Source organism: Brevundimonas sp. TWP2-3-4b1 (genome assembly GCF_049897665.1).
Lineage (GTDB): Bacteria > Pseudomonadota > Alphaproteobacteria > Caulobacterales > Caulobacteraceae > Brevundimonas > Brevundimonas subvibrioides_B.
Genome location: NZ_JAFCWQ010000002.1, coordinates 56693 through 112951, shown reverse-complemented (window position 1 = coordinate 112951; position 56259 = coordinate 56693). Strand labels below are relative to the sequence as shown.

51 protein-coding genes (2 of these 51 only partly in view) are annotated in these 56259 nt (G+C 68.2%); 28 read left to right on the top strand and 23 right to left on the bottom strand.

Features of this window, described 5'->3' with window-relative positions:
- A protein-coding gene (locus ACP7A5_RS02885) for an ATP-binding protein (RefSeq protein WP_426040501.1) crosses the window boundary here: on the top strand, positions 1 to 1017 show its 3' portion. Its footprint begins 687 nt before the window's first position; 1017 of the gene's 1704 nt are visible here — the last part of the coding sequence; its start codon lies beyond the left edge, outside the window; its stop codon occupies positions 1015 to 1017.
- Here ACP7A5_RS02885 and ACP7A5_RS02880 read toward each other — a convergent pair.
- Positions 1014 to 1886 (bottom strand): hypothetical protein, encoded by an 873-nt coding sequence (locus ACP7A5_RS02880; protein ID WP_426040500.1) that lies wholly within the window; start codon positions 1884 to 1886, stop codon positions 1014 to 1016. The two genes, ACP7A5_RS02885 and ACP7A5_RS02880, sit on opposite strands and share 4 nt — an antisense overlap.
- A gap of 55 nt (positions 1887 to 1941) precedes the next feature.
- On the opposite strand from ACP7A5_RS02880, the gene ACP7A5_RS02875 reads away from it, so the two are divergent.
- The 3 genes from ACP7A5_RS02875 (at position 1942) to ACP7A5_RS02865 (ending at position 4369) form a co-directional block, all read left to right on the top strand.
- Positions 1942 to 2268, top strand: coding sequence for a DUF1491 family protein (locus ACP7A5_RS02875; protein WP_426040499.1), 327 nt, complete (start codon positions 1942 to 1944; stop codon positions 2266 to 2268).
- 114 nt (positions 2269 to 2382) lie between these two features.
- Entirely contained in the window at positions 2383 to 2763 is a 381-nt protein-coding gene (locus tag ACP7A5_RS02870) for a hypothetical protein (protein WP_426040498.1), read from the top strand.
- A gap of 76 nt (positions 2764 to 2839) precedes the next feature.
- A complete protein-coding gene (locus ACP7A5_RS02865; RefSeq protein WP_426040497.1) occupies positions 2840 to 4369 on the top strand; it encodes a hypothetical protein in 1530 nt (509 codons plus the stop codon).
- Between the two features lie 5 nt (positions 4370 to 4374).
- On the opposite strand, the gene ACP7A5_RS02860 is transcribed toward ACP7A5_RS02865, so the two are convergent.
- On the bottom strand, positions 4375 to 4536 hold the full coding sequence (locus tag ACP7A5_RS02860; protein WP_426040496.1) for a hypothetical protein: 162 nt from the start codon (positions 4534 to 4536) through the stop codon (positions 4375 to 4377).
- 181 nt (positions 4537 to 4717) lie between these two features.
- Here ACP7A5_RS02860 and ACP7A5_RS02855 point away from each other — a divergent pair, with 181 nt between their 5' ends.
- Both ACP7A5_RS02855 and ACP7A5_RS02850 read left to right on the top strand, forming a co-directional pair.
- On the top strand, positions 4718 to 6349 hold the full coding sequence (locus ACP7A5_RS02855) for a peptide chain release factor 3 (RefSeq protein ID WP_426040495.1): 1632 nt from the start codon (positions 4718 to 4720) through the stop codon (positions 6347 to 6349).
- 52 nt (positions 6350 to 6401) lie between these two features.
- Positions 6402 to 7100, top strand: a complete 699-nt coding sequence (locus ACP7A5_RS02850) for a hypothetical protein (protein ID WP_426040494.1) — start codon at positions 6402 to 6404, stop codon at positions 7098 to 7100.
- Here ACP7A5_RS02850 and ACP7A5_RS02845 read toward each other — a convergent pair whose 3' ends face one another.
- Positions 7101 to 7712 (bottom strand): YczE/YyaS/YitT family protein, encoded by a 612-nt coding sequence (locus ACP7A5_RS02845; RefSeq protein WP_426040493.1) that lies wholly within the window; start codon positions 7710 to 7712, stop codon positions 7101 to 7103.
- Positions 7713 to 7771: 59 nt separating this feature from the next.
- On the opposite strand from ACP7A5_RS02845, the gene ACP7A5_RS02840 reads away from it, so the two are divergent.
- Positions 7772 to 9205, top strand: a complete 1434-nt coding sequence (locus ACP7A5_RS02840) for a PLP-dependent aminotransferase family protein (protein WP_426040492.1) — start codon at positions 7772 to 7774, stop codon at positions 9203 to 9205.
- A gap of 4 nt (positions 9206 to 9209) precedes the next feature.
- On the opposite strand, the gene ACP7A5_RS02835 is transcribed toward ACP7A5_RS02840, so the two are convergent.
- On the bottom strand, positions 9210 to 10307 hold the full coding sequence (locus ACP7A5_RS02835; protein ID WP_426040491.1) for an alkene reductase: 1098 nt from the start codon (positions 10305 to 10307) through the stop codon (positions 9210 to 9212).
- Between the two features lie 161 nt (positions 10308 to 10468).
- Between ACP7A5_RS02835 and ACP7A5_RS02830 the strand changes: the two genes are divergently transcribed.
- A complete protein-coding gene (locus tag ACP7A5_RS02830) occupies positions 10469 to 11719 on the top strand; it encodes a hypothetical protein (protein ID WP_426040599.1) in 1251 nt (416 codons plus the stop codon).
- Here ACP7A5_RS02830 and ACP7A5_RS02825 read toward each other — a convergent pair.
- The 4 genes from ACP7A5_RS02825 to cysQ form a co-directional block, all read right to left on the bottom strand.
- On the bottom strand, positions 11716 to 11901 hold the full coding sequence (locus ACP7A5_RS02825; protein WP_426040490.1) for a hypothetical protein: 186 nt from the start codon (positions 11899 to 11901) through the stop codon (positions 11716 to 11718). The two genes, ACP7A5_RS02830 and ACP7A5_RS02825, sit on opposite strands and share 4 nt — an antisense overlap.
- A 297-nt stretch (positions 11902 to 12198) precedes the next feature.
- Positions 12199 to 13344 carry a hypothetical protein gene (locus tag ACP7A5_RS02820; RefSeq protein ID WP_426040489.1) on the bottom strand — a complete coding sequence of 382 codons (1146 nt, stop codon included), beginning with the start codon at positions 13342 to 13344 and terminating at the stop codon, positions 12199 to 12201.
- Positions 13341 to 14480, bottom strand: a complete 1140-nt coding sequence (locus ACP7A5_RS02815; protein ID WP_426040488.1) for a cache domain-containing protein — start codon at positions 14478 to 14480, stop codon at positions 13341 to 13343. The genes ACP7A5_RS02820 and ACP7A5_RS02815 overlap by 4 nt, the downstream gene beginning before the upstream one ends.
- Positions 14481 to 14571: 91 nt before the next feature.
- Positions 14572 to 15354 carry a 3'(2'),5'-bisphosphate nucleotidase CysQ gene (gene cysQ, locus ACP7A5_RS02810; protein ID WP_426040487.1) on the bottom strand — a complete coding sequence of 261 codons (783 nt, stop codon included), beginning with the start codon at positions 15352 to 15354 and terminating at the stop codon, positions 14572 to 14574.
- 98 nt (positions 15355 to 15452) lie between these two features.
- On the opposite strand from cysQ, the gene chpT reads away from it, so the two are divergent.
- The 7 genes from chpT (at position 15453) to recA (ending at position 22297) form a co-directional block, all read left to right on the top strand.
- Positions 15453 to 16133 (top strand): histidine phosphotransferase ChpT, encoded by a 681-nt coding sequence (chpT, locus tag ACP7A5_RS02805; protein ID WP_426040486.1) that lies wholly within the window; start codon positions 15453 to 15455, stop codon positions 16131 to 16133.
- An 88-nt stretch (positions 16134 to 16221) separates the two neighbouring features.
- A complete protein-coding gene (locus ACP7A5_RS02800; RefSeq protein WP_425987934.1) occupies positions 16222 to 16593 on the top strand; it encodes a response regulator in 372 nt (123 codons plus the stop codon).
- Positions 16594 to 16625: 32 nt separating this feature from the next.
- On the top strand, positions 16626 to 17441 hold the full coding sequence (locus ACP7A5_RS02795) for a CheR family methyltransferase (protein WP_426040485.1): 816 nt from the start codon (positions 16626 to 16628) through the stop codon (positions 17439 to 17441).
- Positions 17442 to 17502: 61 nt separating this feature from the next.
- Entirely contained in the window at positions 17503 to 19386 is a 1884-nt protein-coding gene (locus ACP7A5_RS02790; RefSeq protein ID WP_426040484.1) for a M20/M25/M40 family metallo-hydrolase, read from the top strand.
- Positions 19387 to 19444: 58 nt separating this feature from the next.
- On the top strand, positions 19445 to 20137 hold the full coding sequence (locus tag ACP7A5_RS02785; RefSeq protein WP_426040483.1) for a methyltransferase domain-containing protein: 693 nt from the start codon (positions 19445 to 19447) through the stop codon (positions 20135 to 20137).
- A gap of 78 nt (positions 20138 to 20215) precedes the next feature.
- Positions 20216 to 21037: a DUF4344 domain-containing metallopeptidase gene (locus ACP7A5_RS02780; RefSeq protein WP_426040482.1), complete on the top strand. Its 822-nt coding sequence runs from the start codon at positions 20216 to 20218 to the stop codon at positions 21035 to 21037.
- A 177-nt stretch (positions 21038 to 21214) separates the two neighbouring features.
- The gene (gene recA / locus ACP7A5_RS02775; RefSeq protein WP_426040481.1) at positions 21215 to 22297 is read left to right on the top strand and encodes a recombinase RecA; all 1083 of its coding nucleotides are present in this window, start codon (positions 21215 to 21217) and stop codon (positions 22295 to 22297) included.
- Positions 22298 to 22570: 273 nt separating this feature from the next.
- Here recA and ACP7A5_RS02770 read toward each other — a convergent pair whose 3' ends face one another.
- Positions 22571 to 22924, bottom strand: a complete 354-nt coding sequence (locus tag ACP7A5_RS02770; RefSeq protein WP_426040480.1) for a thiol-disulfide oxidoreductase DCC family protein — start codon at positions 22922 to 22924, stop codon at positions 22571 to 22573.
- A 103-nt stretch (positions 22925 to 23027) separates the two neighbouring features.
- Between ACP7A5_RS02770 and ACP7A5_RS02765 the strand changes: the two genes are divergently transcribed.
- The 3 genes from ACP7A5_RS02765 to ACP7A5_RS02755 all read left to right on the top strand — a co-directional run bounded on the left by ACP7A5_RS02765 (position 23028) and on the right by ACP7A5_RS02755 (position 28021).
- The gene (locus tag ACP7A5_RS02765) at positions 23028 to 23240 is read left to right on the top strand and encodes a hypothetical protein (protein WP_426040479.1); all 213 of its coding nucleotides are present in this window, start codon (positions 23028 to 23030) and stop codon (positions 23238 to 23240) included.
- A gap of 81 nt (positions 23241 to 23321) precedes the next feature.
- On the top strand, positions 23322 to 25991 hold the full coding sequence (gene alaS / locus ACP7A5_RS02760) for an alanine--tRNA ligase (protein ID WP_426040478.1): 2670 nt from the start codon (positions 23322 to 23324) through the stop codon (positions 25989 to 25991).
- Positions 25992 to 26239: 248 nt separating this feature from the next.
- Positions 26240 to 28021, top strand: a complete 1782-nt coding sequence (locus ACP7A5_RS02755; RefSeq protein ID WP_426040477.1) for a DUF885 domain-containing protein — start codon at positions 26240 to 26242, stop codon at positions 28019 to 28021.
- Between the two features lie 82 nt (positions 28022 to 28103).
- Here the strand turns inward: ACP7A5_RS02755 and ACP7A5_RS02750 are convergent, their stop codons facing one another.
- The 3 genes from ACP7A5_RS02750 to ACP7A5_RS02740 all read right to left on the bottom strand — a co-directional run bounded on the left by ACP7A5_RS02750 (position 28104) and on the right by ACP7A5_RS02740 (position 30618).
- Entirely contained in the window at positions 28104 to 28688 is a 585-nt protein-coding gene (locus ACP7A5_RS02750; RefSeq protein WP_426040476.1) for a DUF2939 domain-containing protein, read from the bottom strand.
- The gene (locus ACP7A5_RS02745) at positions 28685 to 29281 is read right to left on the bottom strand and encodes a DUF2939 domain-containing protein (RefSeq protein ID WP_426040475.1); all 597 of its coding nucleotides are present in this window, start codon (positions 29279 to 29281) and stop codon (positions 28685 to 28687) included. Before ACP7A5_RS02745 ends, ACP7A5_RS02750 begins: the two co-directional genes overlap by 4 nt.
- Positions 29282 to 29397: 116 nt before the next feature.
- A complete protein-coding gene (locus ACP7A5_RS02740) occupies positions 29398 to 30618 on the bottom strand; it encodes an NADP-dependent isocitrate dehydrogenase (protein WP_426040474.1) in 1221 nt (406 codons plus the stop codon).
- 192 nt (positions 30619 to 30810) lie between these two features.
- On the opposite strand from ACP7A5_RS02740, the gene ACP7A5_RS02735 reads away from it, so the two are divergent.
- The 4 genes from ACP7A5_RS02735 to ACP7A5_RS02720 all read left to right on the top strand — a co-directional run bounded on the left by ACP7A5_RS02735 (position 30811) and on the right by ACP7A5_RS02720 (position 33192).
- Positions 30811 to 30945 (top strand): hypothetical protein, encoded by a 135-nt coding sequence (locus ACP7A5_RS02735; RefSeq protein ID WP_426040473.1) that lies wholly within the window; start codon positions 30811 to 30813, stop codon positions 30943 to 30945.
- Between the two features lie 67 nt (positions 30946 to 31012).
- Positions 31013 to 31153 carry a hypothetical protein gene (locus ACP7A5_RS02730; protein ID WP_426040598.1) on the top strand — a complete coding sequence of 47 codons (141 nt, stop codon included), beginning with the start codon at positions 31013 to 31015 and terminating at the stop codon, positions 31151 to 31153.
- Between the two features lie 30 nt (positions 31154 to 31183).
- Entirely contained in the window at positions 31184 to 32284 is a 1101-nt protein-coding gene (locus tag ACP7A5_RS02725) for a DUF1176 domain-containing protein (RefSeq protein ID WP_426040472.1), read from the top strand.
- Positions 32281 to 33192, top strand: coding sequence for an NAD(P)/FAD-dependent oxidoreductase (locus ACP7A5_RS02720; RefSeq protein WP_426040471.1), 912 nt, complete (start codon positions 32281 to 32283; stop codon positions 33190 to 33192). The genes ACP7A5_RS02725 and ACP7A5_RS02720 overlap by 4 nt, the downstream gene beginning before the upstream one ends.
- A 285-nt stretch (positions 33193 to 33477) precedes the next feature.
- On the opposite strand, the gene ACP7A5_RS02715 is transcribed toward ACP7A5_RS02720, so the two are convergent.
- On the bottom strand, positions 33478 to 35277 hold the full coding sequence (locus ACP7A5_RS02715; RefSeq protein ID WP_426040470.1) for a DUF885 domain-containing protein: 1800 nt from the start codon (positions 35275 to 35277) through the stop codon (positions 33478 to 33480).
- 24 nt (positions 35278 to 35301) lie between these two features.
- A complete protein-coding gene (locus ACP7A5_RS02710; protein WP_426040469.1) occupies positions 35302 to 37131 on the bottom strand; it encodes a DUF885 domain-containing protein in 1830 nt (609 codons plus the stop codon).
- Between the two features lie 350 nt (positions 37132 to 37481).
- On the opposite strand from ACP7A5_RS02710, the gene ACP7A5_RS02705 reads away from it, so the two are divergent.
- Positions 37482 to 38432 (top strand): LysR substrate-binding domain-containing protein, encoded by a 951-nt coding sequence (locus ACP7A5_RS02705; RefSeq protein ID WP_426040468.1) that lies wholly within the window; start codon positions 37482 to 37484, stop codon positions 38430 to 38432.
- 86 nt (positions 38433 to 38518) lie between these two features.
- Here ACP7A5_RS02705 and ACP7A5_RS02700 read toward each other — a convergent pair whose 3' ends face one another.
- From ACP7A5_RS02700 to ACP7A5_RS02670, 7 genes are all read right to left on the bottom strand, one after another.
- Positions 38519 to 40300 carry a DUF885 domain-containing protein gene (locus ACP7A5_RS02700; protein ID WP_426040467.1) on the bottom strand — a complete coding sequence of 594 codons (1782 nt, stop codon included), beginning with the start codon at positions 40298 to 40300 and terminating at the stop codon, positions 38519 to 38521.
- A gap of 257 nt (positions 40301 to 40557) precedes the next feature.
- The gene (locus tag ACP7A5_RS02695; protein WP_426040466.1) at positions 40558 to 42387 is read right to left on the bottom strand and encodes a M61 family metallopeptidase; all 1830 of its coding nucleotides are present in this window, start codon (positions 42385 to 42387) and stop codon (positions 40558 to 40560) included.
- Between the two features lie 257 nt (positions 42388 to 42644).
- On the bottom strand, positions 42645 to 44708 hold the full coding sequence (gene cckA / locus ACP7A5_RS02690) for a cell cycle histidine kinase CckA (protein WP_426040465.1): 2064 nt from the start codon (positions 44706 to 44708) through the stop codon (positions 42645 to 42647).
- A 42-nt stretch (positions 44709 to 44750) separates the two neighbouring features.
- Positions 44751 to 45821, bottom strand: coding sequence for a flagellar biosynthesis protein FlhB (flhB, locus tag ACP7A5_RS02685; protein WP_426040464.1), 1071 nt, complete (start codon positions 45819 to 45821; stop codon positions 44751 to 44753).
- Positions 45814 to 46587, bottom strand: coding sequence for a flagellar biosynthetic protein FliR (gene fliR / locus ACP7A5_RS02680; RefSeq protein ID WP_426040463.1), 774 nt, complete (start codon positions 46585 to 46587; stop codon positions 45814 to 45816). The genes flhB and fliR overlap by 8 nt, the downstream gene beginning before the upstream one ends.
- 9 nt (positions 46588 to 46596) lie before the next feature.
- Positions 46597 to 46860, bottom strand: a complete 264-nt coding sequence (gene fliQ / locus ACP7A5_RS02675; protein WP_425987983.1) for a flagellar biosynthesis protein FliQ — start codon at positions 46858 to 46860, stop codon at positions 46597 to 46599.
- A gap of 253 nt (positions 46861 to 47113) precedes the next feature.
- Positions 47114 to 48922, bottom strand: coding sequence for a hypothetical protein (locus ACP7A5_RS02670; RefSeq protein WP_426040462.1), 1809 nt, complete (start codon positions 48920 to 48922; stop codon positions 47114 to 47116).
- Positions 48923 to 49014: 92 nt separating this feature from the next.
- Between ACP7A5_RS02670 and ACP7A5_RS02665 the strand changes: the two genes are divergently transcribed.
- A complete protein-coding gene (locus ACP7A5_RS02665) occupies positions 49015 to 50166 on the top strand; it encodes an acyltransferase family protein (protein WP_426040461.1) in 1152 nt (383 codons plus the stop codon).
- Positions 50167 to 50299: 133 nt separating this feature from the next.
- Here the strand turns inward: ACP7A5_RS02665 and ACP7A5_RS02660 are convergent, their stop codons facing one another.
- The gene (locus tag ACP7A5_RS02660) at positions 50300 to 50680 is read right to left on the bottom strand and encodes a VOC family protein (protein ID WP_426040460.1); all 381 of its coding nucleotides are present in this window, start codon (positions 50678 to 50680) and stop codon (positions 50300 to 50302) included.
- Between the two features lie 105 nt (positions 50681 to 50785).
- On the opposite strand from ACP7A5_RS02660, the gene ACP7A5_RS02655 reads away from it, so the two are divergent.
- From ACP7A5_RS02655 to ACP7A5_RS02645, 3 genes are read left to right on the top strand one after another with little or no spacing between them, the layout of a single operon-like run.
- Positions 50786 to 51928: a beta-ketoacyl-ACP synthase III gene (locus ACP7A5_RS02655; RefSeq protein WP_426040459.1), complete on the top strand. Its 1143-nt coding sequence runs from the start codon at positions 50786 to 50788 to the stop codon at positions 51926 to 51928.
- Positions 51928 to 52611: an iron-containing redox enzyme family protein gene (locus tag ACP7A5_RS02650; RefSeq protein WP_426040458.1), complete on the top strand. Its 684-nt coding sequence runs from the start codon at positions 51928 to 51930 to the stop codon at positions 52609 to 52611. The genes ACP7A5_RS02655 and ACP7A5_RS02650 overlap by 1 nt, the downstream gene beginning before the upstream one ends.
- A complete protein-coding gene (locus tag ACP7A5_RS02645) occupies positions 52608 to 53567 on the top strand; it encodes a DUF6999 family protein (RefSeq protein ID WP_426040457.1) in 960 nt (319 codons plus the stop codon). The genes ACP7A5_RS02650 and ACP7A5_RS02645 overlap by 4 nt, the downstream gene beginning before the upstream one ends.
- Before the next feature lie 33 nt (positions 53568 to 53600).
- On the opposite strand, the gene ACP7A5_RS02640 is transcribed toward ACP7A5_RS02645, so the two are convergent.
- The gene (locus tag ACP7A5_RS02640; protein WP_426040456.1) at positions 53601 to 55427 is read right to left on the bottom strand and encodes an AMP-binding protein; all 1827 of its coding nucleotides are present in this window, start codon (positions 55425 to 55427) and stop codon (positions 53601 to 53603) included.
- Positions 55428 to 55555: 128 nt separating this feature from the next.
- Here ACP7A5_RS02640 and ACP7A5_RS02635 point away from each other — a divergent pair, with 128 nt between their 5' ends.
- A protein-coding gene (locus ACP7A5_RS02635) for a winged helix-turn-helix transcriptional regulator (protein ID WP_426040455.1) crosses the window boundary here: on the top strand, positions 55556 to 56259 show its 5' portion. The gene runs 253 nt beyond the window's last position; the window shows 704 of its 957 coding nt (coding positions 1-704); the start codon lies at positions 55556 to 55558; its stop codon lies off the right edge, out of view.

Sequence of the window (56259 nt, the reverse complement as noted above, 5' to 3'; positions counted from 1 at the left end):
CAGACCCTGTTCCAGTCCGGTCTGTTCGCGGCGGTCCACGCCCCCGACCGCCCCGCGATCCTCGCCGCCATCGACCGCGCCCTGGCAGGACAGGAGGGTCAGGCCCAGTTCGCCCCTCGCATCGCACTGGACCGCCGCGTCAATCTGATCATCCGCCGCATGGACGACGGCGACGGCTGCGCGCGCGTGATCGCCCAGGCCTTCGACGCCACCCGCCAGTTCGCCACCGAAATCGGTCTGGAAGCCGCCCGCGCGGAGGCCGAGGCGCGCGACACCGGCAAGACCCGCTTCCTCGCCAATATGTCCCATGAGCTGAGGACGCCGCTGAACGCCGTGCTTGGCTTCTCCGACATCATGCGCCAGCGCCTCTTCGGTCCCCTGCCCCAGAAATACGCCGACTACGCCGACAGCATCCACGAGGCGGGCGGTCACCTGCTGGACCTGATCAACGACGTGCTGGACGTGTCCAAGATCGAGGCCGAGCGCTACGAGCTGTCGCGCGAGTCCTTCGATGCGCGCGAAGTGGTCTCGGCGGCCGTCGCCCTGGTGCGGGTCACCGCGACGGATAAGGGTGTGGGTCTGTCCAGTCTGGTCCCGGACGAACCCCTGGTCGTCGAAGCCGACCGCCGCGCGCTGAAGCAGATCACGCTGAACCTGTTGTCCAATGCCATCAAATTCACCCCGGGGGGCGGATCAGTGACCCTGACGCTCGAGGTCATCGGGCCGTATCTGGAGCTGGTCGTCTCCGACACCGGCGTCGGCATCGCCGCCCGCGATCTCAAACGCCTCGGCCGCCCGTTCGAACAGGCGGGCGCTGTCGAACAGAAGGTGCAGGGGACGGGCCTCGGCCTGTCGCTGGTCCGCGCCCTCGCCGAACTGCACGGCGGCCGGATGAGCCTGGACTCGACCCTGGGCGAAGGCACGGCGGTCACGGTGCGCATGCCGGTGGCCGTCGCCGCCCGGCCGGTCGCACCGGAAGGCGGGGCGGAGGTCATCCCGTTCAATGCAGGGGGCTAGACCGTCCCCAGCGCTACGAACGCCCGCGCGGCAGCGAAATCCCCGGCCTCGAAGGTCGCCGTCGCCACGCTGCCGTCGCGGAACAGGAACTCGATCAGGAAGGGCTCGCGCGGATCGAGGCGAGCCAGACGGTCGCCGCCAGCGGCCGGGAAGGTCCAGGTCTCCCCCTGGGTCTTGCCCATGGCCAGCAGGGTCGCCGCGGCCGGGGCGGTTCCGGCCGACCAGACCTCCTGGCGCGCGCTCTCGGGCGGCAGGACGGCGCGGCCGGCGGCGGTCAGCCACGGACGCGCGGCCAGGGCCGGGTCGCGCATCACCATCCGCGCCGCATAGGGACGGGGGCGTCCGACGAAGGAGACGACGGCGGACAGGGTCTCTTGGCCCTCGGCCGAGGCGCCAAGGCCGAACCGCACGGGCGAGGCGCCGGTGACCGAGGTCTGCACCAGCCGCCAGGTCGCGGCCTCGCGGCGGACGCGGTCGGCGGTCCAGGTGGCATGGTCGCTGTTGAAATCCATGCGCGGGATACGCTGCCAGCCGGCGAAGGCGTCGGCGACCCTATCACGCACCATGGCCAGTTCGGGATTGGCGCAGGACACCTGGCGCGCCCGCGACCGGGCCCGACTGGCGGTGGTCTGCAGCGTCGTCTCGGCGGTTCCGGCACGCAGGGCCGCGCCCCGCGACTGCAGGGTCGCCGCCGACAGGGCGCCGGCGACCGGCGCGCGGAACAGCTGGCATTTCTCGTGCGCGGCAAGGACGAAGGTCCGGTCGTAGAACGTCCCCGTGCCGTCGGCGAAGGCGGCCACGGGTATCCCCGCCATCATCACGGCGGCGGTGATGGCTCTGGCGATGCGGGTTGAAAGGCCTATCCTCATGAGCCCACCGTAGCGCCACGTCGTTCCGGTCCCGTTGCCGAGCAGGGTTACCGATTTGCTTCTGAACTCAGACCTGTGGGTCGGCGCCCTGATCCGCCGCGCCCAGATCGAGGGGGCCAACGCCACCGTCGTGCGCAAGGGCGACATGCGCGCCGGCACTGTGATCGTGAAGGCCTACAATACGTCGGAGCGGACGGCGCATCTCTATAGCGAGGCGTTCGGCCAGGACGGCGACCGGTTGTGGATCCAGCCGTTGACCGGGACCGAAAGCGAGCTGGACGCCTATATCGAGCGCCAGCGCGGTTACGATCCCGACCTCTGGGTGGTCGAGATCGAGGACAGACAAGGCCGGCACTTCATCGTCGAGAAGGTCCAGGACTGAGCCGCCCGCCGCTGGTCGCAAATCCTTAACGACGTTCGGGAACGGAACCGAAAACCACCCGGGTCTAGGGTCAGGGTGTCGGCGAGAAACGTCGGCGTCAGGCGAGTGCCCAATATGCTGTTTCTCATGAACGACGTGGTGTTCGACCTGAACGAGGCCTCCCCGGTCACGTCGGCCGACGCGCGCCGGTTCGAGAAACTGGGCTTCGACTATCTGATGGAACTCGGCTGCGAGTTGTTCGCCGAGGACCCGCTGCTGCACCGCAACGACCCGGAACGGGCGCGGCGTCTGGCCTGGCTGATCCACGACCGCTCGCCGGACGTGAACGCCGCCCTGTTCGCGGCGCCGGAGACCGACTGCGACCCCGCCCTTGTCGAACCCCTGTTCTGCGCCCTGCCGGACAACGTGATGCGCCAGCTTTACGTTCGCGGCGGCAAGGGAAAGCTGGACGCGGTCGCCGCCGACCGCGCCGTCTGGGGTCGCATGGCCGCCTGAGGCCAGACCGGCAACGCCTGCACTTGTCTATCGGACACACGCCCCGCTAGGTTGAACCCTCTCAGGGAGTTCAGCCATGCGTATCTCGGTCGCCTTGCGAGGTCTTTCGCTCGCCCTGGGCCTCATCCTTTGCGCTGCCGCGCCGGCCCGCGCCGACTTCCTGCGCGCCGAGACCGAGCATTTCGTCATCCAGGGCGAGGTCAGCCGGGGCGACATCACCGAATACGCCCGCAAGGTCGAACGCTTCCACGAGATGCTGGAAATGTTCCGGCCGCCCGAGACCGACGAGCTCGAGGCGCCGAAGCTGTGGATCTATCTGGCGGCCAACAACGCGACCATGCGGCAGGTCTGGCCCGGCGTGCCGACGACCGTCGGCGGCTTCTACAGCCGCAACGATGGCCGGATCTATGCGGTCGTCGATCTGAGCAATGAGAACAGCGACACGATCCTGTTCCACGAATACGCGCACCACTACATGTTCCAGTACCACAACGAGGCCTACCCGGCCTGGTTCGTGGAAGGCTTCGCCGAATACCTGGCGCCCTCGGACCTGCGGATGGGGCGCATGCGGTACGGTCTGTGGAGCGAGGGGCGACTGAATTCCCTGGCCCAGACGAACGGCTGGATCCCGATGCGCACCGTCCTGAGCGCGCGCCCCAATCTGTGCTCCCGGCAAGGTTCCGCCTATTACGCCCAGGCCTGGCTGCTGACCCACTACATGCTCGGCACGCCGGAGCGGAAACGCCAGTTCAGCGCCTATCTGGCCGCCGTCGGACGAGGCGAGGAGTCCGTCGCCGCCTTCGAGGAACAGACGGGTCAGACCCCCGAGCAACTGACGACCAGCTTGCGTTCCTATCTGGGGCGCGGCGTGACGGTCTACACCCTGACCCAGGCCTTCCCGGTGGCGGAGGTGACCGTGACCGCCCTGCCGGCGAGCACGGAGGACGCGATCTGGCTCGACCTGCGATCAATGCGACCGCTCGGCGATGACAAGGACGCCCTGCTCCAGCGAGTTCATGCGATGGCCGCGCGGCATCCGGGCGAGCGGCTGCCGACGGTGACCCTGGCCAAATATCTCATCAAGGCCGAACTGCCGGCCGAGGCGATCACGACGCTGGAACCGGTCGTGGCCGCCGACCCTGCTGATGCGGAGGCGCTGTGGCTGATGGCCAGCGCAGAGATGGACGTCGCCGACGAGACCGAGGACGCCGCCGCGCGCACGGCCCTGATGCGTCAGGCCCTCCGTCGTCTGGGCGCCGCCTATGAGGCCGATCCGTTCGACTTCAGGATCTACATGGCGATGTCGCGGAATCGCCAGGGCGCGCCCGGCTACCCGAGCGATAACGACCTCACGATCGCGGAGTCCGCCTATCGCCTGGCGCCCCAACTGGGTTCAACGGCGATGTGGGCCGCGCAGGTTTTGATGGCCAAGGAAAAATATCTTGAGGCGGTTCAGGTCCTGTCGCCGCTGGCGAACAACCCGCACGACGGCGGCGACCTGACCTCGGTGCGCGATCTTCTGGCGCAGGCACGGGAGCGCGCCGGTCTGGAGCCGCTATCGACGGAGGCGCCGCCTGCGGTCGAGGAGACCGAACCGGCCGACTGACGTCCCTACATCAGGACGTTGAACACCACATGCACCAAGCCCGCCGCCCCGATGATCACGCCGAAGCCTGCGAGCAGGCAGATTGCGGGGTGAATCTCGCGCTCCGTGAACCGCCTGGACGGCGCCCGGACGGTCGAAACGCGGTGTGCTGAATCCAGCAGAGCCATAGCCGTTTCCTTCTTCCCTGCTGCGTCCGGCTCATGTCCGGAACGTCTCGCATTCGAAGGATGACCCCAAAGACCCTGATTGGCGAGGGGATTTAGCCTGCACTATCGACACATCTTCGAGAGCCGGCGAAGGCGCCCGCCCGCGTGACTTTGGCGCCGTCGCGCGCTACCTCCCGCCCCCATGTCGAAACTGACCCTCGATCAGGAGGCCGCCCGCAGGCGGACCTTCGCCATCATCGCGCACCCCGACGCCGGCAAGACGACGCTGACGGAACATATCCTGCTGTCCGGCGGGGCCATCCGGGCGGCCGGCGCGGTGCGGGCACGCGGCGAGAACCGTCGGACCCAGTCCGACTGGATGAAGATCGAGAAGGAGCGCGGAATCTCCGTCTCCGCCTCGGTCATGACGTTCGAGCACGACGGCAAGATGTTCAACCTGCTCGACACGCCCGGGCACGAGGACTTCTCGGAAGACACCTACCGCACCCTGACCGCCGCCGACTGCGCCATCATGGTGCTGGACGCCGCCAAGGGTATCGAACCGCAGACGCTGAAGCTGTTCGAGGTCTGCCGCCTGCGCGACATCCCGATCATCACCTTCATCAACAAGCTGGACCGCGAGGCCCAGGACCCGATGGCCCTGCTCGACGAGATCGCCTCACGCCTGCAGCTCGACCCCTCCCCGATCTGGTGGCCGGCCGAGAGCGGCAACCGCCTGCGCGGCATGGTCGAGATGGGCACCGGCCGGTTCCAGCCCTACGCCAAGAAGCCGGCCGGCTCGAAGGATGAGGTGCCGCATCCGGACGCCCTGCCGCTGGCCGACGCCGGCGAGTATTTCGAGGCGGGCGAGCATCAGGCCCTGATGGACGCCAGAGAACTGGTCGAGGGCGGCTACCCGGCGTTCGACCGCCAGGCCTTCCTCGAAGGCCATATGACCCCGGTGCTGTGGGGTTCGGCGCTGCGCCACTTCGGCATCGACGAGCTTCTGGCCGCCATCGGCGACTGGGCGCCGCCGCCCAAGACCATGCCGGCCCGCAAGGAAGCCCCGCCAGAGACCCGCAACGCCCCCGCCCCCGTGGAACTGACGGTCGAGCCGGGCAATGCCGAGGTCACCGGCTTCGTCTTCAAGGTCCAGGCCAACATGGACCCCAACCACCGGGACCGCATCGCCATGTTCCGCATGGCCTCGGGCAGCTTCAAGCGTGGCATGAAGCTGAAGGTCCAGAACACCGGCAAACAGCTGTCGGTCAACGCCCCCATCATGTTCTTCGCCTCCGACCGCGAACTGGCCGACGACGCCTTCGCCGGCGACGTGATCGGCATCCCCAACCACGGGGTCCTGCGGGTCGGCGACAGCCTGTCGGAGAGTGGCCTGATCCGCTTCGCCGGCCTGCCCAACTTCGCCCCGGAAATCCTCCAGCGCGTCCGGGTCAAGGATCCGCTCAAGGCCAAACACCTGAAGAAGGCGCTCGACGGCCTGGCCGAGGAAGGCGTCACCCAGCTGTTCCGCCCCGAGATCGGCGCGGACTTCATCGTCGGCGCCGTGGGCCAACTGCAGTTCGAGGTCATGGCCGATCGTCTGGGCGAGGAATACGGCCTCGAAGTCATCTTCGAGCACAGCCCCTATGCCGAGGCCCGCTGGATCGACGGGGAAAAGGCCGACATCGAGGACTTCATGTCCAAATACCGCGGCCAGATGGCCCGCGATATCGACCAGGCCCCGGTCTTCCTGGCCAAGTCGAGCTGGGAGACCGGCTATGTCATGGAGCGCTTCCCGAAGGTGGCGTTCACCAAGACGAAGGAACGCGGCTGAACCTCTGTCGCCCGCCATCGTTTTGTCGTTCAGGCATGATCGACAGGACGGCATGATCGAACGAGCGAAGACCTGCGGAACAACCCTGGCTCTGGCGACCGGAGCCCTGCTGCTTGCGAACGCCGCCTCGGCACAGCAAAACCAGGGCTCGGCGACGACCCGATCCCTGAACACCGCCCCGGCGCAATCGACCCTGTCACCCCGCCCCAACGCCCAGCCGCCGCTGACGGTCGCCGAACGCCCGCAACCCGCACCTCCCCGACCCACGCTGCCGGCGACGACGCCATCCAGCGACCGCACGCTGGAAGACCTGCTGGGTTCCACACGGGACCAGACCCCTCAAGTCGCCGAAGGCCCCGCCGGCGTCACCCTCGCGCCCGGCGAGACCGAGCCGGAGCCCATCCCCATGACGCTCGGCTACTACGTCCGGGGCGACAAGGAGTGCGACCAGGTCTGGCCCGGCGAGGGCGACCTGGCCTTCGTGACCCCGACCGCCTTCACCATCGACTTCGGCGGCTGCGAGCCGGGCCAGTTCCTCCAGACCGGGCCGAACAGCTGGGGCGAGGCCCAGCGTTGCAGGACCGAACGCGGCGGCGACGCGGGCGCCTACAACGTCACCTATGAGGTCATCGGCACGGACGTCATCAAGCGCACAGCCCGGCTGGGCGACGATGTCGACAGCGCCGAGGACGACCTGTGGAACGTCTGCCGTCTGGAAGACGTGCCGGAGAATGCCCGGTTCGGTTCCTGATCAGGGCCCAGCAGGGGCGGAAACGGGCGCTCTATCAAGTCGGATCTCGAACACCGGCAGGAAGATCTGCAGCAGCGGCCCGTTCGACAGGGCGTAGGCCACCGTGCCGACCCCGATCGTGCCGCCCAGCATCCAGCCCATGCTGAGCACCAGCCCCTCGATCGCCATCCGCACCCAGCGGACTTCCCAGCCCGTCAGTCGCACGCCGCCGGTGGTCAGGCCGTCGCGCGGCCCCGGTCCCAGTCCCGCGCCGATATAGGCCCCCGTCGCCACGCCATTCAGCAGGATGGCCCCGATCAGGAATCCGATCTGCAGCCCCAGCCCGTGGATCTCCGGCAGGAAATGCAGGCTCACATCCGCCGCCGTGCCGATGACCAGCACATTGCAGATCGTCCCTACGCCCGGCTTCTGCCTCAGCGGGATCCAGATCAGCAGCACCAGAGCCCCGACGATGTTGACGATCAGCCCGAGGCTGAGCCCTGTCATCTCCGACAGGCCCTGATGGAAGACGCTCCACGGATTCAGCCCGAGGTCGGCGCGGACCATGAGGGCCAGCGACATCCCGTACAGAAGCAGGCCGATCTGGAGCTGGATGAAGCGACGGATGAACATGCGGCTACGCTAGAACAACCGGCCTTGTAATCCATAGCCACTTTGGCGACGGTGGCCTCATGTCCGTCGTTAATCTCAACAGCCTGTCCCGCCACCTCGGCGACTGGCGCGCGTCCGGCGCGGAGGACGTCGCCTATCGCAGCCTTGCCGATGCGCTGAAGGGTCTGGTGCTGGACGGTCGCCTGCCGCTCGACGCCCGCCTGCCCGGAGAGCGCCGCCTGGCCGAAGCCCTGGGCGTCAGCCGCATCACCGTCAGCGCGGCCATGGACCGGCTGCGCGCCGACGGCTTCCTGACCAGTCGCGTCGGCGCCGGGACCTACACCGCCCTGCCCTTCCGTCGCGCCGAACGATTGGAGGGCCTGTTCCACGTCGCCCCGGGACCCGAAGTAGTGAACATGGCGACGGCGGTCCTTCCCGCCGGGGCGCATGTCCATGTCGCCTATGCCCGGGCTCTGGACTCGTTGCCTGCCCACCTGCCGGGACACGGCTACGACCCCATCGGCCTGCTGCCGCTCAGGCGCGCGGCGGCCGAGACCTATGACCGCGCGGGCCTGCCGACGACGCCCGATCAGATCGTTGTCACAGCGGGCGCCCAGAACGGTCTCGCCATCCTGCTGCGCGCCTTCGGGCGACCGGGCGACGCGGTGTTGATCGACCACCCGACCTACCCCCACGCCATCGAGGCCATCGTGCGCGCCGGCATGCGGCCCGTGCCCGTGGCCCTGACCCCCGCCGGCTGGGACATCGACGGACTGGTCGCCACCATCGAGCGGGTCCGGCCCCGACTCGTTTACCTTTTGGGCGCGCACCAGAACCCGACCGGCCACGTCATGGCCGCCGAGGACGAGGCCGTGGTGGCCCGCGCGGTCGCCCGCGTTGGCGCCCTCATGGTCATGGACGACACCCAGCGCGAGCTCTGGTTTGACCAGCCGCCCCCGGCCCCTGCCGCGCCCGGCCCGCACGTCGTTCGCGTCGGGTCGATGAGCAAGACCTGGTGGGGAGGCCTTCGCATCGGATGGATGCGGGCGGAAACCGAGGTCGCCGACGCCGCCGTCCGGGCGCGGGCTTCGCTCGATCTGGGCGCAGCGGTGATCGAGCAACTCGCCGCCGCCCACCTGCTGGCCGGGGATCAGACGCCCGTCGTGGAACGTCGCGCCGCCCTGGCCGCGCGAGAAGCGGCGCTGCATGCCCGCCTTCAGCATGTTCTACCGGACTGGGAGACGACCCGGCCTACAGGCGGCCTCTCTCTGTGGGTCGCCCTGCCCCGCCCCGTCGTCGGGGCGCTCGTTGTCGAGGCTCAAAAGTCCGGGGTCATTATCGCGTCCGGCGCCCGCTTCGGCGTCGACGGCGCTTTCCAGCGCTTCCTCCGCCTGCCCTACTGCCTGCCGGTGCCGGAGCTAGAAGCAGCGATCGATACCTTGGCGGACGCCTGGAGCCGCATCGGCGACCGCCCGGCCAGGCGCGCGAAGACGCCGGAGCCGGACGTGTTCTGAAGGCCTACGCCTCCGCCGTCTCCAGGAACGGATAGTCGGTGTAGCCCTTGGCCCCGCCGCCGTAGAAGGTGGCCTTGTCCGGAGCGTTGAGAGGCGCGTTCCGCTTCCAGCGTTCGACTAGGTCGGGATTGGACAGGACCGGCACGCCCGAGCTGATCAGGTCGGCGCGACCCTCAGCGATGGCCTTCTCGGCCAGTTCGCGGGTCAGGCCGCCGTTCAGCATCAACGGTCCGCCGAAGGCTTCGCGGATCTGCGCGGCCAGCTGCGGAGCGCCGCCCTTGATCGACATCGGGGTGTCGGGTTCGCCTTCGATCAGATGCAGATAGGCCAGGCCGAACGGCTTCAGGGCCGCAGCGGCGTAGAGGAAGATCGAGGCCGGATCGCTGTCGATCGTTCCGTTGGCGCCGTTCGACGGCGACAGACGGATGCCGACCCGGTCCGCGCCGATGGCGGCGACCACGGCGGCCGTGATCTCCAGCATGAAGCGGGCGCGGTTCTCGACCGAACCGCCATAACGGTCGTCGCGCTGGTTGGAACCATCCTTGAGGAATTGGTCGATCAGATAGCCGTTGGCGGCATGGATCTCGACACCGTCGAAGCCGGCCTTCCTCGCCTGTTCGGCGGCGTGGACATAGTCTCCGACGATGCCCTGGATTTCGTCGACTGTCAGCGCACGAGGCGTCTCAAATGGCGTCATCGAGAAGTCGCGCTTCATCGCATTGCCGACTGCGGCGATGGCTGACGGCGCGACGGCCTGGCCGCCGTCGGGCTGATAGTCGGGGATCGACACCCGACCCACGTGCCACAGCTGGGCGACGATCTTGCCGCCCTTGGCATGCACCGCATCGGTGATCGACTTCCAGCCGGCGACCTGCGCCTCGGTGAAGATGCCGGGGGTGTTGGGATAACCCTGACCCGACTGGCTGATCTGGGTGGCTTCGGAGATAATCAGGCCGACCGAGGCGCGCTGGGCGTAGTATTCGACCGCCAGCGGGTTCGGAACCTCGCCCTCGATCGCCCGGCTGCGAGTCAGGGGGGCCATGGCGATCCGGTTCTTGAGATGGATCGCGCCGAGGTCGATAGGGTCGAAAAGGGTCGTCATGTGAAACACCTGGTGTTGCGGTCGCGAAGAGGTAGGCGCCCCAACTGTGCGGCGCAACAGGGCGTGCATGGAACCCGGTCGCGGCGTCGGGTTTGCTAGACAAGGGAGTGAACGCCTGAGACGGTCCCGATGCGGGACGACCGGAGAGTAGTGACGTGGCCATGTTCGAGTTCGGCAAGGATCTGAGACGGCTCTTCGTGCAGGCGCGCGAAAGCGACGACCTGGGCTGGCTGGAGCTTATCGGCGTCGAACTGTTGGCGCGCGAGGCGAAGGCGTTGACCACCGACGGCGGCCGGGTGTCCTGTTCGCGGCCGTCGCAGACCTGGCATCGCGCCTCGATCCTGTGGCGAGAGCATGCCCGTCGCAGCGGCGCCCTCGACAGCATCGCCCGAGCCCTATCGACCGCCGAGGACGCGCTGAAGGCCGCCCGCACCGAGGACGAACGCGCCCGCGCCCTGCTGTCCGGCGCCCAGGCCCTGATCACGAAATTCGACCTGTTCGGAGACCGCAACGCCATCGTCCAGGCGGCGGAGTGGGCCCGCGAAGCGACCTCGAAACGCCTGCCGACCCTCGCCTCTTGCGCCGGGGTCCATGCCCGGATCCACGCACGTCAGGCCCGTTTGAGCGAAAAGGCGGCCGACCGTCAGGACGCCGCGGCCCTGATGGACGCGGCCCTGCACGCCCTCACCAAGCACAATCCGCTCGAGGCCGACGACCTGCGCCTCGACAGCGCGGCGCTGGCGCTGGAAGGCGGCATCATCCAGCGCGACGCCCGCCTGCTGGACCAGGCGGGACGCGACCTGACCGCTCTGGTGGAAGCCTGCTCGCCGGACACCCGCCCACTGACCCGCGCCCGGGCGCTCGCCCTCTGCGCCGCCGGCCTGTCCGCGCTCGCCGCCATGGCTGACGACGAAGCCGCGATGCAGACCGGGCACGAGATGTTCGACGCCGCCGCCGACCAGTTCTTTGTCGACCACAGCCCGCTCGACTGGGTCGCCATCCAGATCGCGCGTTCCATCGACCCGACCGCCCCCATCGAGCCGATCCGCCAGTCCGTTGCGCTGACGACCGGCTACGGCACGATCCTGGGGGCGCTCGCCCTCGACCTGCTGGTCGCGCGCGAGATCGAGACGGCCGCGACCGCCGGCGACCTGACCGAACTCTCGAAGATCGAGACACGCGTCCGTCGCCGCCTCGCCGACCGCACCGGCGTTCCCTCGGTCATCGACTGGGCCGTCGACCAGATCGCCATGGCCCGGCTGATGATCGCCCGCAGCGAGCTGATGGGTTCCGACCCCGATCAGGCCGCCTTCGTCCTCGCCGAGGCCGCCGAGGCCGCCCGCGAAAACGGGGTTCCGGTCATCGCCGACCGCGCCAGGGGACTGATGATGGGGTTGCCCGTCCGGGCCTAGTTCTGGTGGGACCAAAGTCCCGAGACGCGGCTGTCCCGGATCGGACCCGAGACCCGGGCCACGCACTGCTGGCCGATCCCGCCGCGCCACTGCGCGATGTAGACGGCCGTCTCCTCTCCCACGCAGATCCCCTGGTTGCTCAGCCGGTGGTGAGGGACCGACAGGCTGATGACGCCCCTCACTGAAACAGTCCCCGGCGCTCTCGAGCCGATAGACATAGCCGCGACGGGTGGCGACATAGGCGTTGCGGGCGTCCTTGACGTTGAAGTTGTTCACCTCTTCGCCCCGGAAGCACTGGCCGGTCTGAACCAGCAGCTGCCGCGCCTCAAGGCTCCCCGGCGGGCCGGAGACCGCGCAACTGCCCAGCAGCACGGTCGCGCCGAGAAACAGCGTCACACCCTTGATCATGCCCGCACCCTTCCACTCTCACGAGCGGACACAATCATGGGCCGTCGCCAACGGCTATCGGCATTCAACCCCTATGACACCGCCGCGATCAGCACGATGGCCGCGGCTGTCGCCGCCACGGTCAGCGGCAGGGCCCAGGTGATGTACAGAAACACTTCGTGCTGGACATGGCGTCCGGCCAGGCTGCGCGCGACATTGAAGCGGAACAGGGCGATGTTGATCGCCAGAGCCAGCGCCAGGGTGATGTAGTTCAGCCCGAACAGCAGGGCGACCGTGTTCTGCCCGTTGGCCAGGCTGGCCCGGTCGGTGTTCACCGTGAAGTTCAGGGCGATGACCGCGAACAGGCCGCCGATGACGATATTGGTCAGCTCGAACGCCTCGGTCTGGAATTCGCCGTCCTTGACCGAGTTCAGCCAGGTCGCCAGCAGCGGGATCAGCAGCGAAGCCAGCAGCGGGATGAACAGCCCCGCCACCGTCGATCCGGCAACCCGCCCGACATCCAGCGAGGCGCGCAGCCGGGCATAGGTTTCGCCATACCAGCCGGCGATCGGATCCCGCGTCAGGCTGACCCGTCCGATATCCCAACCGTCCAGCGCCAGACCCGCGCTTGCGCGGCTGAACTCCAGATCTTCCTGGCGATAATCCAGGGCGACGCGGTCCACCGGCTCGCCGCGCGACACCAGTTCGATGCTCAACGCCTGATGGTCGAAGGGGAAACGCGTTACGTCCAGCGGTGCCTTGAAGGTCGCGGTCACCCGGCGCAGCAGCTCGATCCGGCCGTCGGGAAAGATGCGCAGCGACCGGCTGTCGGCGTCCGGATCGCCCACCAGGTTGGCGAGGTCCACATCCGGGGTCCAGATCGCCGCCAGTTGCTCGACGGCGAGCTCGCCGCGCCATTCGCGATAGCCGACCGAGGCCTCGGACGCCGGATACCGCAGCCGCAGATCGGTCCAACGCAGGCGCAGATCGACCGTGGCGACGAAGGTCTGTTCGTTCTCATCGACCGATTCCACAGCGACGAACGACAGGCCGCTGCGCACCACCACCGGCAGGCCCGTGCCAAGCGGCAGGGTCGCGCCCTGGGCAGCCGGAGCGGACAACGGCGGCTCGGGCAGCTGGGTCGCGTTCTGGGTCTGACCCAAACCCGGCAGCAGCAGGCCGACGACCATTAGCCCGCCGAGAACCAGCAGAATGGCGATCAGACGCCGGACGCTCACGACCCCCGGCCTCGCTTGGCTGCGACCAGCGCCGCGATCCGCTTCTGCTCGGCCGCGAGTTCGGCCATCTCTATGGACAGACGATCGTCGTCCTCGTCGTCCTCGACCGTCTCGCCCGTGCCGATGGCGGCGAACCGCGCCGAGATGGCCCGCAGCGGACGCAGCAGGAAGCCGCTCACTACGACCAGAACCACGCCGGCCAGCACGATCATGGCGAACAGGGCGAACAGCATCTGCAGCACCAGCGACCGCCCCGCCGCCCCGCGCGTCGGAGCGAACGACTGGGTCACCGCCACGGCGCCGAGCAGTTCGCCCGACGCGCCGCGCAGCGGCACGATGATGACGCCGTAAGGCTTGCCGGCGGCCTTCCGAACATAGTCCGACGGCTCGTCGTGGACGCGCAGGTCGTCCGACGTGACAAGGGTCCGCATCAGGTCCCAGTCGGTCGAATAATATTTGATCGTCGAGCCGACACGGTTCTGTTCCGCCAGCACGGTCGGATCCATCGCCGTCGCCGTCTGGCGCAGCGGCGCCTCGTCGAGGAACAGAGTCAGGTCCAGGCCATAGGCCGCCTTCAGCCGGTCCAGCACCGGACCGAAATCCATGCCGACCTCGACCGAGCCCACATGGGTCCCGCCAGGCGCCGCGATCGGGGCGACGCCGAAGATGGCGGGACCGGAACGTGCGGTCTCCATGCCCTTCTTGGCCGTCTGCTCGCGGTTCACCGCCACCACGATCGGCCGGAAGCTGGACAGGTCGTCGCCGAACCGCTCGGGCGCCTGAAGGCGAAGGAAGGAGGTCGCGGGCGCCGAGTGGAACTGCACCTGGGTAACGCCGTAATTGTCTTTCTGGGTGGCGAACATGCCCGATGTCGCGGCCAGCAGGGCCGGCCGGTCCTGACGCGCCAGCGCCGCACGCACCTCGGGCTCTGCGGCGATGATCTCGGCACGGGCCAGGGCGTTGCCGGCCGCGCCGTCCAGGTTGAAGTTGATGATGGCGCTCATCAGCTGGACATGGCTGCGCTCGACCGCCGTGGTCATGCCCCCGAACAGCAGGTTGGAGGCCACGGTCAGGATCCCGACCACCAGCACAACAGCAGTGATCAGGGCGACGGGCGCGTCACGGCGAAATTTCATGATCCCCCCGGATCGGCAACTTGAGCGAACTGTCTAGCTTTGCCGTGGCGGCTCTACAAGGAAGGCGCGGCTGTCGATCCCTGACGAAAACCTACCCGCCCATCGCCACGAAGGCGCCGTTCAGGAACCCCGGCTTGCCGTAGGCCAGCGGCTGGCCGTCCGGGCCCAGCACCCGTCCTCCGGCGGCCTCCAGCACCGCCTGCCCCGCGGCCGTGTCCCACTCCGAGGTCGGACCGGTGCGCGGATAGGCGTCGAACCGACCCTCGGCGATCAGGCAGAACTTCAGCGACGAATCCGTCCCCTGCCATTTCGTGCAGCCATGGCGGGCGGCGAGACGGGCGGCTTCTTCATCGGTGACGCTGTGGCTCAACAGGGCGAAGCCCTGATCCGGCCGGTTGCGCACCCGGATCGCCCTCCACGCGTCGCCATAGCGGCGCATCTGGGCCCCGCCGCCGGGCGCGGTCCGCCAGGTCAGCGATGTCGCGGGCGCCGAGACAACGCCGACCGTCGGACGGTTTCCCTCGATCAGGGCGATGTTGACGGTGAAGCTTTCCTTGCCCTGGACGAAGCCCTTGGTGCCGTCCAGCGGATCGATCAGCCAGAAGCGATCAGCGGCGCTCTCGGGCTTGCCTTGGGCCTCCGACTGCTCCTCGGCCACGGCCTGGACTTCGGGATAGAGGGCGGCAAGGCGCGACAGGATCAGGGCCTCGGCCTTCTGGTCCGCCAGGGTGACCGGGCTGTCGTCCGCCTTGGAGAACACCTCTCCGCCCGCCCGCCAGTAGGGCAGGATGACGGCGGCGGCCTCCTCCGCGATGTCGGCGAGGGTGTCGTGCAGGGCGCCGGAGGCGAGGTCGGAGGACAGTCTGTCGGTCATTATGCCGGGGGATAGACCATCGCGGGCGGTTTCGCGACGGCGCAAATCACGCGAGGGTGGCGGCCGATCTTGAAGCCCCTCGAGAGCCCGAGCCCCGCATGACCGACGCCGCCGTCTCCGCCCAGTCTGGTTCGCAGTTGGGCGAACTGCCCGTCGATGGCCAGGAACTGGCCAGCCTCATCGCCGCCAAGCTCTGCCACGACTTCATCTCGCCCTCGGGCGCGATCATGTCGGGGCTGGACCTGCTGGACGATCCGACGGCCCAGGACATGCGCGACGACGCCATGAGCCTGATCGCCGACAGCGCCAGAAAGATGGTCGCCCTGGTCCAGTTCTGCCGCGTCGCCTTCGGGGCCGCGACGACAGCCGAGCGGTTCACGGGCGCCGAACTGACGGCCCTGGTCGACAACGTGGTCGCGGGCGGACGCGCCACCCTGGCCTGGAGCCTCGGCGACGGCGACTTCGGCAAGCCCCAGGCCCGCGCCCTGGTCAATCTGGCTTATCTGACTGTAGGCGCCTTGCCGATGGGCGGCGCGGCGACGGTCGCTGTGCGGCGCGAGGGCGCCCAACTGGTGATCGAGGGCGTCGCCGAGGGCGCGCGGGCCCGGCTGAAGGCCGAGGCGGCGACGGGTCTGGCCGGCCTGCGGCTGACCGAAGGCCTCGCGGGCCAGTGGATTCAGCCTTACTGGCTGTGGCTCACAGCCGATCAGGCGGACGGAACGCTCACGGTCGAAGCTGTGGAGGGCCGCGTGTCGATGACCGTACGGATGCCGTCTTAATCCCGAATCCCAACGCCTCGTTAACCGCCCGGAAGCGATATTGACGGTTGAAGCGGCGCTTGATTCGAGCCGTTTGGAGAAGACCGCGTTGGACGTCCGCACCTGCCTCATCGTCGACGACAGCCGGATCATCCGCAAGGTCGCGCGCCGCATCGTGGAAGGCCTCGGGTTCGAGGTCGATGAAGCCGCCGACGGGATCGAGGCCTTGTCCTACTGCACCGGCATGATGCCAGACGTCGTCCTGCTGGACTGGAACATGCCCGTCATGGACGGGCTGGCCTTCCTGCGTCGGCTGCGCACCACCCCGGGCGGGGACAGGCCCAAGGTCCTGTTCTGCACTATTGAGACGGCGCCCGAACGCATCGCCGAGGCCCTGTCGGCCGGGGCGGACGACTATGTGATGAAGCCGTTCGACTCGGAAATCCTGCACTCCAAATTCAGTGAAGTCGGAGCGGTCTGAAGCCCAGCCATGACCCGCGCTGTAGCCGTCACATGATCCAGGACGATTTCGACCGCCTGCAGGCCCTGATGGCCTCTCGCGCCGGCTTCCGGCTGGGGCGCGATCGGATCCACCTCGCCGAGCACCGGCTGGCCCCTGTCGCGCGTCGCGAGGGCTTCGACAGTGTCGACGACATGCTGGCCAGCCTGTGGGCCAAGCCGGTGGCCAGCCTCGGCTGGGCGGTCATCGAGGCCCTGCTGAACCCCGAGACCTGGTTCCGCCGTGACCGGACGGTGTTCGACACCTTCGCGCGCGAGCTGCTGCCCGCCATCGCCCGCGCCCGGCCTGAGGGTCTGGTGCGCGTCTGGTCCGCCGGCTGCTCGCACGGCCAGGAGCCCTACTCCCTCGCCATGGCCGGCCTCGAGGTCGGGGCCAATGTCGAGATCGTCGCCACCGACCTGTCACAGCGCGCGATCGAGCGCGGCCGGGCGGGATCCTACACCGCCTTCGAGATCCAGCGCGGCCTGCACGCCCGGACAATGCTGAACTGGTTCGATCCGGCGGACGACGCCTGGGTCGCCAAGCCTGCCCTGCGCGACGCCGTCCGCTTCGCCCGCCACAACCTGCTTGACGCCCCGGCCGATGCCGCCCGGTTCGACGTCATCCTGTGTCGAAACATCCTCTCGGAGATGGATCCGGCCAGGCGCGGCCAGGTCGTGGACGGTCTGGAGCGGCGGCTGATGGACGACGGCGTCCTGATTCTGGGAGCCGACGAGCGAATCGACGCCGACACCGTCGCCTTCCGTCCCGTGACCGGCCGCAAGGGCCTGTTCGTCAAGGCGCCCTCAGCCCTCAGCCGCGCCGCCTGATCCCGGTCGACACGGCCACGCCCGGCCCCCTATGGTCGCCGCAACGTCGGAGGGGATGGCGATGCGTTGGGCTCTGTTTCTCGGATCGCTGGCAGTCGCTCTAATGATCGGCGTGTGGGCCCTTCAGGTTCCCGGCGCGCGCGGGACCGACACGCCCGCCGCCGACTTCTCCGCCGTCCGCGCCATGGCTGATGTTCGGGTCATCGGCGCCCGCCCCCACCCCGTCGGCTCGGCCGACCACGCGCGGGTACAATCCTGGCTGTTCGGTCGCATGGCGGCGCTGGGGCTCAACCCGGCCCTGCAGGCCGGGGTTCTGTCGCCCGAAGCCATCGAGCGTCTGCGCCGTTGGGGCGGGGATCCGGCCTCAGCAGGCAATAAGGCGGTCAATATCGTCGGCGTCCTGCCCGGCCGCGATCCATCGGCTCCGGCCGTGCTGATGATGGCCCACTACGACAGCGCCTGGAACTCTCCCGGCGCCGCCGATGACGGCGCCGGCGTCGCGGCGATCCTCGAAGCCGTGCGCGCCATCAAGGCGCGTGGCCCTGCCGACCGCAGCCTGGTCGTTGTGTTCACCGATTCCGAAGAGCTGAATCTGGACGGCGCCCGCATCTTCTTCTCCGAACACCCCTTGCGCGACCGCATCGGCGCCCTGGTGAACCTGGAGGCCCGGGGCGGCGGTGGCCGCGCCTTCATGTTCGAGACCGGACGCGGTAACGCGGAAACCATCGACCTGTTCAGCCGGGCTGCACGGCGGGCCGACGGCGGGGCTTCGTCCAGTTCCCTGTCGATCTTCGTCTATGAAAACATGCCGAACGGCACCGACTTCACAATCTCCAGGAACCGGGGCGTCGCCGGGGTCAATTTCGCCTTCATCGGCCGCCCGTCCCAGTACCACTCCCCGACCGCCACGCCGGACAACCTCGATCAGGGCGCGGTCCAGCATATCGGCTCCCAGGCGCTGGAGGCGACCGACGCCCTGCTGCGCGCCGACGCCTTGCCGGTCACGGGCCGCAATGTCGTCTACGGCGACTATCTGGGCCTGTTCACCATCGTTCATTCGCTCGACCTCGGCTGGACCCTGCTCGCCCTGACTGCGTTGCTCGGCGCATTTGCCGCCTGGGGGGCGCGCCATGCGACCGGGTTGACCGCCCCCGACGTCGGACGCGGGATGCTGTCGGGCCTGTGGATCGTGGCCACGGGGATCGTCGTCGCCCACGGCGTCCGGGTGCTCGCCGGGCCGATGTCGTCACGCGCCGAGTCCGCCGACGTCTACTACACCCTGCTCCGCCGCCTGCCGTGGATGGAGGCCGGAACGGGCCTTGCGATGGCCGCCGTCGCCCTCGCCCTGCTGGCGGGTCGTCAAGCCTTCGGTCCGAAACTGCTGGCTGGCGTCACCATCGTGGCGGTCGCGGCCGCCCAGATCCTCGGTGGTTTTGATCCCGTAGTGCTCGGCGCCGGTGTCGCGGCTCTGGTCCTGACGGTCTGGTCGCAGAGTGCGCCCAGGACGGTCTGGGGCGGTTGGCTCGGCCTGATCGCCCTGATCTTCGTCTTCGGCTTCATAGCCCAGGCTGCGGCGCCGGAAGCCGCCCTGGTCTTCATCTGGCCGGGCCTGCTCGCGGCCCTCGCGGCGGCGGCCTGCGCCCTCACCGGCGCGCGGCTGGAGAGCCCCCGCTCCCTGTTCCCGGCGGTCGTCGCCACGGTCGTCGGCGGGGCCTGGATCCTGAACCTGTCGCACCAGGTCTTCCTCGGCGTCGGCATGGACCTGCCCGGCGTCCTCGCGCTCATGACTGTGCTGGTGCTGCTGTTCCTCGTCCCGCTCGCCCCGCGCTCGAAAGGCACGCTGGCGGCGGCCGCGGCGGCCTGTCTGATCCTCGCCTGCGGCCTGTCGCTGACGGCCCGATTCGCCGAGCCCGCGCCCCCGCCTGCCGCCGACGGCCCCACTTAGGCTTCCGGTAACCCTGCCACTTAAGCGGACGGCAAAGCCGGTCCTGTACGAGGGGCGCATGAACCTGATCCACGCCCTCCAGGACAACACAGATCCCAACTCGCTGGTCTCGCGGTTCCGCCGCGCCCGCGCACGAAGGATCATTGCGATGATCACCAGGATCCACGCCGGGAAGGGTGCGGTGAACATCATCGATCTGGGCGGCGAGGCCAACTACTGGACCCTGTTCGATCGCCAGTTCCTGGACGCCTCGAGGGTCCGGATCACCCTCGTCAATCCGGGCGGCATCGACGAGGTCGCGGACCCCCGCCTGTTCACCGTCATCGACGGCGACGCCTGCGCCCTGCCGCAATACGAAGACCACGCGTTCGACATGGTCCACTCCAACTCGGTGATCGAACACGTCGGCGACTGGGCGCGGATGGAGGCCTTCGCCGCCGAATGCCGCCGCCTGGCCCCGCGCTACTACGTCCAGACGCCCTATTTCTGGTTCCCGGTGGAGCCGCATTTCTCGGCCCCGTTCTTCCACTGGCGTTCGGAACAGAGCCGCGCCCGCTCCCTGCTCAAACGCCGCCACGGCTTCTCGCAGAGGGCGCCGGACATGGGCGCGGCCATGCGCGACGTCCAGCACGCCCGCCTGCTGGACAAGGCCCAGTTCCGTTTTCTGTATCCGGACGCGACCCACCACGACGAGGTCGTCGCCGGCCTGACCAAGTCCCTGATCGCGGTCCGCGACCCCACTTCGCACTGACGGAGTCTGACGCTCCGTTCCCGGACGTTGGCGTAGCGCGCCCGCGGCGCTAGACAGCCTGCGTTCAGGGGGAACACCATGTCCATGTCGATCGGGCCGCACGCGCGTCGCTTCACGCTTATCGCCTTCGCAGCCCTGGCCATCTCCGCCTGCGAGGACGGCGCCGCCTCGGCCGAGGCCTCGGCCGCCCGCCCTGCCCAGGATCGCGGCGACTTCGTCGTCCGCCCGGCCGTGCTGGAAAGCGATGACTACACCGCTCTGGCCGCCCAACTGAGCGAGGAGCGCTGGCTGGAGGACGTCGCCGACGTTCTGAACGAGAGCCTGATCCTGCCCGTCGATATCGGCCTGCGCTTCGCCGAGTGCGGCGAGAACAACGCCTACTACATCCCCGAGGATCGCGAGATCCAGATCTGCATCGAGATGTTCGAGGGCGAGCGCGAGACCTTCGCCGCCTACTACGAAACCGAGGAAGAGATCGAGGACGCGGTCAACGGCTCCTTCCTGTTCACCGTCTTCCACGAAGTCGGCCACGCCCTGGTCGACGTTCTGGAAATTCCCTTCACCGGCCGCGAGGAAGACACGGCCGACAGCCTGGCCGCCTGGTGGCTGATCGACGGCGATGACGGCGAGGAATCGGCCATCGCCGGCGCCCTCAGCTTCTACACCGACCCCGAAGAGGCGGCCGAGGTCGACGAGAGCGACTTCGCCGACGAGCACTCCCTCAGCCAGCAGCGCTACTATACCCTGACCTGCCTGGTTTACGGCTCCGACACCGATAAATACGCCAACCTCCTCGAGGAGGAATGGCTGACCCCGGAACGCGCCGAACAGTGCCCGGCCGAGTTCGAGCGCCTGACCTCGACCTGGTACACCCTGCTGGATGCTCACCTTAAGGAATAGGCGTCAGAAACGGACGTAGCTTCACGGCTGCGTCCGTCGTTCAGAAACGAACATATTGGCAACCAGAACAAACCATGCACATAGTCCTGCTCACAGGGAGCGGGTCACGGTCATCGGACCGAAGGCGGGCCTCTCCCCAGGGTCTCAACGGGAATCATGGCAAGGGAGAGTGGCAAGGTGGCAGCTCAGGCGAATCTGAAATTGGTGGGCAAGGACGACGGCGACAAGCAGCGGGCCCTGGAGGCCGCGATCGCACAGATCGACCGCGCCTTCGGCAAGGGCTCGGTCATGAAGCTGGGCAAGGGCGGGGTCGCCGACGTGATCCCCTCGGTGTCCACCGGCTCGCTCGGCCTCGACATGGCGCTGGGCATCGGCGGCCTGCCGCGCGGGCGGGTGATCGAGGTGTTCGGTCCTGAATCCTCGGGCAAGACGACCCTAGCCCTGCATACGGTGGCCGAGATTCAAAAGGCCGGCGGCACCGCCGCCTTCGTCGACGCCGAACACGCGCTGGATCCGGGCTATGCCCAGAAGCTGGGCGTCAATCTGGACGATCTGCTGGTGTCCCAGCCCGACACGGGCGAACAGGCGCTGGAGATCGTCGACACCCTGGTGCGTTCGGGCGCCGTGGACATCGTGGTGATCGACTCAGTCGCCGCCCTGACCCCGCGCGCCGAGATCGAGGGCGAGATGGGCGACAGCCTGCCGGGCCTTCAGGCCCGTCTGATGTCCCAGGCCCTGCGCAAGCTGACCGCCTCGATCTCCAAGTCGAACTGCATCGTCCTGTTCATCAACCAGATCCGTCACAAGATCGGCGTCATGTACGGCTCGCCGGAAACGACCACGGGCGGCAATGCGCTGAAGTTCTACGCCTCGGTCCGTCTCGACATCCGCCGCACCGGCGCGATCAAGGATCGCGACGAAGTCGTCGGCAACACTACCCGCGTGAAGGTGGTCAAGAACAAGGTCGCCCCGCCGTTCCGCGAGGTCATCTTCGACATCATGTATGGCGAGGGCATCTCCAAGCTCGGCGAGATCATCGACCTGGGCGTCAAGGCCGGGATCATCGAGAAGTCCGGCAGCTGGTTCTCCTACGATTCGACCCGCATCGGTCAGGGCCGCGAGAACGTCCGCGCCTTCCTGAAAGCCAACCCCGACATGGCTGACGCCATCGAGGACAAGGTCCGCAAGTCGACCTCCAAGATCGCCGACGAGCTCCTGGGCACGCCCGAGCCGGACGAAGGTCAGGATCTCGACGGCTGATCCTCCCCCATCGGGGGAGGGGGACCGCGAAGCGGTGGAGGGGGCCGACCCCACATTTCGTCGCTCGCGGCGGGCCCCCTCCGTCACGTCGCTGAAAAAGCGCCGCGCCACCTCCCCCGCCGGGGGAGGAATGAGACAATCCGCCCGGCCGGTCCCTGCGACCCGCCGCCGACCCCCGTGGGGCTCGGGCTGGACGGAGCCGCCCGCCCGGTTCGTCCGGGCGGGCTCTTTTCTGTTCCGGTCAGGCGGTCACCCACATCCGCAGACCGGCGCTCAGCCCCGTCGACCCAGTGCGCGCTGCAAGCCGGGCCGCACCCTCAGAAACACCAGATAGAGCCGCTCAAGAACCGCCAGCACGTGCCGATTTCTCGCCAGACGGCCGAGCGGGGCCAGCAAGGGGATCGCCCGCCACATCGCCGCGAAGGCCTCGGCGCCGGACACCAGACGCCCGTCCTCCCGTGCGTGAAACCGGCTGAGCAAGACGGCGCGGTCGATGGGACAGTGTCCCTCACCCGTCGCCACGTCGGTGAAGACGATCGCACCGCGTCGATCGAGACGCCGCAGCAGGGCGATCTCCCGCCGGCAGAGCGGGCAATCGCCATCGAACCAGACTTCAAGCGTGGACATTCCCCAGCATAGCACCCCACCTCGTCATTGCCCCGCGTCACGCCGACGCCCTAAAACGCCAGCCTTCCGCCTGCCGGCGGTTCATTCGCCGAGGAGATTTCCCATGGCCGAAGACATCCCCACCCTGACCCAGTTCAACCTGGCGGAAAGCGACGACGGCTATCTGCTGGAGATCGGCGGCAGCGACGGCGCCGTGCTCCGCGTCGCCGCCAGCGCCGAACAGATCGACGCCATCATCGAAGCCCTCGACGCCCTCCTCTCGGACGAAGACGACGCCGTGGACGGCCCTCCCGAGTCTGGCGACGCCCCGGAGTGACGGGAAAACCTTGGCCGATGGCCTCTCCAGTCTCTATATGCGCCTTCCCAAATCCTCGACGCGCAAACGACTGAACAGCCCATGGCCAGCCTGAAACAGATCCGCTCGACCTTCCTCGACTATTTCGCGGCCGATGGGCACACGAAGGTCCACTCGGCTCCGCTGGTGCCGCAGAACGACCCGACGCTGATGTTCGTCAACGCGGGCATGGTGCCGTTCAAGGACTATTTCACCGGCGCGGCCGTCCCGCCCTACCCGCGCGCCACGTCCTCGCAGAAGTGCGTCCGGGCCGGCGGCAAGCATAACGACCTGGACAATGTCGGCTACACCGCACGCCACCTGACCTTCTTCGAGATGCTGGGAAATTTCTCCTTCGGAGACTATTTCAAGGAACACGCGATCGACCGTGCGTGGAACCTGGTCACCAAGGACTACGGCCTCGACCCGAAGCGCCTGCTCGTCACCGTCTACATCGACGACGATGAGGCCGCCGCGATCTGGAAGAAGGTCACAGGCTTCGCGGACGACAAGATCATCCGCATCGCCGGCTCCGACAATTTCTGGGCCATGGGCGACAACGGCCCCTGCGGTCCCTGCACCGAGATCTTCTGGGACTACGGCGACCACATCGCCGGCGGACCTCCTGGTTCGCCGGACGAGGACGGCGACCGCTACGTGGAGATCTGGAACAACGTCTTCATGCAGTTCGAGAAGGAGAACGACGAGATCGTTTGCAGCCTTCCCAAACCCTCGGTCGACACCGGCATGGGCCTGGAGCGGATGACCTCGGTGCTCCAGGGCAAGAACTCGGTCTTCGACACCGACCTGTTCCAGATCCTGATCGCCGCCTCCGAAGACGCCACCTCGACGAAGGCTGAAGGGGCACAAGCCGCCAGTCACCGCGTGATCGCCGACCACCTGCGCTCATCGTCCTTCCTGATCGCCGACGGCGTGACCCCCTCGAACGAGGGGCGCGGCTATGTCCTGCGTCGCATCATGCGTCGCGCCATGCGTCACGCCCACCTGCTCGGCGCCGCCGATCCCCTGATGCACCGCCTCGTCCCGACCCTCGTGGACCAGATGGGCGAGGCCTTCCCCGAACTCGCCCGCGCCCAGGCCTCCATCGAAGACACGATGAAGCAGGAAGAAATCCGCTTCCGCACCACCCTGGGCCGCGGCATGGGCCTGCTGGACGAGGCGACCTCGGGCCTGTCCGAAGGCGGCGTCATCTCCGGCCAGACCGCCTTCAGCCTCTATGACACCTACGGCTTCCCGCTCGACCTCACCCAGGACGAGGCCCGTCGTCGCGGCCTGACCGTCGACAACGACGCCTTCGAGGCCGCGATGGCCCAGCAGCGCGAGCGCGGCAAGGCCAACTGGAAGGGCTCGGGCCAGACCGCCTCGGCCGGCGAATGGCTGTCGCTCCGCGACCGCCTTGGCCCGACCGTCTTCACCGGCTATGACGCCATCGAAGGCTCGGGCGAGGTCCTGGCCATCGTGCGCGGCGGCGTATCCATCGACGCCCTTGAGCCCGGCCAGACCGCAGAGGTGCTGTTCGACCAGACCCCCTTCTACGGCGAAGGCGGCGGCCAGACCGGCGATCGCGGCGAGGTCGAATGGACCGACGCGAGCGGCCAGCAAGGCTTCGGCGTAATCCTCGACGTCCAGAAACACGCCGGCGGCGACCTCTACGCCCACAAGATCGAGATCGAGTCCGGGACCCTGACCATCGGCGCCCGCGCCCAGCTCCGCGCCCATGCCGAACAGCGTCTGACCACCCGCGCCAACCACTCCGCCGCCCACCTGGTGCATGCGGCGCTGAAGAATGTGCTCGGCCCGCACGTGGCCCAGAAGGGTCAGCTGGTCGATGCCGAACGCATGCGCTTCGACTTCAGCCACAACGCCCCGGTGACCGAGGACCAGCTGGCCGCCATCGAGACCGAGGTGAACGCGGTCATCCGCCAGAACGTCCCGGTCACGACCCAGCTGATGACGCCCCAGGACGCCATCGACGCCGGCGCCGTCGCCCTGTTCGGCGAGAAATACGGCGACGAGGTCCGCGTGGTCACGCTTGGCCGCGCTCTGACTGACAACAATGGTCCCTACTCCGTTGAACTGTGCGGGGGCACCCACGTCGCCCGCACCGGCGACATCGCCCTGTTCAAGATCACCGGCGAGACCGGCATCGCCGCTGGCATCCGCCGCGTCGAGGGCGTGACCGGCGAGGCCGCGCGCCAGTACCTCCTGGCCCAGGCCGGGGTAGCGAAGACCCTGGCCCAGTCGTTCAAGGTCCAGCCCCTGGACGTCCCCGCCCGCGTCGAGGCCCTCTCGGCCGAACGCAAGTTGCTGGAAAAACAGGTCGCAGACCTGAAGAAGCAACTGGCCCTGGGCGGCGGCGGCGCATCGGCCAACGCCGCGCCTGAGGAGATCAACGGCATCAAGCTGATCGCCCGCATCCTCGACGGCGTCGACGGCAAGGGCTTGCGCGGCGTGGCCGAGGAGTTCCGCACCCAGGTCGGCTCCGGGGTCGTCGCCCTGATCGGCGTCACCGACGGCAAGGCGGCGGTCACCGTCGCGGCGACCAGCGACGTCACCGACCGCGTCAACTCTGCCGACCTCGCCCGTGCCGCCGTCATCGCCATGGGCGGCCAGGGCGCCGGCGGCAAGGCCGACTTCGCCCAGGGCGGCGCGCCGGACGGGTCCAAGGCGGAAGATGGTCTGGCGGCCGTTCGCGCGGCGCTGGCGGGGTAGTCTATTCCCCTCTCCCCTTGCGGGAGAGGGAGCTCGCGCACGGCGGCGCAGCCGTCGTCCTTGCACAATCGGGTGAGGGGTCACACCAGCCCTTCCGCTGAACCCCGCCCTCATTCCCCCCGCCGGCGTGACCCCTCATCCGTCAGCCTTCGGCTGCCACCTTCTCCCGCAAGGGGAGAAGGGAACACGCCCCATTGACCTCCCGCCCGCGTTCGGGTCCCCATGCCGCCGTCAGTTCGGGGATCTCAATGAATCGCTTTGTCGTCGCCGCAGTCGCGGGTCTGCTTCTGTCCACCTCGGCGATGACCGCCTCCGGCCAGACCCCTGCACCCCCGGCCGCCATGGCCGAGAACCCTGCCCTCGCCTCGATCATCGCCGACTACGACGCCTGGCAGCTCAGCCTGAACCCGATCCAGGCCGGCCGCGAGGGCGACCAGGCCGCCAAGTACCGCCTGTCCGACCAGTCCCGCGCCGCCGAGGTTGCGCGGCTCGAGCCCCTGAATGCGTTCAAGCGCCGCCTCGCCGCCGTCGACGTCTCGATCCTGTCCTCGAACGACGCCCTGAACCGCGACTTCCTCGCCATCATCGTCGACCGGTCGATCGAATCCATCGCTCTCGACGGCGGCCGTCTCGCCTTCAACTCCGAGGGCGGGCCCGGCCAGAGCGCGGGCTTTCTCGCCGCCGGGACCCGCATCACCAACCGCGCCGACGCCGACGCCTGGTTGAGCCGCCTCGAAGGCCTGTCCGCCTGGTACGACGAAGGTCTCGCCGACGCCCGCCGGGGTCTAGCGACCGGCTTCGTCCAGCCGAAGTCCGTGGTCGAAAGCGCCCTCGCCATCTTCCGCAACGAGGCGGCCTTCACGCCTGCAACCGACCCCCTGATGCGGCCCTTCGCCAGCCTGCCCCTGTCCATTCCTGCGGCCGACCAGGACGCTCTGCGCACCCGCGCCGCCGCCATCGTCGCCGCCGAGATCGCCCCCCGTCGCCAGGCCTGGGTCGATTTCACCGCCAACGAATACCTGCCGGCCGCCCCCGCCGAGGTCGGCATCGGCTCACGGCCCGGCGGCCGCGACTTCTACGCCTTCGAAGCACGCCGCTACACCACCACCGACCTGACGCCCGACCAGATCCACCAGATCGGCCTGGACGAGGTCGCCCGCATCCGCGCCCGCATGGACGCGGAGATGATCGCCTCCGGCTGGACCGGCGACTTCGCCGGCTTCCTCAACCACCTGCGCACCGATCCGCAGTTCTACGCCACCTCGCGCGAAGACATGCTGGAGAAGGCCTCGGAGATGGCCAAGCGGGCCGACGGCGGCCTTCCCGCCCTGTTCCGCACCCTGCCGCGCCTGACCTACAACGTCCGCCCCGTGCCTCTGGACATCGAGGACAACTACACGACCGGCCGCTACAACGGCGGCTCGCTCGAGGAGGGGGTGCCCGGCGGCTATATCGTCAACACCGGCAAGCTGGACCAGCGGCCGCTCTACGAACTGCCCGCCCTGACCCTGCACGAGGCGGTCCCCGGCCACCATCTCCAGATCGCCCTGCAGCAGGAGGCGGCGGCGGGTCCGGCCTTCCGCCGCAATGCGGGCGTCACCGCCTTCACCGAGGGCTGGGGCCTGTACTCGGAGTTCCTCGGCGAGGAGATGGGCTTCTACCGCACGCCGGAGGAGCGGTTCGGCCGCCTCAGCTACGAGATGTGGCGCGCCTGTCGTCTGGTCGCCGACACCAGCATGCACTGGATGGGCTGGACCATCGAACAGGCCCGCGCCTGTTTCACCGACAACTCGGCCCTGTCGCCGCACAACATCGAGACCGAGCTGCAGCGCTACATCGGCTGGCCGGGTCAGGCCCTGGCCTACAAGATCGGCGAGATCCGCCTGCGCGCCATCCGCACGCGGGCGGAACAGGCCCTGGGCGACCGGTTCAACCTGCGCGACTTCCACGACGCCCTGCTGGTCGACGGTCCCCTGCCGCTCGACCTGCTCGATCGCCGCATGAACGCCTGGATCTCGGCGCAGCAGTAATCCTCCCCCACAGGGGGAGGGGGACCGCGAAGCGGTGGAGGGGGCTAGCCGCAGACGCGGAGTATGGGGCGAGCCCCCTCCGTCACTCCGCTGCGCTCCGTGCCACCTCCCCCGACGGGGGAGGATTGGGCAGATCGATCCCCGCCAGCTTCCAACCGAACAGGCCCTGGCGCTTGAGCAGCAGCTTCAGCTTCTGATCCGGCCGGTCCGGATCGGTCAGGCCCAGCACGAAGGTGTTCAGGTCGCGATAGGCGTAGCTCTGGCGAATGTCCCGGTCCTCGCTCTCTGGCTCGGGCGTCGTCGCCGCCGCGGCGTCGATCGGATCGGGCGTCTCGGCGGTGCGCACCATGGCGGCGATGGTCGGGGCGTTGACCAGGGCGTCCACCGCCCCGCCGACCAGCATGGGCGCCAGCATCATGCCCAGACCGCCCAGGGCGCTGTCGCGGACGTCAGGATCAGCCTGGGCCTCTGCCATCAAGCGCGCGGTCAGTTCGTCCTTCAGGCTGTCGCGGAAGGCCGGGAAATCGACCATCCGCTCCAGCGCCGCCTCATCGCCTGCCTTGGCCGCCGCGACGATGGCGTTCACCGTCAGGATCGGCGAGGCCAGATAGGCGACGAGGAAGGCGACGACCGCCAGGACGACAGCCCCCTTGATGAAGCCTTTCATCGTGTCGTCTCCGGGGCGGGCGTGACAGGCGCGCCAGCTGCCGCGACGGGTTGCGGCGTCGAGCCGTCCGGCAGACCGATGTGGACCAGCTTCCACTCGAACGGCCCCTTGCGCTCGAAGGTGAAGACCGTGTCCGACCCGCCCTCATCCGTGACCGCCATCCGGGCGCGGTTGATCCCCCAGTAGATCGGCCTCGGCCAGGGCGCCGAGGCGTCATCCGTGCCCGGCCGGGCCGTGCGCACGGCGGCGTAGCGGCCTTCGGCGCGCGTCAGGCCGTCGATGGCGTCCGGCGTCAGATAGGCATCCGGGTTCGGCCCCTGGGGCGCGGCGGCCTCCTCGAACTGGCGTCGGACGGCGCCGATGGGGTCGTTCATGAAGGACGGCGGCGGGGTCAGGGCCTCCGGCCGCCCCGACAGCTGGGGCCGCAGGGAGGCGCGCACCGCGTCGAAATCGACCAGTCTCTGCAGCCCCGCAACATCGTCCGACTGAGCCGCCGAGCGGATGCCGAAGAACGCCACGGCCGGGGCCGCGAAGAAGCTGACCACCGCCAGAGCGATAGCGACCAGCACCAGTTTCCCGAATACGTTTTTCACGCGGTGGTCTCCCCTCCTCCGACGCAGACGCCATCAATGCACGTCGAGGCCTATGGCTCAAACGAAACCCCGCCGGAGAAGCTCCGGCGGGGTCCAAAGATTCGAACAGGGTTCGCTTAGCCGACCGACGGCAGCGCCTTCTTCAGGTTCTCGGCCACCTTGTCGAGGAAGCCCTCGGTGGTCAGCCACGACTGCTGATCCCCGACCAGCAGGGCCAGATCCTTGGTCATGAAGCCGGCCTCGACGGTGTCGACGACGACCTTCTCCAGGGTCTCGGCGAACTGGGCCAGTTCGGCATTGTCGTCCAGCTTGGCGCGGTGCTTGAAGCCGGCCGTCCAGGCGAAGATCGAGGCGATCGAGTTGGTCGAGGTGGCCTCGCCCTTCTGGTGCTGGCGATAGTGGCGGGTCACGGTGCCGTGGGCGGCCTCGGTCTCCATCACCCTGCCGTCCGGCGTCAGCAAGACCGAGGTCATCAGGCCCAGCGAGCCGAAGCCCTGGGCGACGATGTCGGACTGCACGTCGCCGTCGTAGTTCTTGCACGCCCAGACGAAGCCGCCCGACCACTTGATGGCCGCGGCCACCATGTCGTCGATCAGACGGTGCTCATAGGTCAGGCCGGCGGCCTTGAACCTGTCGGCGTATTCGGCGTCGAAGATCTCCTGGAAGATGTCCTTGAAGCGGCCGTCGTAGGCTTTCAGGATCGTGTTCTTGGTCGACAGATAGACCGGATAGTTGCGCGCCAGGCCGTAGCTGAACGAGGCGTGGGCAAAATCACGGATCGAGTGGTCAAGGTTGTACATGCCCATGGCGACACCCGAGGACGGGAAGTCGAAGACATCGTAGTTCAGTTCTTCGCCATTGGCGCCGACCCACTTCATGGTCAGCTTGCCGGGCCCGGGCACCAGGAAGTCGGTGGCCTTGTACTGGTCGCCAAAGGCGTGACGGCCGACGACGATGGGCTGGGTCCAGCCCGGAACCAGACGGGGCACGTTCTGGCAGATGATCGGCTCACGGAAGACCACGCCGCCCAGGATGTTGCGGATGGTGCCGTTCGGAGACTTCCACATCTTCTTCAGGCCGAACTCGGCCACGCGCGCCTCGTCAGGCGTGATCGTGGCGCACTTCACGCCGACGCCGTGCTTCTGGATGGCGTGGGCAGCGTCGATCGTCACCTGGTCATCGGTGGCGTCGCGGTGCTCCATGCCCAGGTCATAGTAGTCCAGCTCGACGTCCACGAACGGGAAGACCAGCTTGTCCTTGATCCATTGCCAGATGATCCGGGTCATCTCGTCGCCGTCGATGTCCACGATGGGATTGGCGACCTTGATCTTGGCCATGCGGCTTCGTCCTGTTCAGCAAGTTTCCGGAGGTGGCGGCGGTATAGCGAGCGCGGGCGCGCGAGGCAAAGGGGCAGACGCCGGCGATTAACCATGCCTGAAAAAAGCCGCATGCGGTCAAGCTGAACCCGATCCTGCCAGGTGGGTTTTCCGCGGTGGAAGGGCGTGCCCCGCTCCAGAGGGATACGCGACGTGGACACAGAGACCGAACGCCTGATTCAACGCTGGATCATCGCCTTTTGCGAAGTGCCGATCCTGGTCGACGCGGAACTGATGCGGACGGTGCTTGCTGACGTCGAAGCAAAGCAGGAGACACCGACCCCATGACTGAAAAGACCTTCAGGGCCGGCGAACGGGTCGAACAGGCCACAGCCAGGGGAGCAAGACCGGCAGGATCGTCCACACGCTGCCCCCCCCCGCAGCCATCAAGGCCCACAAGGTTGCGGCCCCCGCCGATAACCCCGAATATCGGGTCGTAAGCGGCAAGACCGCCGCCCGCGCCGCGCACAGGACGTCGGGACTGCGCACGCCCTGAGGCGGCGTCTGCGCATTGGGAGGAAGAACGATGCGTATGATCGCACTGACGGCCGTGGCCGCCTCGCTGGCCTCCTGTGGCGATGGGCAGGCCGCTTTGGCGGATCCCGGCGGCGGCGTGCGCGGCGCGTCGGCGAGCACCGAGGCTGACGCCCAGAACCCGAACCAGCGCACCTTCCGCGACTGGCTGGTCGTCTGCGACAACATCGGGACCTGCCACGCCTTCGGTCATGCGACCGAGGGAACCGGCTGGGTCCGGATCACCATGGCCGCCGGACCGGAGGCCACGCCCCGGATCGCCGTCGGCTTCTGGCCCGAGAACGGCACGTTCGGCGGGCCGGTGACGGTGCGCGTGGACACGACCACCTTCAACGGCTTGACGGCGGCGACCGGCGAAGACGCCCCCTCCCTCGCCACGGTCGGTCCCGGGATGGCCCGCGCCCTGGTCGATAAGATGGCTGAGGGCCAGACCATGACCCTGAACGCTGGCGCCGAGACCGTGCCGATCTCCCTCAGCGGCGCCGCCGCCTCCCTCTTGTGGATCGACGAACATCAGGGGCGGCTGGACAAGACCACCGCCCTGATCCGCAAGGGGTCGCGCCCCGCCTCCGCCGTTCCCGCCGCGGCTCCCGTCCCCCGCGTCACGCCGGCGCCGGCCGTGTCCCAGACGGGATACGGCGACCAGGAGGGCCAGACCCTGCCGGCCGCGATCGAGGCCCTGCCTGCCGTGGTCCAGTGCCGCGCCGACACCGATTTTAACCCCGACCTGCAGAAGGTGATCTCCTCCGCCCGGCTGGACGCGACCACCGTACTGTGGAGCGTGCCGTGCGGCGCCGGGGCCTACAACTTCTCCAGCGCCTGGTTCACCGCGACGCCCCAGGGCGCAAACCCGCGCCGGGTCACCTTCCCCACCGTGGCCGGCGAGCCTCAGGATCAGTTGGTCAACGCCGCCTATGACCCGGCGACGCGGGTTATCGACGCCTTCAACAAGGGGCGCGGCCTCGGCGACTGCGGCATGGCCGACAGCTGGACCTGGACCGGCCAGGGCTTCGTCCTCAAGTCGTCGTCGGAGATGTCCGAATGCTGGGGCGTGCCCGGCGACTACTGGCCGACAACCTGGGTCAGCGAATGACAGATCGCGCGGACATCGACGTCCTCGTCATCGGCGCGGGCCCTGGGGGGCTGACGGCCGCCAACTATCTCGCCCGCTTCCGGCGCTCGGTCCTCGTCGCAGACGGAGGCAACCCCCGGGCGAGCTGGATCCCCCTTAGCCACAACACGCCGGGCTTTCCCGCCGGGATCAGCGGCGACGCCATCCTCGCCCGGATGCGCGAACAGGCCGAGGAATATGGGGCGCGGATCGAGCCCGGCTGGGTGCAGGGCCTCGTCCACGACGGCGCGGGGTTCATCGCGTCGATCGACGGCCGCGAGGTCCGGGCGCGGGCTGTGTTGCTGGCGACCGGCGTCGTCGACCATCACCCCGATCTGCCGGGCGTCGAGCGCGCCATCGAGCGGGCGCTCGTCCGCATCTGTCCGATCTGCGACGGCTATGAAGCCACCGACAAGGCGGTCGCGGTCCTCGGTCACAACGACAAGGGCGCGAGCGAGGCGGCCTTTCTGCGCACCTATTCGGACCGGGTGACCCTGATCCACGTCGGACCGCCCGGCGACCTGACCGAGCGCGAGGCGCTGGTGCGTCTGGGCATCGAACTGGTCGAGACGCCGATCGAAGCCGTTCGGCTGGAAGGCGATCGGGTCACCGCCTTCTGCTGGGGCGGCGCCGACCGATCTTTCGACCTCGTTTATTCGGCGCTGGGCACGTCGCCGAACGCCGGGCTGGCCCAGGCGCTCGGCGCACGACTGGCCGACGACGGCCGCCTCGAGGTCGATCTGCATCAGAAGACCAGCGTCCCCGGCCTCTACGCCGCAGGCGATGTCGTGCGCGGCCTCAACCAGATCGCCGTCGCCACCGCCGAGGCCGCCGTCGCCGCCACGGACATCCACAACACCCTGCGTCAGCAGGATGGGCAGACAGTCTAGTCTCTCTCCCAGTTCGCCTGGGAAGAATTTATTCTTACCGACCCCTTGCGCCCCGTGATCCTGCTGCCCACTTTCACGACGGGTCTTTGACAGTCGAATCCGATGCCCGACGCAAATGCCGGGACTGCGGTCGAAGCGGACATTCGAGGCCGCACAAGTCGTTGATTTATCTCAACCGACTGACCGGTTCGTCCGTTTCGTCATCCTGTTTTTCGTCCGGATGATCCGGACAAAGCGCTCAAGCAGCGAGACGCCGCGCGTCGAGCGGTAGCGCTCCAAGAAGCATCAGGCGAAGGCCGCCCTCACCCGGCGCTCCAGGACCGTCAACGGCATCCGCCCGCCGTCCAGCACCGCCGAGTGGAACCGCTTCAGGTCGAAGCCCGGCCGCCCCTTCATGTCCTCCCGCAGGGCGGTGATCGCGATCTCGCCCATCTTGTAGGAACAGGCCTGGCCCGGCGCGGAACAATAGCGGTCGATCTCCGTCTCGTTCGGATCGCCGACGTTCTCGGCCATGTAGCGGATCGCCTGTTCGCGACTCCAGCCCCTGGAATGCAGGCCGGTGTCAACCACCAGACGGCAGGCACGGAACAAGAAGCTCTCCAGATAGCCGATGCGGCCGGATGGATCGCCCTCGTACAGGCCCAGCTCATCGGCCAGCCGCTCCGCATACAGACCCCAGCCCTCGCCATAGGCCGAGAAGCCCACCGTCTTGCGATACAGGGGCAGGTCCGCCGACTGCAGCGCCAGCGCGCCCTCGAACAGGTGACCCGGCGCCGCCTCGTGATAGGTCAGCGTCTTCAGCGTCCAGCGCGGCCAGTCCGCCGTGTCCTTGAGGTTGATGAAGTAGATGCCCGGCCGCGTCCCATCCAGGCTGCCGCCCTGGGCATAGCCGCCGGGCGCCCCGGCCTCGATCGCGGGTGGGACCCGGTTGACCAGGAACTCGCTGGTCGGAACCCGGGCAAAGACCTCGGGCATACGCGCTCGGACGCGGTCCATCTCGGCATTCACATAAGTCAGCAGGTCCGCGCGACCCGCGTCGGTATTGGGCCATACGAACCGGGCCTCGGTCCGCAGGGCCGCCATCCGCTCGGCGACCGACCCCTGGGAATAGCCCTCGCCCTTCAGCAGCTCATCGGCCTGGGCCTGAATCTCGGCGACCTGGTCCAGACCCAGCTGGTGGATCTCGGCGGCGGTCGAGGTTGTGGTGGTGAAGGCCTTCAGGTTCAGGGCGTAGTAGGCGTCGCCGCGCTCCAGCCGTCCGATGCCCGCGTCGTGGACGGCGCTCTCGCGCTGGATCTTCAGCGCCTCGATCTGGCGTTCCAGCGCGGCGCGCACCGGTCCGTCCAGCAGGTTCGTCGCCCGCTCGACGTGGTCACCCTCGATCCCGGCCTCCGACATCTTGCGGGCCAGGCTGCTGACCATGGCCTGGTCTGCGCCCGGCTGGTCCCGCAGCGCCGTCAACTGCCGGATCGTTGTGTCGAGGATGAAGTCGGGCGCGACCACCCCCATCCCGGCGTGGGCGACGCTGCGTTCGGTGTCGCCGTCCAGCGCGCCGGGAAAGGCGTCCAGCCGCTCGATGAAGGCGTCGGCGTCCTCCCGCGTCTTCACCGGATGGGTCGTGTCGAGGAAGCTCGGCACGTCGATATAGGCGCCGTTGATCTGGCTGACCGCGTAGGGGGTCCGCCGCCAGCCGCTGGCCGTGTGCCACGGGAAGTCGGCGGCGGCCGCAGCGACCTCCTTCTGGAAGCCCAGGATGTCGTAGCTCAGTCGCCCTGCGTTCGAGAGGGCGGCCGGATCGATGGTCTGGAGTTCGGCCAGCTGCGCCCGCGCCTCGGACCGGCCCGCCTCGGCATGGGCGAGGGAGCGATCGTTCAGGCGGGCGCGCTGGCCGGCCCGTGCGCCGACATCCAGACCGAGCGATGTCGCCTGCTGCGGAGCGTCGTTCAGATCGGCCTCGAACTGGCGGGACAGGATCGCGTCCAGGCGCGCGTCCTCATCCGCAGGACGAGCGAAGGCCAGGGTCGGCAGGGCGGCGAGCCCCGCCGCGGCGGCGGCGGAGCCGAGCAGGCGGCGACGGTCGATCATGTCGGTATCCTTGAGTTTCGAGGGTCAGGCGGCCGCCTGGGCCGCCGTCCATTCGGTGATGACCCGCTCGAGCACCGTCAAAGGAACCCCGCCGGTATTCATGCCCGTGTCGTGGAAGGCCTTGATATCGAACCTGTCCCCCAGCGTCGCCTTCGCCGTCTCGCGCAGCTCGACCCATTTGGTGTGGCCCAGCTTGTAGGAGCAGGCCTGGCCCGGCCAGACGCAGTAGCGTTCGATCTCCGTGGTCACCGCGCTCTCGGCGTCGCCCAAGGCGTCGACCATGAAGCGGATCGCCTGTTCGCGGCTCCAGCGCTTGGCGTGCATGCCGCTGTCGACCACCAGACGCGTGGCCCGGAACATCAGCGACTGCAGGTATCCGATCTTCCCGGTCGGATTATTCTCGTACATGCCGATCTCGTCGGCCAGCTGTTCGGCGTACAGACCCCAGCCCTCCGAATAGGCCGAGAAGCCCAGCACCTTCATCAGCAGCGGCGTGTTCGCCTTCTCCTGCGCCAGGCTGATCTGGTGGTGATGGCCCGGTACCGCCTCGTGATAGGTCAGCGTCGGCAGCTGCAGCTTCGGCCACTCCGCCGTGTCGCGCAGGTTGATGTAGTAGATGCCCGGCCGCGACCCATCCAGCGCGGGCGCGTTGTAGTAGCCGCCCGGCGCCCCGGCCTCGATCGCCTTGGGTACGCGCCGGATCTCGACGGCGGCCTGCGGCAGGCGGCCAAAATAATCGGGCATCCGCCGGCGGACCTCGATCACCTGGGCATTCAGGTCGGCCAGAAGCTGTTCCTTGGCCTCGTCGGTGTTGGCATAGAGCTGGGCCGGGTCTTCGCCGAGCGCCTTGATCCGCGCGCCCACCGATCCCTGGGTCAGACCCTGAGCCTTCAACAGCTCGTCGGCGCGCGCCGACAGCTCGGCCAGCTGAGCCAGGCCGATCTCGTGGATTTCGTCGCCTGACAGATTGGTCGTCGTGTAGCTCTGAATGCCGTAGCGGTAGAAGTCCTCGCCGTTTGGCAGACGCCAGACGCCGGCGTCATGGGTCGCCCCGGCCTGACGCGCCCGCAGCGCATCCGCCTGACGAGCCAGAGCCGGGAAGACGGCGTCGTTGACGATGGTCTCGGCGCGCGAGCCCCAGTCGCCGGAGATCGACTTCTCGCCCGTCCGACGGACGACCGACTGGACCAGGGTCGTCCCCGCCGCGCCAGGCGACATAAGCGACTCCATCTGGCTCAGGGTGCGGGCGATGATGAAGTCGGGCGGGACCGCCCCGGCCTCAAACTCGGCCTCGATTCGCGCCGTCTCCTGATCCAGGGCCGTGGCGAAGGCCGAGACGCGGCTGAGATAGGCCTCGGCGTCCTCGGCCGTCTCGATGGAATGCTGGCTGTCGAGGAAGTCGGGAATGCCCTGATAGGAGCCGGTCAGTTGACTGACGCTGTAGGAAGACGGGCCGAACCCGCCGCCGCCGTATGGGAAGTCGTAGCCGATCATGGCGGTGTCGCCGAAATACTCGAGCGAGTCGTACCAGACCTTCTCGTCGGTGCTCAGGGCGGCGCGGTCGACGGCCTTAAGATCGGTCATCTGGCGGCGGAACGTCGCCTTGTCGGCGTCGATCTTGGCCTGGGACCGGTCGTCGAGCCGGGCCTTCATCGGCGCGTTCGGACCCTTGTCGAAGCCGAGCGAGGTCAGCAGCTCCGGAGACGTCATCAGCGTCTCCTGAACGATCGAATTCATGACCGCCGTGAAGGCGGCGGACGCCGTTCCGGCCTGGGACCGGGCGATGACCTGCCCGGCCGCCAGCAAGCTGGCTCCGGCGGCGGCGGTGAACATCAGGCGGCGACGGTCGATCATGGCGGGCTCCCGAAAATGACGGGAGCATTGGTCACCAACCGCGCCGCCTGGACAAGCGCTCTGTCGTTACAAATCCGTCAGGCGGACCAGCCGCTGGGCGAATGGTGGCTCCAGGGGGTCACTACGTCCGTCGAACGGCGCCGCGCCGCCGGCGTCCGCGCGCGGCGCCTGGGAAATCCGTCGAGGACGGCCACGACGACAGCCAGCCAGCCCCACGCGGTGTCCTTATGTTTATGATGGATTTCTTCCATGGCGGTCTCCCGTTCCGATTGCCTTCGATATTGGACATATCGGCTTGACAACACCCGTTCGCAAACCAGCAGTATGACAGGTTAGACCTAGGTGCCCTTATGCCTGATCCGCTTGCCGGCCTTCCCCTGTCGTCGATCCGCGTGTTCGAGGCGGCGGCGCGACTGAACAGTTTCACCCGCGCGGCGGAGGAACTGGGCATGACCCAGGCGGCGGTCAGCTGGCAGATCAAGGCGCTGGAGACGCGGCTGGGTTTCAGCCTGTTCCGGCGCCTGCCGAGGGAGGTGCAGCCGACCGAGCCAGGCGAACGGCTGTCGCGGGCCGCGACCGAGGCCATGACCCTTCTCCGCCGCGCCTTCGCCGAGGTGACCGAGGCGGATCAGGGCGTGCTCTCGATCACCACCCTGACGACCCTCGCGACCCAGTGGCTGGCGCCCCGGCTGGGGGCGTTCCAGGTCGCCAATCCGGGGCTGGCGGTGCGGCTGGACACCAGTCCAACGATCATCGACCTGGCGCGCGAAAATATGGACATCGCCCTGAGGTCCGGGGACGGCGACTGGCCCGGCGTCGAATGCGCCATGCTGATGCCCAGCGTGTTTACCCCCCTTTGCAGTCCGGCCCTGTGCGAGCGGCTGGGGCTGGAGACTCCGGCCGACCTGGTCGATGCGCCCCGGGTCGGGGATGAGAAGGAATGGGCGGCCTGGTTCGTCTGCGCCGGGGTCACGACGGCCGCGACGCCAGCGTCCCGGCTGCGGGCCGATATCCAGGGCCTGGAGGTCGCGGCGGCCATGGGCGGTCAGGGGGTCGCCCTGGGGTCGCCGATCCTGTTCGCCCGGGAGATCAAGGCGGGGCTGCTGGTCCGGCCGTTCCGCCAGACGGTGAGACTGTCCGAAGGCTATTTCATCGCCTGGCCGGAGGACCGGAGGCGATCGCCCAAGATCGCCCGCTTCCGCGACTGGCTGCTGGCCGAGGCGGCGGCCGATCCCGACATTGCCGCCGAGATCGCGCTTATTCCTCCCCCGTCGGGGGAGGTGGCTCGAAGCGAAGCGTAGAGACGGAGGGGGCTCGCCCCAGACGCCAGAGTTTGAGGCTGGCCCACTCCACCACTTCGTGGTCCCCCTCCCCCGATGGGGGAGGATTATGCCCGCATGATGCCCTGAAGCACCGCCAGCGGCACCGAGCCGTTGAGGAGCATCCGGTCGTGGAAGGCCTTGATGTCGAAGCCGGGCCTGGCCTCGGCCTCCTGACGCAAGCCCTCGATCACGGTCTGGCCCAGCTTGTAGGAGCAGGCCTGGCCCGGCCAAACGATGTAGCGATCCACCTCGGACTGGGCCGAGTTGGCCGGGGTCGCGGCCTCGGCGATCATATAGGCGATGGCCTGTTCGCGGCTCCAGCGCTTGTCGTGCAGGCCGGTGTCGACCACCAGGCGGACGGCGCGGAAGAGGTAGGCCTGGAGGTAGCCGATCCGACCCAGCGGGTTGCCCTCGTACATGTTCAGGTCGTCGGCGGCGACGCGTTCGGAATACAGGGCCCAGCCCTCATTGTAGGCCGAGAAGCCGCTGGCCCGGCGATAGATGGGCAGGGTCCCGGCCTCGCGCGCGACCGAGATCTGGAAGTGATGGCCCGGCACCGCCTCATGATAGGTAAGGGTCGGCAGCGACCATTTCGGCCGGTTCGCCGTGTCGCGCAGGTTGATGTAATAGGCGCCCGGCCGCGAGCCATCCAGCGACGCCGCCTGATAGTAGCCGCCCGGCGCACCGATCTGGATCGAGACCGGCACGCGGCGGATCTCGACCGGCGCCTGGGGCAGGGTCGAGAAGACTTCCGGCAGGCGCGGCGTGATGGCCGCGACCATGTCGTTCAGCGAGGCGATCAGGGCGACCTTGCCCTCGTCGGTGTTGGGCCACAGGTGCTGCGGGTCCTGGCCGAGCGCATTGACCCGTTCGCCGACCGTGCCCTCGGTCATGCCGAGGCTCTTGAGGATGGTGTCGATTTCGGCCTGGATCGAGGCGACCTGCTGCAGGCCGATCTCGTGGATCTCGGCCCCGGTGTAGGTGGTGGTCGTGTAACCCCGGATGCCGAGGTTGTAGAGCCGTTCGCCCTGCGGCAGCCGCCACACGCCAACGTCGGTCGAGGCGTTCGGGCGCTGGGCCTCGAACACCGCGATCTGGCGGGTCAGGGCCGGCCTGATCTCTTCGTCGACGATGACGGCGGCGCGGGCGCCCCAGTCTCCAGCCAGCGACTTCTCGCCCGTCTTGCGGACCAGGGCCTGGACCATGGCCATCTCGGCGGCGGGCGTATCGCGCAGCGTCTTCAGCTGGGTCAGGGTCTTGTCCATGATCACGGCCGGCAGGGTGATGCCCGCCCCGGCGTCCGCCTCAAGCCTGGCGTTCTCCTGATCCAGCTGGACCGCGAAGGCCTTGAGCCGCGACAGGAAGGCCTCGGCGTCGGCCGTGGTCTCCAGCCGGTGCTGGTTGGTCATGAAGTCGGGGACGCTGAAATAGGCGCCGCCGTTCTGGGCGACGATATAGGGCGAGCCGACGAAGGGCAGGTCGGCGCGCAGGGCGGCGGCCTCTGCCTGAAACTGCGAGACGGCCAGGGTGACCTTCATGCTGTCGGACAGGCCTTCGGTCGACCAGCCCTTCAGGCGTTCCCAGCGGGCGAGGTCGCGCGCCTTGTCCTCGCGCTCGGCCTCAAGACTGAGATCGCCGAGGCGGCCCGCCAGGTGGGCGCGGTCGTCCTTGTCGATGCCCAGGCTGGTGGCGAAGGTCGGGCTGCGCTCGACGTTGTCGTAGAACCACTCGGTCAGCAGGGCGTCGAGCGCAGCGTCCTGCTGCGACCGGGCGAAGGCCGCAACCGGCAGGGCGGCGATGAGGCCGGCGCCGGCGGCGGAGAGCATGAGGCTACGACGATCGAGCATGGGAGAACCTTCCAGAACGCGGGTCCGGCGGCTTTATCCGGACCAAAAACAGGGTGACGAAACGGACGAACTGGCGAGCCGCTTTAGCAAAATCAGAGACTTGCCTGAGCCCGAAGGGGCCGGCGGCGGGATTATCGGAAATTTTTGGACGAAACGGACAGATGGAAAACCTTGGTACGTTTCAAAGATCACTCGCCTTCAGATGGCTGTCGGGCCCATTCGGCGCAAGGGTGGAAGCGGAATAAAATCCTTACTCGTCATTCCGTCGCGGCGCCGAGCCAGGCTTCGCGGAAGGCCAGTTGTGCGGGCGTAACAAGCCCGCCGCCAGCCTCGACGCGCACCAGGGTAAACGACGGATCGGGGGCGAAGCGCAACATGGCGGATCGCTCCACCCCGCGCTGGAGGAAGCGGATCGAGACCTCGTCGCCGGGCTTCGCGGCGGCGAGCGCAGCGGTCCAGTCCGTCTGGCCGGCGATGGCCTTATCGCCCACGGCGAGGATCTGGTCGCCACGGTCCAGGCCGGCGGCATAGAGCGGCGTGCCGGGCGCGAGGGCGGCCGCGATGACGGGGGCGCCCGTTGCCGGAAGTCGGACCGCTCCCGCCCAGGCGGCGGTCGGACGGACGGGCTGGATCACGACGCCCGCCTGGGCCAGCAGCGGGCCGAAGTCGGGCAGGTCGCTGCCCTCGATCGTGCGGGCGAACCAGTTCCGGGCGAAGGCGGGATCGCCGGTGACCTCGGCCAGAGCGGCCTCGATGTCGGCGGGCGCATAGGGCCGCTCGGGCACGCCGTGGGTGCGCCACATCGCGCGCATCAGGTCATCCAGCGTCACGCCGGGGAACCGCTGGCGCAAGGTCAGATCCAGACCGAAGCCGATGACCGCGCCATACGGATAGTAGGAGACGAAGATGTTCGGGTTGGTCGGGTCGATGGACGTGGCCGCATCGACGAACGGCGCGCGCAGGCTCATCTCCTGGGGCGAACCGAAGCGACGGCCAGCCGCGTTCTGAACGAAGTCCAGTTGGCCGCCCATCTCGCCGAGGAAGGCGTCGGTGTTGGCCACGCCGGCCCGGCGGATCGTCAGAGGGCCGTAGTAGCTGGTGAAGCCTTCGGCGAACCACAGGGACGGGGTCGGATTGGCGCGGGTGAAGTCGAACGGTTCCAGTTCGTCGGGGCGGATACGCTCGACATTCCAGGAGTGGAAGAACTCGTGGCTGAGGGTTCCCAGTTGGTCGAAGTTTGCGTCCTTCAGGGAACGGGTGTCGTTGATGATGGTGGAGTTGCGATGCTCCATCCCGTCGCCGTTCACCCAGGGAACGTAGTCGGCAATGAAGGTATAGGTCCCGAAATCATAGTCGGGCACGTCGCCGAAGACGGCGATCTGCTGGTCCACGATCCGGCGGGCGCGCTCGGTGAAGGTGTCCATCTCAGCGTCCGTGCCGGCATGGTGCATGGCGATGCGGATGGTGCGGGGAACGCCCGCGTCATCGACCGTCCACTCGCGCACCCTGTGAGCGCTGAGCTCGGTCGGACTGTCCATCAGATACTGCAGGTTCGGGGCGGCGAAGGTATTGGGCTCGGCCTGCGGCTGGAGCTGGGTCGCGACGATCCAGTCGGGCGAGAACGGCTTGAAGCGGACGACGACCGGCCGGTCGTCGAAGCCCGTCGCCCAGGCGAGGGTCGCGGGCATGTTCAGGTGGGCGTGGCTCGCGTCGATCTGGGAATAGGTTCCGTCCGAGCGATCCGCGAACAGGGTGTAGGAAAGGCTGACCGTGCCGTCATGGCCCGGAACGGTCCAGCCGTAGGGATCGGTCCGATCGATGGTCAGCGGACGCCCGCGCCCGTCGACCGCGGAGACGGAATAGATGTTCTTGGCGAACTCGTGGATCGCATACCTGCCGGGCGAGGAGCGCGACATCTGGAACCGCACCGGGGCCGAACCGACCTCGCGATAGGTGACAGTGATCCGCGCCTCGTGGTGGACGGCGTTGTCGAAGCTGATGTCGTAATCCTGGGCGTGTGAGATGCCGGCCCCGAAGGTCAGGGCGGTGAAGCAGGCGGACGCGGTCAGCAGGCGACGAACGGACATGGGAACTCCGGAACTGGGACGGGCGCATAGGGGCGCAAGCGGGGCCGGGAGGCAAGGGGACAACCGCGACGGCCCTTCTCCCCTTGCGGGAGAAGGTGGCAGCCGAAGGCTGACGGATGAGGGGTCACACCGACGGTCGAGATGAGCGGATCGCAAGATGACCTTTCCAGTCGGGGTGCCCCCTCACCCGACCGCGCCAGAACGGCGGCCAACGCCGCCGTGCGCGATCTCCCTCTCCCGCAAGGGGAGAGGGAAGATCACCCCGGACGCAGTTCCTGTTTTACCCGTTCAGCGAGCGTCTTGATGTCCAGCGGCTTGGGCAGGAAGGAGACCCCAGCCTCGTCCTGCAGCAGGTCGGAGAAGTCGCTCTCGGCATAGCCGGAGATGAACATGACCGGAGCGTCGCCGAGGTACTGGCGGGCCTTTTTCAGCAGGCTCGGCCCATCAAGGCCCGGCATGATCACGTCCGAGATCATCATATCGATCTGGCCGGCCCACTCCTCGGCGAGCAACAGGGCTTCCTCGCCGTCGGCCGCCTCGATGACCTCGTAGCCGCGCTGGCGCAGCAGGCGGGCAGCAATGCCGCGCACGGCGGCTTCGTCTTCGACGAACAGGATGCGGCCGTTGCCCGACAGGTCGCGGGGGGCGCTCTTGACCTTGGCCACGACCGGACCGACCTCGATCAGCTCCTGTTCCGAGGCGGCGGGCAGGAAGATGCGGAAGGCTGCCCCCGCCCCCTCCAGATTGGTCACACCGATATGGCCCCCGGCCTGCTGGACGATGCCGTAGACGGTGGCCAGGCCCATGCCGGTGCCCTCATTGACCGCCTTGGTGGTGAAGAAGGGTTCGAAGATCTTGTCCAGCAGCTCGGGCGGGACGCCGGGGCCGGTGTCGGAGACCTCGATCAAGGCGCTCTCGCCGTCGGGCGCCTCAAGCCAGCCCAGGGTCCGCGCATCCGCCTGGGTCAGACGCAGGGTCTTGATGGTGACGACGCCTGCGCCGGGCTCGACCACGCCGCGCATGGCGTCACGGGCGTTGACGGCAAGGTTCATGACCGCCGTCTCCAGCTGGGACTTGTCGGCCATGACCACCGGCAGGTCGCGGCCATAGTCCGTCTCCAGCCGCACGTCCTCCCGAAGCAGGCGGCGCAGCAGGACCGCAAACTCCCCGACCAGCTCGCCGAGATCGAGCCGCTCGCGACGCACGGTGGACTTGCGCGAGAAGGCCAGCAGCTTGCGCACCAGGTCAGCGGCGCGGATGCCGGTCTGGCGGATCTGGTTCAGGCCGTCATAGGACGGATCGCCGACCGGGTGACGTTCCAGCAGCTCGGACAGCTGGAGCTGGATCGCGGTCAGCAGGTTGTTGAAGTCGTGGGCCACGCCGCCGGCCAGCTGACCCACGGCCTGCATCTTCTGGGCCTGCGACAGCTGCAGCTCCATCGACTTCTGCGCCGAGACGTCGAACAGCCAGACGCGGCGCTTGTCGCCTTCCGGGGCGACATAGAGGTGCAGCATCCTGTCGGGATGGGCGCGAGCGACCAGCTCGATCGGGCCGGTCGATCCGGCGGCGATGCGGGCGCGGGCCTCGGTCACTCCGGCGGGATCGAACAGATGGCCGAAGGCGGCGTCGCGGGCCGAGGCGGGGCCGGTCAGGGTCGCCAGCGCCGGATTGGGCTCCTCCGCGCGGCCGGCGAAGATGTCGTCCCCCGCCATGACAGCAGAGCCGAACGGAGCGCCGGCGGCCATGGCGCGCGCGTCTCCGTTCGAGGCGGCATAGGCGGGCGCGGGGACGGCGGTCGGGGTGTTGCTGAGCGTCGCCTCGGGCGCCTCACGGACCAGGAAACGCCCCTCCCCGGCCTGGCCGATCAGGACCTCGATCTCACGGTCGCCGATCAGGACGATGGCGCGACCCTGCTCGCCTTTGCGGGCCTGGGCGAAGGCCATGTAGAGGGCCTGGGCCGACTTGCCCTTGGGCAGATTGACGGTCGCGCCATTCTGGGAGGCCCAGGCGCCGTTATAGGCCAGCACGGCGCCGGAGGCCCAGACCAGGGCGGCGGGCTCGGCCATGGCGTCCAGCATCTCCACCGCCACGTCGCCGGCGGGCCGGTCGCTGCTGCTGTGGACATCGATCCGGTTGAAGGCGAACAGGCCCATCAGGGCGACCGCGGCCACCGTGACCAGCAGGATCATGTGCGGCGTCGTCAGGGGCCCGGCCTGGAAGGCGGGCCAGGCCAGGGCCGCGATGGCCACGGCGAAACCGACCGCCATCAGGATCACGGTGATGTCGAACTTCGGCGCCGACGGCGCGTTGGAAACGGTCATGGCAAGTCAGCCCCCGCGAATCAGTGGGCTGATCATACAGCGCTATCGCCGCTTCCGCTTCTGCATGACGAAGCCGATGATCCTGGCCGCCGCCTCGAAATGTTCGCGCGGGATGGTCTCGTCGATGTCGACGGCGGCGTAGAGGGCGCGGGCCAGGGGCACGTTCTCGATGATCGGGACGTCGTGCTCGCGCGCGACCTCGCGGATGCGCAGGGCCAGGGCGTCGACGCCCTTGGCGACGCAGACGGGGGCGGCGTCGCCGGCCTCGTAGCGCAGGGCCACCGAATAGTGGGTCGGGTTGGTGACGATGACCGTGGCCTTCGGGACGTTCTGCATCATCCGCTGGCGGCTGCGCTGCATGCGGATCTGCCTCAGCTTGGCCTTCACGTGGGGGTCGCCCTCGGTGTTCTTGTACTCCTCCTTGACCTCTTCCTTGGTCATGCGCTGACGCTTGGCGAACCGCATCCGCTGCCAGATGAAGTCCGCGCCGGCGCCGAGAACCAGGAAGACCAGGGTCGAGGCCATCAGGGCGATCATCAGGTCGCGCGTGAGCGGCAGGATCGCGGCGGGCGACATCGCCGCCATGTTCTCGAACTCGCGCATGTGCGGCTTCAGGACCATCCAGCAGATGACCGACACGGCGATCAGCTTGGCGAAGGTCTGGGCGAACTGCATCAGGCCGTCGGGGCCGAAGATGCGTTTGAGCCCCCCCATCGGGCTGATCTTCTCCCATTTGGGCTTCATCTTCTCCGCGGAGAAGAGGAAGCCGGACTGGAAGACGTTGCCGCCGACCCCGCCGATGATGGTGGCCAGCATGACCGCACCGAGGAAGGGCGCGACGGCCCAGACGGCGTTCATGCCGATCTCGACGCCGGCGCCCGCCTCCAGCCCGCCGATCAGCAGGTGGGGCGAGGCGATGAAGGGCATGAAGGCCTCGCCGATCGAGGTGGCGAAATAGCCGCCGCCCATGACGATGACGGCGGTGGCGCCGAGGAGGCTGAGGGCCGGGGCGACGTCGGCGGATTTCGCGACGTCGCCCTTTTTTCGCGCTTCCTCAAGTTTCTGGGGTGTCGCCTCTTCTGTCTTCGAGTCGGGATCCTTATCGTCAGCCACCGACCCCTCCCGAGACGAACAGGTTGGCCAGGTTGCGGTAGCGGTCGATGAAGACCGTTCCCAGCGCGCCGAGCGACAGGGCGAAGATCGACAGGCCCAGGATGATGCTGAGCGGGGCGGCGGCGAAGAAGATCTGGAACGCCGGCATCACCCGCCCGACCAGACCCGCCGCGAGGTTGAAGATGAGGGCGAAGACGATCACAGGCGCCGACAGCTGGACGCCCAGCATGAAGCTGTCGCCCACCGTGCGGATGGCCAGCTCGGCGAAGTCGGCGGCGATCAGGGGACGAGCCGGGGCGATCAGCTCGTAGGACCCCACCAGCCCGGCGATGAACAGGTGATGGGTGTTGGTGGCGAAGACCAGGACCGTGCCGAACAGCATCAGGAAGGCGGCGATGGTGGTGTTCTGGCCGCCCATGAGCGGGTTGGCGGTCTGGGCGAAGCTGAGCGTGGTCTGCAGCGAGACGATCTCGCCGGCGGTCGACAGGGCGCTGGTGAAGATCCGCAGGATGGAGCCGATCATCAGGCCGGTGATCACCTCACGGATGACCCAGCCGACCGTGGCGCCGAGGCTGTCGGGCAGAGCCGGAAGGGACCCGCCGATGACCGGCCACAGGCAAAGCGAGATGACGAGGGCCAGGGACAGGCGGATGCGCGGCGGGACGTAGGTCTCGCCGATGCCCGGCAGGGTCAGGATGATCGCGCCGATGCGGGCGAAGATCAGCCCGCCGGCCCAGACCTGATCGGCGGTGGCGTAGGGCTCCATTCAGCCCCGCTACATGCCCGAGATGCGCGCCGCGATGGTCCGCATGAAGGCGCCGAGAAGGCCTCCCATCAACGGCAGGAACAGCAGCAGGGAGATAAAGATGGCGATGATCTTGGGGGCGTAGACCAGGGTCTGTTCCTGGATCTGGGTCAGGGCCTGGAACAGACCGATGCCGACGCCTACGACCAGACCGACGAGCAGCACGGGCGCACACAGCTGGATCGTCAGCCACAGGGCGTCGCGGCCCACATCCAGAACTTCCGCGCCGCTCATTGTCCAACCCTGGTAACTACTGGGCAGAAAATGCCGGGAGCGTGGTTAACGGGGGGTTAGCGTGACGACGGAACCCCTGTCTTTGACGGGTCTATTCCCGCCTGCGCCACCCGTGAGCGCCGCCGCCTTTCTGTCGAACGACGGCGATCTCGGCGTCGAATGGAGTCGCGCGCTCGGAGACAGCGCCGACCATGTCCAAGCCCCAGGGCGAGGCGGACGAGGCCCGCGAGGTCTTCGGGCTCAAGGCCTGGTTCTAGTCCGCCGCCTTCTCGCGCTGCGCTTCGGCGTCCTGCCGTCGCCCCAGCCGGTCCAGCGCCACAGCGTGAGCCAAATGCAGCTCCCGCCATTCGGGGGCGAATGGTTCGGCCCGGGCGTATTTCTCCGCCGCCTCGGCCCAGCGTCCCCGGGCGGCGAGGGCGTCGCCCCAGCCCTTCAGCGGATCAGCCCAGCGGGGGCCGCGCTGGTGGGCGTCGCGGAAGCGGGTGACGGCGCGGGCCGTGTCGCCGCGCGCCAGCAGGGTCAGGGCGCGGCGCTGATAGGCGAACGGCAATGACGGAGCGAGGCGGATGGCGACGCCATACTGGCGGTCGGCCTCGGCGTGCAGGCCGCGCGCCTCCATCACATCGGCGCGGAAGGCGGCGCAGGACACGTAGCGGTCGCCGCGCACGAAGGCGGCCTCGGCCTGGGCATACCGTCCGGACAGCCCCTCGGCGAGACCAAGGAAACAGGGCGCCTCGTAGAGGGTGAAGGCGACATCCTCATCGGACTGCCAGATCGCATCCAGCGCCTCGGCGGCGGTGAGAGCACCGGCGCGGTCGCCTGAGCCGAGAGCGCGGTAAGTCTCGATCATGCGCCGGGCCGCGAGGGTCAGGGGAGCGTCGGGAGCCGCGCCGGCGAGATGGCGGAATGCGCCGGCGTAGTCATGACGGCGGCCTTCGGAATCGGCGAGGCTGATCTCCTGACCGCCTAGGGCGCCCTCCCCGCCGGTCCTGTCGATGTCGGCCTCGGCGCGCTCGATGGCGCCGGTCCAGTCCTGGGTCAGCAAAAGGCCATTGGCGCTCGACATCGGCTCGCCGTCGGGGGTCGATTGCGCCGCCATCTGGCGCGCCGCGCGGGCGGCGGCTTCCTCGCCCTCCGCGTCGAACAGGGTGGTGACGAGCATCTCCCAGACATCCGGGTCGCCAGGCTCGATGTTGAGCGAGAGCCGGAGCTTGTCGGCCGCTTCCGCCGGGCGGCCGAGGGTCGCCAGCAGGATGCCCCAGTCATAGGCCAGCGCGGCCCGGGACGTCGGATGGGCCGCATAGGCGACGGGGATGAACCGCTCGGCATCCTCGTAGCGCCGGGTCTCCAGCAGGTAGCTGGCGAACAGCTGGGGTTCGAACCGGCCGTAGATGTATTCCGCCGCCTCGGTGATCAGGCGCGGCATCTCCGCTTCCGGGCCCGTGAAGGTGCGGCCGCGCACGCCGTCGGCGCGGATGGTCAGGGAGACCCCGCCGTCCTGGCTGACAGTCACGGCGCCGCCGATGTGGGTCTCCTTGCCGAACCAGCCGCGCAGCAATTTGTCGATCTCGCCGAGCGAGACTCCGGTCGAAGGCACGACGACGGCGACGTCGCGGGTCCAGTTCAGGGCCACGGCGCGGTTCTCGGCGGAGTTTCGAGCGTCCGTGCCGATGGTCGTGACCACGTCGGCGACGCCGCGGGCGATGACCTGGCCCGTGTGCCCCCTGCGGGTGAGGCCATAGGGGCTGTCGAACGGATCCACGACAACCGCGCGCGAGTTGGCGGCGGTCCAGACCATCATGGCCAGGCCCGCGACGAAGGCGACCCCGACCAGGGCGGTCATGACGCGCAGGACGAATCCCATCCGCTCGTTGGAGACCTGGGCCTTGATCAGGCGGCGCTGTTCCTCGACCAGAAGCACGGCCGGGTCCGGCGGACCCATCGTCTCCTCGGTCGCCTCCATGACGTTCTCGGCCATCTCGATGGCGTCGAGGCTTTCTGTCGCCTTGTCGCGACGCCGGCCCAGCCGGATGCGTCCCTCGCGCGGATCTTCGTCGGTCATCCAGCCCCCTGAAGGCGCCAGACTAGACCGATGTTCGCTGAGGGCAAAGCGGCCCGGTCCTTGCGGATTTCGCCTCGGAAGAGAGATTTCCCATGGCCTGGACCGCGATTTCGACCCGAAACGAGACACCGCCCATCGCGCGCGGCGGGTGGCTCGACGCCCTGCGTTTCATTGTGGCCTCGATGATCATCCTGCATCACTTCCAGGCGGCGGGCCCGGTTCCGCTGGCGGAAAGCCTGCATCCGGTGTTCGAGCGCGGCGGCTTTCTGCTGACCAACTTCTTCCTGATCGACAGCGGCTATGTGCTCATGCGCGTCTATGGCCGCGCCGTGGGACGCGGCGCGATGTCGCCGGGCGACTTCTTCATCAAGCGGTTCCTCAGGGTCTATCCGGCGCATCTGATGATGGGTCTGGCCCTGGTGGCGCTGGTGTTGCTGAGCGCCGCCTTCGGCATGTCGCCGCGCAATCCGGAATGGTTCGCCTGGGACCAGTTGCCGGCGCAGCTGACCCTGACGCAGGCGTTCGGCATTCACGGCGGCCTGGGCTGGAACGCACCGAGCTGGTCGGTCTCGGCCCTCGTCGGCTGCTATGTCCTGTTTCCCTATATCCTGCGGACACTGAAGAGCGTCGGGCCGTGGGGCGCGCTGGCGGGCGTCATCCTGCTGTATCTCGTCGCCAACGAGGCCTGCCACGCCCTCCTCGGCTATCCCGTCTATCAGATGCCGTTGAAGTTCGGTTTCCTGCGGGCCCTGCCGCTGTTCATTCTCGGCATGGGGCTGGCGGTGTTTTCGGAGAAGGTGTTCGTGGCGCCGCGCCTGGCCCGGATCGTCGGTGTCGCAGCGGCGGTGGGGCTGGCGATCGTGCAGTTCTACGGCAAGAACGCCTTGATCTCGTTGACCTTCATCTCACTGATCATCCTGGCGGCGGGCGCGATCCCGGTGCTGCGACCCTCGAAGCTGATCGAGCGGGCCAGCGTCGTCTCCTTCTCCATGTTCATCACCAACGAAGTGGTGCGGATCGCCTGGTTCGGCGTCGCCAACGTCCTGATCGCGAAACACGCCCTGTCCACTGAAGTCCAGTGGGCCATCTGGGGTGCAGGCGTCCTGGCCGCCGTCGGCTTCGCCTTCGCCTTCCACGCCGTGATCGACGACCCGATGCAGACCTGGATCAAGCGCCGGCTGGCGCGCGGTCGGACCTCGCGCCGTCCGGTCGAACAGGGCGCAGTGGTCTCGATCGAGGGGTAGCCGCAATCCTCCCCCATCGGGGGAGGTGGCTCGAAGCGCAGCGCAGAGACGGAGGGGGGCATCCGCGAACGCCGGCGTGTGCCGTTGGCCCACTCCACCGCTTCGCGGTCCCCCTCCCCCATCTGGGGAGGATCTAGTCGCCCGAGTTCAGGTGCAGAATGTTGCCGTCCGGATCCTTGAACCAGACCATTCGGAAGTCGCCCATTTGGTGGACGCCGTTCTCGTAGGTCGCGCCCTCCATGTCATAATGCTCGAAGGTCACGCCCTTGCCGGCCAGGGCGGCGACGATGCTCTCGATCTCGTCGCCGACGCCCCAGACGACGGCGTTGGCCTTGTTGGTCCCGGCAAACTCAGAGACGTAGACGCAGATCACCGTCCCGCCGGTCTTGTACATGGCGACGTCGTCGCCGGATTTCGGATCGAGTTTCAGGCCGAGCGTCTCGCCGTAGAAGGCCTTGGCGCGGTCCAGATCCTTCACGCCGACGATGGCGGCGGAGTCCTTGTCCTTCAGCATGTTCGTCTCCCTTGGGGGTTTATAGAACAGCGTCCGGACCCAACCTGCGTTCCGTCAGGGGTCGTCGGCTTGCGGCCGGATGCGCAATCGTGCGCATTGGGAACCATGTCTCCGGGTCTGCTTCGCGACGTCTACATCACGGGAACCGGCGCGTTCTTGCCCGGCGAACCTATCGGCGTCGAGGCGATGGAGGACTTCATCGGCCGCATCGGAGGGCGCAGTTCCGCCGTCGGTCGGCGGGCCCTGCGCTGGAACGGGGTCGAGACGCGCCATTATGCCCTGACGCCCGAGGGCCGCCCGCTGCACTCCAACGCCTCGATGACGGCGCAAGCGACGAGGATGGCGCTGGAGGACGCGGGGCTGTCGATCGGCCAGCTGAGCCTCCTCGCCACGGCCACGACCCAGGGCGACTACATCGTCCCCGGCCACGCCAGCGCGGTGCATGCGGAACTGGGGGCTGGCCCCATCGAAATCGCCAGCTATCAGTCCGTCTGCGCCTCCGCCCTGATGGCGGCCAAGGGGGCGTGGCTGCAGGTCCGGGCCGGAGAAGCCGAGGTCGCGGCGGCGGCGGCAGGCGAGTTCTCGTCCCGCTGGTTCCGGCCGGAGTTCTATGAGGGCACATCGCTGCTGGACGCCAAGGGCCGGGCGCGGGTCGAGGCGGACTTCCTGCGGTTCACCCTGTCGGATGGGGCCGGCGCGGTGGTGATGGAGCCGAAACCCAGACCGGACGGCCTGTCGCTGAAGATCGACTGGATCGACCTGACCTCCCTGGCCGGACGGTTCGATCCCTGCATGTGGGCGGGGTCCACCTTCGCCGACCGGGCCGACATGAAGTCAGCGTGGAGCCATGCGGGGCCGGTCGCGGCCCATGCGTCGGGGTCGATCGCCCTGGTACAGGATTTCGAACTGCTGAAGATCGTCATCCGCGCCTGGATCGGAGTCTGGCTGGAGAAGGTCGATCAGGGGCGGATCGTGCCGGACGAGGTCGACCACCTGCTGTGTCACTATTCGGCCCGGTCGCTGCGGGAGGAGATCGTCTCGGTCCTGAAGAGCACTGCCGCCATGATCCCCGAGGAAAAGTGGTTTTCGAACCTGCCGACCGTGGGCAACATCGGCGCGGCCTCGATCTGGGTCATGCTGGATGATTTCATGAAGTCGGGGCGGGCGAAACGGGGCGAGAAGGTCCTGCTGATCGTGCCCGAGAGCGGACGGGCCATGATCGGTTTCATGATGTGCGAGGTGGTGTGATGGCGGACGGAACGCGCGTGGACGACCAGGTCGCCGACACCCTGCGGAAGCTGGCGGTGGTCTTCGCCGACTTCGAACAGCGGCTGGAGGCGACGCCCCTGATCCGCAAGCTGACGCGCGGCCGGTTCGAGCTGGCCGACTATCAGCTGTTCCTGATCAACCTGCGCCAGCAGGTGAAGGACGGGGCGCTGTGGATGTCGCGCGCCGCCTCGAACGTCGGCGAGGCGCATCTGGAACTGCGCTCGTCCCTGATGCGCCACGCTGTGACCGAGCATCGCGACTTCCGCCTGCTGGAGGCCGACTTCGTCTGTTCCGGCGGCGAGGTCGAAGTGATCCGCTCGGCCCCCAAGAACGTCGGCTCCGAAGCCATCTCGGCCTGGATGTTCCATGAGGCGTCGAAGCCAGATCCGTTCGGCCTGCTGGGCGCCATGTTCATCATCGAGGGGCTGGGCTCGATCAAGGCAGCGCCCTGGGGCCGGCTGGTCAAGGAACGGCTGAACCTGCCCGACGAGGCGGTGCGGTTCCTGCTCTATCACGGCGAGAACGACGCCGAGCACATGCGCGAGTTCGAGGCGATGTTGCGCATGGTCCTGCCCGACGCCGCCGTGGCCGAACGCATCGTGATGACGGCGAAAGTGACCGCCCGCCTGTATGCGCTGCAGATCGAGGAGATCCCCGCGTGAGCCTGTCCGACGGCGGCGACACGGCCGAGTGGAAGACCGATCCCTTCGACGCGCGCCGCTATGACGCCAACGATCCGGACCCGTGGCTGGCGCTGTATCTCGACCATTCCCTGCCGATCGATCCGCAGGCCAAGCGGGCGCTGCTTCTGGGCGCACGGTCGTGGTCGCGGCGGTGGCTGTTCCCCGTATCGCGGCCGCTGGTCTTCCTGTTCTTCGGCCTCGTGAAGGTGTTGCGGGCGATCTCCCCGAGGTATCCGAACCTGAACGGCCTGCTGCACAAATCCATCCACCAGGGCCTGCGGATTTTCGGCAGCCCCGAGTGCAACACATTGATCCTGCGGCATTTCCACGTCGGGACGGAGTTGCTGGCCTTTATGAAGGCCAATGCCGGCATCGACCCGGCCCTGGTCAAGACCGTCCCGCTGAAGCCGCTGACGCTGAAGGACCTCGAGGACAACGTCTTCCTCCAGCACGACCTGAACATCTTCAACTTCATCATCGAGCTGAACATGGCGCTGCGGGCCGCCGGCAAGGAGATCACGCCACCGGAGCGGGTCGATTTCTCCATGCTGTCGGACATCGAACCGGCGTTCGAGACCTTCCCGACCGGGTTCCTGAACCGGATCGACATCCAGACGGCGGTTGAGTTCTACACTCCGCTCTATGCCCTGATGCTGCCCCGCGCCGACTTCATGCGGGCCAGCCATTCGCTGCAGCTGGACGAGATCGTCGGCATCTATATCGGCCGGATTCTCGGGACCGACTACCACATGCATTTCGTCAAGAACGGCCACCCGCTGGTGACGTTGTCGACGCTGCAGGCGGGGTTCCGGCTGATGATGCACGGTCTGGACTGCGAGGCCATGCACGGCTGGCTGCGGGTGCTGAAGGCGAGACAGGCGGCGGGTCTGCCGCTGGATCCGAGGGACCCGACGGGCGGACCGGAGCTGGGTTAGTCTTCCTTCTCCCCTTGCGGGAGAAGGAACAGATCAGGCCGGCCCGATCCCTCCACCCGCGAACAGCTGCGCCACGTCGTCCGCCCGACGGTTCAGCACCATCCGCCGGTTGATCGAGCCCTTGTCCGAGACTTCGTGCGCCTCCGGGTCGGGCGGATCGGCGAGGAACAGCAGACGACCGATACGGCTGGACTGGCCGGGGTTGTCGCGGTTGTGAGACGCAAGCGCTTGGGCGACGGCGGAGACGACGGCCGGATGATCCGTGTTCGCCCCGCCGGTCAGGCGACGGACACCCTCCGGATCGGCCCAGGCAAGGACAGCGACATCGGCCTCGCCATCACCGCAGATGACGACCTCGCGCACCACGCCGGCGAGCCGGCCGAGCAGGGACTCCCTCAGGCGACCGGCGATGACGAAGGTGCCGTTCATAAGCTTGAACTGTTCGGCGCGGCGGCCGGCGAAATACAGGCCGCCCTCCGGCCGGTCACGGTCGTGGAAGTCGGCGAGGTCCTCCATACGCAGGAACCCCTCCTCGTCGAAGGCCGCAGCGGTCTGGTCCGGGTCGGAGAAATAGCCGGGCGTGACGGACGGCGCCTTGACCCGCACCTCATAGACGCCGTCGCAGGGCGCCAGCTTGAACCCCGCGCCCGAGACAGGCAGGCCGATGCCGACGCGGGTGTCCTCCCACCATGTGTAGCTGATCGCCGAACCGGTCTCGGTCGAGCCGTAGCCGGAGACGAAGACGAACCGCCGTCCCGTCGCGCGCACCGCGATTCGTTGCAGCCGGTCATGCAGCGCCTGGGGCAGGCCTGCGCCGCCGAACAGCATGGCGCGCAGCTCGATGAAGAAGCGGCGAGCGAAGTCCCCATCGGCCTCCAACGCATCGGCCAGCATCGCATAGCCGTTCGGCATGGTCCCGTAATAGCGAAGCGGAATCTCCTTCAGATTCCGGATCGTCTCGTCGAACTTGCCGGGCATCGGTCGCCCGTCGTCGATGTAGAGGGCGGCGCCGAGGCAGGTGATATTGGTCATCAGCGACGAGCCGGCGATGTGGCTCCAGGGCAGCCAGTCCAGCGCCTGACGGTCCCATGCGAAGGCGTCGCCCATGGCCTGGAAGCCCGGATGGGTGTTGCCCGTCGCCATGGCCATGGTGTGGATCACCGCCTTGGGCCGCCCGGTCGAACCTGAGGTGAGCAGGTAGCGGGCCGGTTTCGTCGGATCGAGGGCGGCGATGTGAGCGGACAGGTCCGGCGCCGGGAAGCCGACAGCCTCGCTCCAGTCGACGGCGCCCGGAATCCCCGGCGCGGCGGTGACAATGATCGCGTCATCGGGTGGGACGGCGGCGATGGCTGCGGCGAAGAGCCCGGCCTGTTCCGCATCGACCAGGCCTGGCCGGATCAGGTCGACGACGTGGCGCAGCCGCTCGAAGTCGGTCGACAGCAGCGAATAGTTGACGCTGACCGAGGTGACCGGGACGCCCGCCACCATTCCGGCGAAGATCAGGACCGCGTGGTTCAGCGAATTCTCCGACAGGACCAGGATCGGCCGGTCGGCGGTCACCCCGCGATCCATCAGCCAGGCGGCGACCGAAGCCACGCGCGACCAACCCTCGCCGTAGGTCAGTCGGGTCCAGTCCCGCTCCGGACCCTCTCGCTTCGCCAGCCACAGCCTGTCCGGCGTCGCATCGGCATGACGCCGGAAGGTGGCGGCCAGGTTGGGGTCGTAGGGTTTCAGCGGCGCCCTGCCAGAGACGATGACCACCCCGTCGGGACGACGCTCGATCTCCACCCCCACCTCTCCAAACCGCACCGGACGACAGGGCGCGGCGGTCAGGTCGATGGCGGAAAGCGTGTCGGTCATGGGGCGATCCTAAGCCCGGCGAAGTCACTTGCAAATCAGGATTTATCGACGGGCGACGGGTGGCGCGATCTGGTGCTAGGATCGACTCGGCCCAGCGCAGATCGGGTCGAAGACAAAGACCAGTCCGCGTGACGCCTCCCTCCACCCGCAACCTGATCATGGGCAATCCCGTGGCCCGCGCCTTCGCCGTGACCGGCGACGCCTGGACCCAGTTGATCCTGCGCGAGGCCTTCTATGGCGCGCGGCGCTTCTCGCACTGGCGCGATCGGCTGGGCATGCCGCGCAGCGTCCTGACCGACCGGCTGAACCGGCTCACGGCCGCGGGCCTGCTGGAACAGCGCGAGGCCCGGGGGTCGGCGACGCGGATGGAATACCGGCTGACCGAGATGGGGCTGGACATGTTCGGGGTCGCGGTCATGCAGGGTCAGTGGGAGCGGAAATGGGCGCGTTCGCCGCTGCAGGAACGCTACGCCATGGCCTTCTTCGACCGGGAGACGGGCGCGCGGGTCACGCCTGCGGTCTTCGACCATGAGGGCGGTCGACCGATCGAGCCGCATCACGTCCGCTGGGAGGCAGGCGAGGGCCTGGTCCCCATCGCCCCGCCGACCTCGCGGCGGCGTCGTACCCAGCCGATTGAGACCGACAGGGCAATCATCGATCGCTCGACCGACATCATGGGCGACTACTGGAGCTGGGCCGTCCTGGCCGCCGCCTTCTTCCGCCTGCGCCGGTTCGACGAAATCCACGAAGCGCTGGGCGTGGCGACCAACATCCTCGCCGACCGGCTGAAGACCATGGTGTTGCAGGGGGTGCTGGAGAAGCGCCTCTATCA

What these genes read in the sequence shown, in the direction of transcription:
- ACP7A5_RS02740 (WP_426040474.1), bottom strand. Translation starts at nt 30,618, where the DNA reads ATGGCCAAGATCAAGGTCGCCAATCCCATCGTGGACATCGACGGCGAC.
- ACP7A5_RS02860 (WP_426040496.1), bottom strand. Translation starts at nt 4,536, where the DNA reads ATGGCTCTGCTGGATTCAGCACACCGCGTTTCGACCGTCCGGGCGCCG.
- cckA (WP_426040465.1), bottom strand. Translation starts at nt 44,708, where the DNA reads ATGACCGTTTCCAACGCGCCGTCGGCGCCGAAGTTCGACATCACCGTG.
- fliR (WP_426040463.1), bottom strand. Translation starts at nt 46,587, where the DNA reads ATGGAGCCCTACGCCACCGCCGATCAGGTCTGGGCCGGCGGGCTGATC.
- ACP7A5_RS02705 (WP_426040468.1), top strand. Translation starts at nt 37,482, where the DNA reads ATGCCTGATCCGCTTGCCGGCCTTCCCCTGTCGTCGATCCGCGTGTTC.
- ACP7A5_RS02650 (WP_426040458.1), top strand. Translation starts at nt 51,928, where the DNA reads ATGGCGGACGGAACGCGCGTGGACGACCAGGTCGCCGACACCCTGCGG.
- ACP7A5_RS02850 (WP_426040494.1), top strand. Translation starts at nt 6,402, where the DNA reads ATGATCGAACGAGCGAAGACCTGCGGAACAACCCTGGCTCTGGCGACC.
- ACP7A5_RS02815 (WP_426040488.1), bottom strand. Translation starts at nt 14,480, where the DNA reads ATGAAATTTCGCCGTGACGCGCCCGTCGCCCTGATCACTGCTGTTGTG.
- ACP7A5_RS02840 (WP_426040492.1), top strand. Translation starts at nt 7,772, where the DNA reads ATGTCCGTCGTTAATCTCAACAGCCTGTCCCGCCACCTCGGCGACTGG.
- fliQ (WP_425987983.1), bottom strand. Translation starts at nt 46,860, where the DNA reads ATGAGCGGCGCGGAAGTTCTGGATGTGGGCCGCGACGCCCTGTGGCTG.
- ACP7A5_RS02880 (WP_426040500.1), bottom strand. Translation starts at nt 1,886, where the DNA reads ATGAGGATAGGCCTTTCAACCCGCATCGCCAGAGCCATCACCGCCGCC.
- ACP7A5_RS02655 (WP_426040459.1), top strand. Translation starts at nt 50,786, where the DNA reads ATGTCTCCGGGTCTGCTTCGCGACGTCTACATCACGGGAACCGGCGCG.
- ACP7A5_RS02725 (WP_426040472.1), top strand. Translation starts at nt 31,184, where the DNA reads ATGCGTATGATCGCACTGACGGCCGTGGCCGCCTCGCTGGCCTCCTGT.
- ACP7A5_RS02710 (WP_426040469.1), bottom strand. Translation starts at nt 37,131, where the DNA reads ATGATCGACCGTCGCCGCCTGATGTTCACCGCCGCCGCCGGAGCCAGC.
- ACP7A5_RS02795 (WP_426040485.1), top strand. Translation starts at nt 16,626, where the DNA reads ATGATCCAGGACGATTTCGACCGCCTGCAGGCCCTGATGGCCTCTCGC.
- ACP7A5_RS02790 (WP_426040484.1), top strand. Translation starts at nt 17,503, where the DNA reads ATGCGTTGGGCTCTGTTTCTCGGATCGCTGGCAGTCGCTCTAATGATC.
- ACP7A5_RS02845 (WP_426040493.1), bottom strand. Translation starts at nt 7,712, where the DNA reads ATGTTCATCCGTCGCTTCATCCAGCTCCAGATCGGCCTGCTTCTGTAC.
- ACP7A5_RS02665 (WP_426040461.1), top strand. Translation starts at nt 49,015, where the DNA reads ATGGCCTGGACCGCGATTTCGACCCGAAACGAGACACCGCCCATCGCG.
- ACP7A5_RS02660 (WP_426040460.1), bottom strand. Translation starts at nt 50,680, where the DNA reads ATGCTGAAGGACAAGGACTCCGCCGCCATCGTCGGCGTGAAGGATCTG.
- ACP7A5_RS02785 (WP_426040483.1), top strand. Translation starts at nt 19,445, where the DNA reads ATGAACCTGATCCACGCCCTCCAGGACAACACAGATCCCAACTCGCTG.
- ACP7A5_RS02835 (WP_426040491.1), bottom strand. Translation starts at nt 10,307, where the DNA reads ATGACGACCCTTTTCGACCCTATCGACCTCGGCGCGATCCATCTCAAG.
- ACP7A5_RS02765 (WP_426040479.1), top strand. Translation starts at nt 23,028, where the DNA reads ATGGCCGAAGACATCCCCACCCTGACCCAGTTCAACCTGGCGGAAAGC.
- ACP7A5_RS02670 (WP_426040462.1), bottom strand. Translation starts at nt 48,922, where the DNA reads ATGACCGACGAAGATCCGCGCGAGGGACGCATCCGGCTGGGCCGGCGT.
- ACP7A5_RS02750 (WP_426040476.1), bottom strand. Translation starts at nt 28,688, where the DNA reads ATGAAAGGCTTCATCAAGGGGGCTGTCGTCCTGGCGGTCGTCGCCTTC.
- alaS (WP_426040478.1), top strand. Translation starts at nt 23,322, where the DNA reads ATGGCCAGCCTGAAACAGATCCGCTCGACCTTCCTCGACTATTTCGCG.
- ACP7A5_RS02755 (WP_426040477.1), top strand. Translation starts at nt 26,240, where the DNA reads ATGAATCGCTTTGTCGTCGCCGCAGTCGCGGGTCTGCTTCTGTCCACC.
- cysQ (WP_426040487.1), bottom strand. Translation starts at nt 15,354, where the DNA reads ATGACCGACAGACTGTCCTCCGACCTCGCCTCCGGCGCCCTGCACGAC.
- ACP7A5_RS02855 (WP_426040495.1), top strand. Translation starts at nt 4,718, where the DNA reads ATGTCGAAACTGACCCTCGATCAGGAGGCCGCCCGCAGGCGGACCTTC.
- ACP7A5_RS02770 (WP_426040480.1), bottom strand. Translation starts at nt 22,924, where the DNA reads ATGTCCACGCTTGAAGTCTGGTTCGATGGCGATTGCCCGCTCTGCCGG.
- ACP7A5_RS02700 (WP_426040467.1), bottom strand. Translation starts at nt 40,300, where the DNA reads ATGCTCGATCGTCGTAGCCTCATGCTCTCCGCCGCCGGCGCCGGCCTC.
- ACP7A5_RS02870 (WP_426040498.1), top strand. Translation starts at nt 2,383, where the DNA reads ATGCTGTTTCTCATGAACGACGTGGTGTTCGACCTGAACGAGGCCTCC.
- ACP7A5_RS02865 (WP_426040497.1), top strand. Translation starts at nt 2,840, where the DNA reads ATGCGTATCTCGGTCGCCTTGCGAGGTCTTTCGCTCGCCCTGGGCCTC.
- ACP7A5_RS02715 (WP_426040470.1), bottom strand. Translation starts at nt 35,277, where the DNA reads ATGATCGACCGTCGCCGCCTGCTCGGCTCCGCCGCCGCCGCGGCGGGG.
- ACP7A5_RS02640 (WP_426040456.1), bottom strand. Translation starts at nt 55,427, where the DNA reads ATGACCGACACGCTTTCCGCCATCGACCTGACCGCCGCGCCCTGTCGT.
- chpT (WP_426040486.1), top strand. Translation starts at nt 15,453, where the DNA reads ATGACCGACGCCGCCGTCTCCGCCCAGTCTGGTTCGCAGTTGGGCGAA.
- ACP7A5_RS02695 (WP_426040466.1), bottom strand. Translation starts at nt 42,387, where the DNA reads ATGTCCGTTCGTCGCCTGCTGACCGCGTCCGCCTGCTTCACCGCCCTG.
- ACP7A5_RS02720 (WP_426040471.1), top strand. Translation starts at nt 32,281, where the DNA reads ATGACAGATCGCGCGGACATCGACGTCCTCGTCATCGGCGCGGGCCCT.
- ACP7A5_RS02780 (WP_426040482.1), top strand. Translation starts at nt 20,216, where the DNA reads ATGTCCATGTCGATCGGGCCGCACGCGCGTCGCTTCACGCTTATCGCC.
- ACP7A5_RS02830 (WP_426040599.1), top strand. Translation starts at nt 10,469, where the DNA reads ATGTTCGAGTTCGGCAAGGATCTGAGACGGCTCTTCGTGCAGGCGCGC.